Source organism: Pseudomonas sp. Sample_21 (genome assembly GCF_004307525.1).
GTDB classification, from domain to species: Bacteria; Pseudomonadota; Gammaproteobacteria; order Pseudomonadales; family Pseudomonadaceae; genus Aquipseudomonas; species Aquipseudomonas atacamensis.
The window spans coordinates 1-57,283 of sequence record NZ_RCNZ01000073.1; the positions used below are offsets into that span (position 1 = coordinate 1).

General features: G+C 59.9%; 52 protein-coding genes (1 of these 52 cut by a window edge). 27 read left to right on the top strand and 25 right to left on the bottom strand.

Translation table 11 applies throughout. From position 1 onward, the window contains the following. Positions 1-80 precede the first annotated feature (80 nt). A complete protein-coding gene (gene tyrS, locus D8U71_RS12550) occupies positions 81-1,280 on the bottom strand; it encodes a tyrosine--tRNA ligase (protein ID WP_024014528.1) in 1,200 nt (399 codons plus the stop codon). A gap of 212 nt (positions 1,281-1,492) precedes the next feature. On the opposite strand from tyrS, the gene D8U71_RS12560 reads away from it, so the two are divergent. Together D8U71_RS12560 and D8U71_RS12565 are read left to right on the top strand one after the other, a co-directional pair. Next, positions 1,493-2,917, top strand: a complete 1,425-nt coding sequence (locus tag D8U71_RS12560; RefSeq protein ID WP_016772930.1) for a peptidoglycan DD-metalloendopeptidase family protein — start codon at positions 1,493-1,495, stop codon at positions 2,915-2,917. A gap of 3 nt (positions 2,918-2,920) precedes the next feature. Next, the gene (locus D8U71_RS12565) at positions 2,921-4,012 is read left to right on the top strand and encodes an anhydro-N-acetylmuramic acid kinase (protein WP_130887883.1); all 1,092 of its coding nucleotides are present in this window, start codon (positions 2,921-2,923) and stop codon (positions 4,010-4,012) included. A gap of 69 nt (positions 4,013-4,081) precedes the next feature. On the opposite strand, the gene erpA is transcribed toward D8U71_RS12565, so the two are convergent. Together erpA and argC are read right to left on the bottom strand one after the other, a co-directional pair. Then, positions 4,082-4,432 (bottom strand): iron-sulfur cluster insertion protein ErpA, encoded by a 351-nt coding sequence (gene erpA / locus D8U71_RS12570; RefSeq protein ID WP_007918905.1) that lies wholly within the window; start codon positions 4,430-4,432, stop codon positions 4,082-4,084. Positions 4,433-4,600: 168 nt separating this feature from the next. After that, on the bottom strand, positions 4,601-5,635 hold the full coding sequence (gene argC, locus D8U71_RS12575; RefSeq protein WP_056786719.1) for an N-acetyl-gamma-glutamyl-phosphate reductase: 1,035 nt from the start codon (positions 5,633-5,635) through the stop codon (positions 4,601-4,603). A gap of 134 nt (positions 5,636-5,769) precedes the next feature. Between argC and hemJ the strand changes: the two genes are divergently transcribed. The 6 genes from hemJ to coq7 all read left to right on the top strand — a co-directional run bounded on the left by hemJ (position 5,770) and on the right by coq7 (position 10,303). After that, positions 5,770-6,198, top strand: coding sequence for a protoporphyrinogen oxidase HemJ (gene hemJ, locus D8U71_RS12580; RefSeq protein ID WP_016772928.1), 429 nt, complete (start codon positions 5,770-5,772; stop codon positions 6,196-6,198). Positions 6,199-6,231: 33 nt separating this feature from the next. Next, on the top strand, positions 6,232-7,200 hold the full coding sequence (locus D8U71_RS12585; RefSeq protein WP_130887884.1) for a nitronate monooxygenase family protein: 969 nt from the start codon (positions 6,232-6,234) through the stop codon (positions 7,198-7,200). 66 nt (positions 7,201-7,266) lie between these two features. Then, positions 7,267-8,214 carry a DUF805 domain-containing protein gene (locus tag D8U71_RS12590; protein WP_130887885.1) on the top strand — a complete coding sequence of 316 codons (948 nt, stop codon included), beginning with the start codon at positions 7,267-7,269 and terminating at the stop codon, positions 8,212-8,214. Positions 8,215-8,275: 61 nt separating this feature from the next. After that, positions 8,276-9,064, top strand: coding sequence for an SDR family oxidoreductase (locus D8U71_RS12595; protein WP_122612457.1), 789 nt, complete (start codon positions 8,276-8,278; stop codon positions 9,062-9,064). Positions 9,065-9,120: 56 nt separating this feature from the next. After that, positions 9,121-9,459 (top strand): histidine triad nucleotide-binding protein, encoded by a 339-nt coding sequence (locus D8U71_RS12600; RefSeq protein ID WP_016772924.1) that lies wholly within the window; start codon positions 9,121-9,123, stop codon positions 9,457-9,459. Between the two features lie 196 nt (positions 9,460-9,655). Then, positions 9,656-10,303: a 2-polyprenyl-3-methyl-6-methoxy-1,4-benzoquinone monooxygenase gene (coq7, locus tag D8U71_RS12605; protein WP_041476678.1), complete on the top strand. Its 648-nt coding sequence runs from the start codon at positions 9,656-9,658 to the stop codon at positions 10,301-10,303. A 110-nt stretch (positions 10,304-10,413) separates the two neighbouring features. Here the strand turns inward: coq7 and speD are convergent, their stop codons facing one another. Both speD and D8U71_RS12615 read right to left on the bottom strand, forming a co-directional pair. Then, a complete protein-coding gene (gene speD / locus D8U71_RS12610) occupies positions 10,414-11,208 on the bottom strand; it encodes an adenosylmethionine decarboxylase (protein WP_024014530.1) in 795 nt (264 codons plus the stop codon). Positions 11,209-11,445: 237 nt separating this feature from the next. Beyond that, on the bottom strand, positions 11,446-11,868 hold the full coding sequence (locus tag D8U71_RS12615; RefSeq protein ID WP_016772921.1) for an OsmC family protein: 423 nt from the start codon (positions 11,866-11,868) through the stop codon (positions 11,446-11,448). 235 nt (positions 11,869-12,103) lie between these two features. Here D8U71_RS12615 and crp point away from each other — a divergent pair, with 235 nt between their 5' ends. Beyond that, positions 12,104-12,748, top strand: a complete 645-nt coding sequence (crp, locus tag D8U71_RS12620; protein WP_016772920.1) for a cAMP-activated global transcriptional regulator CRP — start codon at positions 12,104-12,106, stop codon at positions 12,746-12,748. 9 nt (positions 12,749-12,757) lie between these two features. Here crp and D8U71_RS12625 read toward each other — a convergent pair whose 3' ends face one another. The 4 genes from D8U71_RS12625 to D8U71_RS12640 all read right to left on the bottom strand — a co-directional run bounded on the left by D8U71_RS12625 (position 12,758) and on the right by D8U71_RS12640 (position 16,072). Beyond that, positions 12,758-13,459, bottom strand: a complete 702-nt coding sequence (locus D8U71_RS12625) for a lipoate--protein ligase family protein (protein ID WP_130887886.1) — start codon at positions 13,457-13,459, stop codon at positions 12,758-12,760. 127 nt (positions 13,460-13,586) lie between these two features. Next, positions 13,587-14,423, bottom strand: a complete 837-nt coding sequence (trpC, locus tag D8U71_RS12630; RefSeq protein ID WP_130887887.1) for an indole-3-glycerol phosphate synthase TrpC — start codon at positions 14,421-14,423, stop codon at positions 13,587-13,589. Beyond that, positions 14,420-15,469, bottom strand: a complete 1,050-nt coding sequence (trpD, locus tag D8U71_RS12635; protein ID WP_016772917.1) for an anthranilate phosphoribosyltransferase — start codon at positions 15,467-15,469, stop codon at positions 14,420-14,422. The genes trpC and trpD overlap by 4 nt, the downstream gene beginning before the upstream one ends. 9 nt (positions 15,470-15,478) lie before the next feature. Next, on the bottom strand, positions 15,479-16,072 hold the full coding sequence (locus tag D8U71_RS12640; RefSeq protein ID WP_042610431.1) for an aminodeoxychorismate/anthranilate synthase component II: 594 nt from the start codon (positions 16,070-16,072) through the stop codon (positions 15,479-15,481). Positions 16,073-16,479: 407 nt separating this feature from the next. Here D8U71_RS12640 and estP point away from each other — a divergent pair, with 407 nt between their 5' ends. Then, positions 16,480-18,387: an esterase EstP gene (gene estP / locus D8U71_RS12645; RefSeq protein WP_130887888.1), complete on the top strand. Its 1,908-nt coding sequence runs from the start codon at positions 16,480-16,482 to the stop codon at positions 18,385-18,387. A gap of 171 nt (positions 18,388-18,558) precedes the next feature. Here the strand turns inward: estP and trpE are convergent, their stop codons facing one another. The 10 genes from trpE to D8U71_RS12700 form a co-directional block, all read right to left on the bottom strand. Continuing rightward, positions 18,559-20,040 (bottom strand): anthranilate synthase component I, encoded by a 1,482-nt coding sequence (gene trpE, locus D8U71_RS12650; RefSeq protein WP_130887889.1) that lies wholly within the window; start codon positions 20,038-20,040, stop codon positions 18,559-18,561. 70 nt (positions 20,041-20,110) lie between these two features. Next, the gene (locus D8U71_RS12655) at positions 20,111-20,929 is read right to left on the bottom strand and encodes a phosphoglycolate phosphatase (protein WP_041476686.1); all 819 of its coding nucleotides are present in this window, start codon (positions 20,927-20,929) and stop codon (positions 20,111-20,113) included. Beyond that, positions 20,926-21,600: a ribulose-phosphate 3-epimerase gene (gene rpe, locus D8U71_RS12660; protein ID WP_007918813.1), complete on the bottom strand. Its 675-nt coding sequence runs from the start codon at positions 21,598-21,600 to the stop codon at positions 20,926-20,928. The genes D8U71_RS12655 and rpe overlap by 4 nt, the downstream gene beginning before the upstream one ends. Before the next feature lie 114 nt (positions 21,601-21,714). After that, entirely contained in the window at positions 21,715-22,863 is a 1,149-nt protein-coding gene (locus D8U71_RS12665) for an iron-containing alcohol dehydrogenase (RefSeq protein ID WP_016772910.1), read from the bottom strand. A gap of 285 nt (positions 22,864-23,148) precedes the next feature. Beyond that, on the bottom strand, positions 23,149-23,973 hold the full coding sequence (locus D8U71_RS12670; protein WP_130887890.1) for an ABC transporter permease: 825 nt from the start codon (positions 23,971-23,973) through the stop codon (positions 23,149-23,151). Between the two features lie 12 nt (positions 23,974-23,985). After that, complete coding sequence (locus tag D8U71_RS12675) at positions 23,986-25,233, bottom strand: ABC transporter permease (protein ID WP_130887891.1); 1,248 nt, start codon at positions 25,231-25,233, stop codon at positions 23,986-23,988. Between the two features lie 198 nt (positions 25,234-25,431). Continuing rightward, positions 25,432-26,475: an ABC transporter substrate-binding protein gene (locus tag D8U71_RS12680; protein ID WP_016772907.1), complete on the bottom strand. Its 1,044-nt coding sequence runs from the start codon at positions 26,473-26,475 to the stop codon at positions 25,432-25,434. Between the two features lie 48 nt (positions 26,476-26,523). Further along, positions 26,524-27,648 (bottom strand): ABC transporter ATP-binding protein, encoded by a 1,125-nt coding sequence (locus D8U71_RS12685; RefSeq protein WP_016772906.1) that lies wholly within the window; start codon positions 27,646-27,648, stop codon positions 26,524-26,526. A gap of 332 nt (positions 27,649-27,980) precedes the next feature. After that, a complete protein-coding gene (locus D8U71_RS12695; RefSeq protein WP_003228820.1) occupies positions 27,981-28,610 on the bottom strand; it encodes a response regulator transcription factor in 630 nt (209 codons plus the stop codon). Positions 28,611-28,694: 84 nt separating this feature from the next. Beyond that, on the bottom strand, positions 28,695-31,091 hold the full coding sequence (locus D8U71_RS12700; protein WP_130887893.1) for a sensor histidine kinase: 2,397 nt from the start codon (positions 31,089-31,091) through the stop codon (positions 28,695-28,697). A 74-nt stretch (positions 31,092-31,165) separates the two neighbouring features. Between D8U71_RS12700 and D8U71_RS12705 the strand changes: the two genes are divergently transcribed. Continuing rightward, the gene (locus tag D8U71_RS12705) at positions 31,166-32,152 is read left to right on the top strand and encodes an alpha/beta hydrolase family protein (protein ID WP_123443844.1); all 987 of its coding nucleotides are present in this window, start codon (positions 31,166-31,168) and stop codon (positions 32,150-32,152) included. Between the two features lie 122 nt (positions 32,153-32,274). Here the strand turns inward: D8U71_RS12705 and D8U71_RS12710 are convergent, their stop codons facing one another. From D8U71_RS12710 to D8U71_RS12720, 3 genes are read right to left on the bottom strand one after another with little or no spacing between them, the layout of a single operon-like run. Beyond that, complete coding sequence (locus tag D8U71_RS12710) at positions 32,275-33,042, bottom strand: TerB family tellurite resistance protein (protein ID WP_110603577.1); 768 nt, start codon at positions 33,040-33,042, stop codon at positions 32,275-32,277. A 1-nt stretch (position 33,043) separates the two neighbouring features. After that, complete coding sequence (gene murU, locus D8U71_RS12715) at positions 33,044-33,715, bottom strand: N-acetylmuramate alpha-1-phosphate uridylyltransferase MurU (RefSeq protein WP_125925535.1); 672 nt, start codon at positions 33,713-33,715, stop codon at positions 33,044-33,046. Beyond that, complete coding sequence (locus tag D8U71_RS12720) at positions 33,712-34,731, bottom strand: phosphotransferase (protein ID WP_130887894.1); 1,020 nt, start codon at positions 34,729-34,731, stop codon at positions 33,712-33,714. Before D8U71_RS12720 ends, murU begins: the two co-directional genes overlap by 4 nt. 130 nt (positions 34,732-34,861) lie before the next feature. Here D8U71_RS12720 and D8U71_RS12725 point away from each other — a divergent pair, with 130 nt between their 5' ends. The 11 genes from D8U71_RS12725 to D8U71_RS12775 all read left to right on the top strand — a co-directional run bounded on the left by D8U71_RS12725 (position 34,862) and on the right by D8U71_RS12775 (position 48,958). Next, on the top strand, positions 34,862-37,660 hold the full coding sequence (locus D8U71_RS12725) for an LPS-assembly protein LptD (protein WP_130887895.1): 2,799 nt from the start codon (positions 34,862-34,864) through the stop codon (positions 37,658-37,660). Further along, positions 37,635-38,957: a peptidylprolyl isomerase SurA gene (gene surA, locus D8U71_RS12730; RefSeq protein ID WP_177434901.1), complete on the top strand. Its 1,323-nt coding sequence runs from the start codon at positions 37,635-37,637 to the stop codon at positions 38,955-38,957. The genes D8U71_RS12725 and surA overlap by 26 nt, the downstream gene beginning before the upstream one ends. After that, entirely contained in the window at positions 38,954-39,943 is a 990-nt protein-coding gene (gene pdxA, locus D8U71_RS12735; protein WP_016772897.1) for a 4-hydroxythreonine-4-phosphate dehydrogenase PdxA, read from the top strand. Before surA ends, pdxA begins: the two co-directional genes overlap by 4 nt. Continuing rightward, positions 39,940-40,758, top strand: coding sequence for a 16S rRNA (adenine(1518)-N(6)/adenine(1519)-N(6))-dimethyltransferase RsmA (rsmA, locus tag D8U71_RS12740; protein ID WP_130887897.1), 819 nt, complete (start codon positions 39,940-39,942; stop codon positions 40,756-40,758). The genes pdxA and rsmA overlap by 4 nt, the downstream gene beginning before the upstream one ends. Before the next feature lie 113 nt (positions 40,759-40,871). Further along, positions 40,872-41,252 carry a Co2+/Mg2+ efflux protein ApaG gene (gene apaG, locus D8U71_RS12745; protein WP_016772895.1) on the top strand — a complete coding sequence of 127 codons (381 nt, stop codon included), beginning with the start codon at positions 40,872-40,874 and terminating at the stop codon, positions 41,250-41,252. Then, a complete protein-coding gene (locus D8U71_RS12750; protein ID WP_130887898.1) occupies positions 41,252-42,133 on the top strand; it encodes a symmetrical bis(5'-nucleosyl)-tetraphosphatase in 882 nt (293 codons plus the stop codon). The genes apaG and D8U71_RS12750 overlap by 1 nt, the downstream gene beginning before the upstream one ends. Positions 42,134-42,166: 33 nt before the next feature. Further along, the gene (glpE, locus tag D8U71_RS12755) at positions 42,167-42,496 is read left to right on the top strand and encodes a thiosulfate sulfurtransferase GlpE (RefSeq protein WP_016772893.1); all 330 of its coding nucleotides are present in this window, start codon (positions 42,167-42,169) and stop codon (positions 42,494-42,496) included. A gap of 296 nt (positions 42,497-42,792) precedes the next feature. Next, positions 42,793-44,715: a PrkA family serine protein kinase gene (locus tag D8U71_RS12760; RefSeq protein ID WP_016772892.1), complete on the top strand. Its 1,923-nt coding sequence runs from the start codon at positions 42,793-42,795 to the stop codon at positions 44,713-44,715. Positions 44,716-44,834: 119 nt separating this feature from the next. After that, complete coding sequence (locus D8U71_RS12765) at positions 44,835-46,106, top strand: YeaH/YhbH family protein (RefSeq protein ID WP_130887899.1); 1,272 nt, start codon at positions 44,835-44,837, stop codon at positions 46,104-46,106. Next, positions 46,103-47,665 carry a SpoVR family protein gene (locus D8U71_RS12770; RefSeq protein WP_024014545.1) on the top strand — a complete coding sequence of 521 codons (1,563 nt, stop codon included), beginning with the start codon at positions 46,103-46,105 and terminating at the stop codon, positions 47,663-47,665. The genes D8U71_RS12765 and D8U71_RS12770 overlap by 4 nt, the downstream gene beginning before the upstream one ends. 63 nt (positions 47,666-47,728) lie before the next feature. Then, the gene (locus D8U71_RS12775; protein ID WP_130887900.1) at positions 47,729-48,958 is read left to right on the top strand and encodes a multifunctional CCA addition/repair protein; all 1,230 of its coding nucleotides are present in this window, start codon (positions 47,729-47,731) and stop codon (positions 48,956-48,958) included. A gap of 85 nt (positions 48,959-49,043) precedes the next feature. Here the strand turns inward: D8U71_RS12775 and folK are convergent, their stop codons facing one another. Together folK and folB are read right to left on the bottom strand one after the other, a co-directional pair. After that, a complete protein-coding gene (gene folK, locus D8U71_RS12780; RefSeq protein ID WP_130887901.1) occupies positions 49,044-49,562 on the bottom strand; it encodes a 2-amino-4-hydroxy-6-hydroxymethyldihydropteridine diphosphokinase in 519 nt (172 codons plus the stop codon). Beyond that, on the bottom strand, positions 49,553-49,909 hold the full coding sequence (folB, locus tag D8U71_RS12785) for a dihydroneopterin aldolase (protein WP_016772885.1): 357 nt from the start codon (positions 49,907-49,909) through the stop codon (positions 49,553-49,555). Before folB ends, folK begins: the two co-directional genes overlap by 10 nt. 74 nt (positions 49,910-49,983) lie before the next feature. Here folB and plsY point away from each other — a divergent pair, with 74 nt between their 5' ends. After that, a complete protein-coding gene (gene plsY, locus D8U71_RS12790) occupies positions 49,984-50,553 on the top strand; it encodes a glycerol-3-phosphate 1-O-acyltransferase PlsY (protein ID WP_125925519.1) in 570 nt (189 codons plus the stop codon). Between the two features lie 23 nt (positions 50,554-50,576). Here the strand turns inward: plsY and tsaD are convergent, their stop codons facing one another. Next, a complete protein-coding gene (tsaD, locus tag D8U71_RS12795; RefSeq protein ID WP_016772883.1) occupies positions 50,577-51,602 on the bottom strand; it encodes a tRNA (adenosine(37)-N6)-threonylcarbamoyltransferase complex transferase subunit TsaD in 1,026 nt (341 codons plus the stop codon). Positions 51,603-51,801: 199 nt separating this feature from the next. Between tsaD and rpsU the strand changes: the two genes are divergently transcribed. The 4 genes from rpsU to D8U71_RS12815 form a co-directional block, all read left to right on the top strand. After that, positions 51,802-52,017 carry a 30S ribosomal protein S21 gene (gene rpsU / locus D8U71_RS12800; RefSeq protein WP_002551877.1) on the top strand — a complete coding sequence of 72 codons (216 nt, stop codon included), beginning with the start codon at positions 51,802-51,804 and terminating at the stop codon, positions 52,015-52,017. Positions 52,018-52,503: 486 nt separating this feature from the next. Then, positions 52,504-54,468, top strand: a complete 1,965-nt coding sequence (dnaG, locus tag D8U71_RS12805; protein ID WP_130887904.1) for a DNA primase — start codon at positions 52,504-52,506, stop codon at positions 54,466-54,468. Positions 54,469-54,535: 67 nt separating this feature from the next. Continuing rightward, positions 54,536-56,383: an RNA polymerase sigma factor RpoD gene (rpoD, locus tag D8U71_RS12810; protein WP_024014550.1), complete on the top strand. Its 1,848-nt coding sequence runs from the start codon at positions 54,536-54,538 to the stop codon at positions 56,381-56,383. A 126-nt stretch (positions 56,384-56,509) separates the two neighbouring features. After that, positions 56,510-57,283: the beginning of a bifunctional diguanylate cyclase/phosphodiesterase gene (locus D8U71_RS12815; RefSeq protein ID WP_123443836.1), read on the top strand. It continues 2,973 nt past the right edge of the window; 774 of the gene's 3,747 nt are visible here — the first part of the coding sequence; its start codon is at positions 56,510-56,512; its stop codon lies beyond the right edge, outside the window.

Genomic DNA, 57,283 nt, shown 5'->3' on the forward strand with positions numbered 1-57,283 from the left:
GGAGTTTTCCGTTTCGACTGCGCCGGAAGTGGGGCGAATTATAGACCTCTGGAATTCGCCGTCAACCCCCAATTTCAACTTTATTCAGATTTCAGCGTAATACGTGCAAAAGCCTTCTTGCCGGCCTGGCAAACGTGAGTCGCGCCCAGTGCATATATAAAGGAGCGATCAACCACCTCACCATCGACACGCACGCCGCCAGCCGCCAACAGATCTCGCGCCGCCGCTGAGTTCTTCACCAAGCCAGCCTTATTAAGGACAGCAGCGATCGGCATATCCTCAACCGAAGACAGTTCGATCTCAGGCAAGTCATCTGGAAGCTCGCCATCCTTCATGCGGTTGCCGGCGCCTCGGTGAGCATTCGCCGCAGCTTCTTCACCATGGAAGCGCGCAACGATCTCTTCAGCCAGCTTGATTTTGATGTCGCGTGGATTCGCTCCAGCTTCGACGTCAGCCCGGAAGGCGTTGATCTCATCCATCGAGCGAAAGCTGAGCAACTCGAAGTAACGCCACATCAGCGCATCCGGGATGGAAACCAGCTTGCTGTACATGACGCCCGGCGCTTCCTGGATACCGACATAGTTGCCCAGCGACTTGGACATCTTCTTCACGCCATCCAGACCTTCCAGCAATGGCATGGTCAGAATGCACTGGGCTTCCTGGCCATAACCACGCTGCAACTCGCGACCCATCAGCAAGTTGAATTTCTGATCGGTACCGCCCAGCTCGACATCGGCGCGCAGCGCGACCGAGTCATAACCCTGAACCAGCGGATAGAGGAACTCGTGAATAGCGATCGGCTGGTTGGTGGTATAGCGCTTGTCGAAGTCATCGCGCTCGAGCATGCGAGCAACGGTGTATTGCGAAGTCAGGCGAATGAAATCCGCCGGCCCCATCTTGTCCATCCAGGTGGAATTGAAGGCAACTTCGGTTTTCGCCGGATCAAGGATTTTGAAAACCTGAGTCTTATAGGTCTCAGCATTTTCCAGAACCTGCTCACGCGTCAGTGGCGGACGCGTGGCGCTCTTGCCACTCGGATCACCGATCATCCCGGTGAAGTCACCTATAAGGAAGATCACCTGGTGCCCCAGCTCCTGGAACTGACGCAGCTTATTAATAAGCACGGTATGACCAAGATGCAGATCCGGAGCGGTAGGGTCGAAACCAGCCTTGATACGCAGCGGTTGGCCGCGCTTGAGCTTCTCGACCAGCTCGGACTCGACCAATAGTTCTTCCGCACCACGTTTAATCAGCGCTAGCTGCTCTTCAACCGACTTCATAACAGACCCGCAAGGCTCAGATTCAAAGGGAACCAACCATACAAGAACGCGCACCAATTACAAGTTTTGCCCGGCGCACGGACACCAATCCACAGACCCGAGGTCTGTAGACTTGCTTCAGCGATGATTTGGTTATATTTTATACAGTTATTTCATCTTCATCATGTCATTCATCTTTTCCAATTCATCTATTTCAAAGTCAAAAATTACCTATGACCACAGAACCGTCTAAAGCGCCCCCGCTTTACCCGAAGACCCACCTGCTCGCCGCAAGTGGAATCGCCGCCCTTCTCAGCCTGGCGCTGCTGGTATTTCCCTCCAGCGATGTTGAAGCCAAAAAGACGACTCTGAGTCTTGAACTGGAAAGTCCCGCTGAACAACTGACACAAGATCAAGACGCTGCTGATGCGACTCAAGCCACAAACGAGCCCGTAGCTTCGCCGTTCGCACAAATCGAAAACAGCGACGAAAACGCCGCGCAAACCGCTGAAACCGCGCCGTCACCTGTAGCCCCTGCTGAGAAACCAAAAGAGCCTGGGCACCGCGAGGTCGTGGTTTCCAAAGGCGATACGCTGTCTACCCTGTTTGAAAAAGTCGGCCTACCGGCAGCCTCCGTGCACGAAATACTGGCAAGCGACAAGCAAGCCAAGCAGTTCAGCCAACTCAAGCGCGGTCAGAAACTCGAATTCGAACTCAGCCCGGAAGGCCAGTTGACCAGCCTGCACAGCAAGGTCAGCGACGTTGAAACCATCACCCTGACCAAGAATGACAAGGGTTATTCGTTCAACCGAGTGACTGCCAAGCCAACCGTTCGCACTGCCTACGTCCACGGTGTCATCAACAGCTCACTGTCGCAGTCCGCAGCCCGCGCCGGCCTTTCTCACAGCATGACCATGGACATGGCCAGCGTCTTTGGCTACGACATCGATTTCGCGCAGGACATTCGTCAGGGTGATGAATTCGATGTGATCTACGAGCAGAAAGTCATCAACGGCAAGGCTGTCGGCACCGGCCCGATCCTGTCGGCGCGCTTCACCAACCGCGGGAAGACTTACACCGCTGTTCGCTACACCAACAAACAAGGCAACAGCAGCTATTACACTGCCGATGGCAACAGCATGCGCAAGGCCTTCATCCGTACGCCGGTTGACTTCGCCCGCATCAGCTCGAAGTTCTCCATGGGCCGCAAGCACCCTATCCTCAACAAGATCCGCGCGCACAAAGGTGTCGATTATGCAGCGCCGCGAGGCACGCCGATCAAGGCTGCCGGTGACGGCAAAGTGTTGCTGGCCGGTCGTCGTGGTGGTTACGGCAACACTGTGATCATTCAGCACGGCAACACTTACCGTACGCTCTATGGCCATATGCAGGGCTTTGCCAAAGGCGTGAAAACCGGTGGCAGCGTGAAGCAAGGTCAAGTCATTGGCTATATCGGTACAACTGGCCTTTCCACCGGCCCGCATTTGCACTATGAGTTCCAGGTCAACGGCGTTCACGTCGATCCGCTGGGCCAGAAGCTGCCGATGGCCGATCCGATCGCCAAGTCCGAACGCGCGCGCTTCCTCGCGCAGAGCCAGCCGTTGATGGCGCGCATGGATCAAGAGAAGGCCACCATGTTGGCTTCGAGCAAGCGCTAAGCCATGGCCCTGTATATCGGTGTGATGTCCGGAACCAGTCTCGACGGGCTGGACATCGCCCTGATCGAGCAGACCTCGGCGATCAAACTGATCGCCACCCACTACCTGCCAATGCCTGACTCCCTGCGCGCCGAGCTGCTTGGCTTGTGCGCCAGCGGCCCCGACGAGATCGCCCGCTCGGCGATTGCCCAGCAACACTGGGTCGAACTTGCCGCGTCGGGCATTCACACCCTCCTCGCGCAACAACAACTCAAGCCCGATGCCATTCGTGCCATCGGTAGCCACGGTCAGACCATTCGCCATGAGCCGGCGCGCGGGTTTACCGTGCAGATCGGTAATCCAGCCCTGCTGACTGAGTTGACCGGTATTACCGTCGTCAGCGATTTCCGCAGTCGCGATGTCGCAGCGGGTGGCCAAGGTGCGCCTCTGGTGCCAGCCTTTCACGAAGCGTTGTTTGAAGAGCGTACTGGTAACCAGGCAGTCTTGAATATCGGCGGATTCAGCAATCTCAGCCTGATTGAGCCGAACAAACCTGTAGCCGGTTTCGACTGCGGACCGGGGAATGTTCTGATGGACGCCTGGATTCACCGGCAACGGGGCGAGAACTATGACCGGGACGGCAAATGGGCTGCGATCGGCAAGGTTGAACCAGCCCTGCTCACGGCACTGCTCAGCGACCCGTTCTTCGTCACCAAAGGCCCGAAGAGTACCGGCCGGGAAGTCTTCAATCTGCCATGGCTGGAACAGCATCTTTCGAACCTGCCAACCTTCGCAGCCGAAGACGTTCAGGCCACGCTGCTCGAACTGACGGCGCTGACCATCGTCGAGTCGCTACAAAGCGCTCAATCGGACACTCAGGAATTGCTGGTTTGTGGCGGCGGCGCGCACAACGCGACGCTGATGAGACGTCTGGCGGATCTGCTGCCAAATACCCAAGTCGCCAGCACCGCAACTCACGGCGTTGACCCTGACTGGGTAGAAGCCATGGCCTTCGCCTGGCTGGCTCATTGCTGCCTCGAAGGCATCGCCGCCAATCGGCCAAGCGTCACCGGCGCTCGCGGGCTGCGCGTACTCGGCGCCATCTACCCGGCATAAACTTCAGATACAAAAACGCCGCAGAACCGAAAGGCTCTGCGGCGTTTTGTTGTGTGCGCTGAAGCGCGATCAGATCGAGAACGACGACCCGCAACCACAAGTCGTGGTGGCATTCGGGTTCTTGATCACGAAGCGCGAACCTTCCAGACCTTCCTGATAATCCACCTCGGCACCGGCCAAGTACTGGAAGCTCATCGGATCGACCACCAGGCTCACGCCTTCGCGCTCGACGATGGTGTCGTCATCGGCCACGTCTTCATCGAAGGTGAAACCGTATTGAAACCCTGAACAACCGCCGCCCGTAACAAATACGCGCAGCTTCAAGCGATCATTCCCCTCTTCATCGACCAGGCTCTTCACCTTGTGCGCAGCACCTTGAGTGAATTGCAAAGCCGTGGGGGTGAAGGATTCGACGCTCATGCTGACTATCTCCCGGCGTTACGCCGCCATAATGCGTGATGACGCGCATTATCCGCTTGTCCTAGAAAATTGGTCAACTATTAGAGGAGCAGCGGCAAGCTTCAAGCGGTGAGCTTCAAGCTTGCCTCTGATCTCTTGTAGCTTGTGGCTTGAAGCTCGCAGCTGCTTTTAAGGCAGCATGCCGGCGTGTGACAGGCCGAAGCGCTCGTCCAGTCCGAACAGAATGTTCATGTTCTGCACCGCCTGGCCCGAGGCGCCCTTGACCAGGTTGTCAATCACCGAGAGTACGACCACCAAATCGCCATCCTGTGGACGATGCACGGCGATGCGGCAGACGTTGGCGCCGCGCACGCTACGGGTTTCCGGGTGGCTGCCGGCTGGCATGACATCGACGAACGGTTCGTTGGCATAGCGCTTTTCGAACAGTGCCTGCAGATCAACCGAGCGATCCGCTACTGTCGCGTAGAGCGTGGAGTGAATACCGCGAATCATCGGCGTCAGGTGCGGGACAAAGGTCAGGCCGACGTCCTTGCCCGCCGCGCGACGCAGGCCCTGGCGAATTTCCGGCAGATGACGATGACCTTTTACCGCATAGGCCTTCATGCTTTCCGACGTCTCGGAGTACAAAGAACCAACAGCCGCACCACGCCCGGCACCACTGACACCGGATTTGCAGTCGGCGATCAAACGCGATGCGTCGGCCAGACCTGCTTCCAGCAACGGCAGGAAACCCAATTGCGTTGCGGTCGGATAGCAACCCGGCACCGCGATCAGGCGCGCTTTCTTGATCTGCTCGCGATTGACTTCCGGCAGACCATAGACCGCTTCGTCCAGCAATTGCGGTGCGCCGTGTGGCTGGCCGTACCACTTGGCCCATTCATCAGCATCTTGCAGACGGAAGTCGGCGGACAGGTCGATGACCTTGGTGCCCGCCGCCAGCAGCTCGCCTGCCAAGGCGTGAGCCACACCGTGTGGCGTGGCGAAGAAAACCACGTCGCAGGCGCCAAGGGTTTTCACGTCCGGCACGCTGAACGCCAGCCCGTCATAGTGACCGCGCAGGTTCGGGTACATGTCAGCCACGGCCAGACCGGCCTCGGATCGGGAAGTGATGACGACCACTTCTGCCTGCGGATGCTGTGCCAACAGACGCAGCAGTTCGACACCGGTGTAACCCGTGCCGCCGACGATACCGACCTTGACCATAAACCTGCCCTCAACGAACCCACTGGAAAGCCGTCGATAATAGGGGCCGCGCGCGCCTGCGACAACCGCCAAGGTGACGCGCGGACGCTCAAGCCTCTACTATCTGGCTACCGTGAATGAGGGAATAACCAAAAATGCTCTATCTATGGCTCAAAGCGTTTCACATTGTCAGCGTCGTCTGCTGGTTTGCCGGGCTGTTCTACTTGCCGCGCCTGTTCGTTTACCACGCGCAAAGCACCGACACGATCAGCCAGGAACGCTTCAGCGTCATGGAGCGCAAGCTGTATCGCGGCATCATGGGCCCGGCGATGATCGCCACGCTGATCTTCGGTGGCTGGCTGATCTACCTCAACCCGAGCCTTTTCAGCCAGGGCGGCTGGATTCACGCAAAACTGACTCTGGTCGTTCTGCTGATCGGTTACCACCATATGTGCGGCGCGCAGGTAAAACGCTTCGCCCGTGGCGAAAACACCCGCAGCCATGTCTTTTATCGCTGGTTCAATGAAGTGCCGGTTCTGATATTGCTGGCTATCGTAATTCTGGTCGTGGTCAAGCCGTTCTAACTTCAACCAATACAGATCCTCGGGGTGTTCTCAATGTCGCTGCCCGCTCTGCTCGAACAACGTCTGCGTCTGCCCGTAGTAGCAGCGCCGATGTTCCTGATCTCCAATCCGGAACTGGTGCTCGCCTGCTGCCGCAACGGCGTGGTCGGCAGCTTTCCGGCGCTGAACCAACGCGAAAGCAGTGGGTTCAAGGCCTGGCTGGAACAGATCGAAGCGGGCCTGGCGACGCTGGCTAATCCGGCCCCTTATGCGGTGAACCTGATTGTTCACCACAGCAACCCGCGTCTGCAGGCGGATCTGGACATTTGCGTCGAGCACAAGGTGCCGATCGTTATCACCAGCCTCGGCGCGGTGAAGGAACTGGTCGACGCGGTGCACAGCTACGGCGGTCTGGTGTTTCACGACGTGACCACGCGGCGCCATGCCGAGAAAGCCGCTGAAGCGGGTGTCGACGGGCTGATTGCCGTCGCGGCCGGCGCCGGCGGGCATGCCGGCACCTGGAGTCCGTTTGCGCTGATTGCCGAGATCCGTGAATTTTTCGACAAGACGCTGTTGCTTGCAGGATGTTTGAACCACGGCCATGAGATTCTCGCCGCGCAACTGCTCGGCGCGGATTTGGCCTACTTCGGTACGCGATTTATCGGCACCACCGAAAGTCACGCGCCTGACGCTTATAAAGAGATGCTGCTGACAGCCAAGGCTGCCGACATCATTCATACTCCAGCGGTGTCGGGAGTGCCGGCCAGTTTCATGCGCCAGAGCCTGGAGGCGGCCGGTTTCGACATGGCGGCCCTGCAAGGCAAGGGCGAGGTCAATTTCGGCGACAAGCTCAAGCCGATCAACGATGAAGCCAAAGCCTGGAAGACCGTGTGGTCGGCGGGTCAGGGTGTTGGCCAGATTAGTGATCTGCCAAGCGTGGATCAGTTGATCGCGCGGCTCGACGCTGAATATCGTCAGGCCCAAGCGCGCGCTGCACAGTTGCCACAACGCTGGCCGCGCTGAAAAACATATCTGGCCAGTCCTGATCAGACTGGCTGCCAAATGAATCGCGACAAGGATGCCTCGGCCATGAGCGACACCCGTTACAAGATCGTCTTCGACGGCGCGCTGCAGCCCGGCGTCGACTTCACCACCGCCAAACTGAATCTGGCGGATCTGTTCAAAAGCGATCTGGCCGCCATCGAGCGCCTGTTCAATGGCCGCACCGTCGCCCTCAAACGTGATTTGTCTCACAGCGATGCGCAGACGTATCTGCAGGCGTTGAACAAAACCGGGATCGATGCGCGGATCGAAGCGGAAACAGCCATCGAGCTGAATCTCGCGGACGTCCACGATAACCCTGCAGCGGTGGTGGAACCGGACTCGCCTTACGCCCCACCGCGCGCCAATGTCGGTGAAGCTCTGCCGCCATTCGCCACGCTCAAGCCATTCAGCGTCGAAGGCCGGATCGGTCGCCTGCGCTTTCTGGCCTGGACCATGGTCTTGAGCCTGGTGACCCTGCCCATCGTCGGCGTGTTTGCTTTGATTGCGTTGGGCTTGGTCAGCGGCGACTCGACTACCGGGCTGATCCTCGGCGGCATTCTGGCGGTCTTCCTGTTCCTCGGCTTCATGATCGTCAGCATTCTGTTCAGCGTTCAGCGCCTGCACGATATCGGCTGGTCGGGCTGGCTGTGGTTGTTGAATCTGGTGCCGTTCGTCGGCAGTTTTTTCCCGCTGGTAATGATGGTCGTACCCGGCAATGCCGGCGCCAACCGCTATGGCCCGCCGCCGCCACCGAACAGCACAGCGGTCAAAGTGCTGTGCTCGTTGTGGATCGTATTCTTCGCACTGATTTTTGCCGGCGGCCTGCTTGGCGGCTTCTCGGCTGTGCAGGAAGAATATGAAAGCAATCTGGAGAGCAGCTATGACAGCGGCTCGGTGACCACCGACGAAGTTGAGGTTGTCGAGCCGCCAGCGATTTCCGCCGACGAGGCAGCCGAACCGGCGCAGGCCCCTGTAGACTCTGCGCAAGAATGAACAGCGCTCCCTGCCGCGACAACCGCGTCGCCGGCGCGGAGCTGTTGCGATGGAGAACTGCATGACCCGTTACGCTCTGATCACCGGTGCTTCCAGCGGCATCGGCCTGGCCATGGCCGAAGCGCTGGCCCGGCGCGGCCGCAGCCTGATTCTGGTGGCACGACAGCGTGATCAGCTGGAAAGTATCGCCATCGAGCTGACCCAGCGTTTCGATGTCGAAGTATTGTTTCGTGCCTGCGATCTCGGCGAACCGTTGCGCCTGTCGGGCTTTTTGCTGGAGCTGGAAGAAGGCGACCGGCAGATCGATCTGCTGGTCAATTGCGCAGGCATCGGCACCTGCGGGCCATTCCTCGCGCAGGATTGGATGACTGAGCAGGACCTCATCGAGGTCAACATTCTCGCCCTCACCCGCCTCTGCCATGCGGTGGGTAACAGCATGGCGCTGCTGGGTGGCGGGCAGATCCTCAATGTCGCCTCGGTGGCTGCGTACAGCCCCGGCCCATGGATGAGCACCTACTACGCCAGCAAAGCCTACGTGCTGCATTTTTCCGAAGCCCTGCGCGTGGAGCTCAAACAAAGCGGCGTGAAAGTCTCCGTGCTTTGCCCCGGCCCGACGCGCACACCGTTCTTCCGAACCGCACAGATGAGTAGCGAAAAGATCGAAAGCAGCCACTCGCTGATGAGTCCGGAAGAAGTGGCACTGCATGCCGTACGCGCGCTGGATAAAAACCGCGCCATCATCATTCCGGGACGGCGCAACCGCTGGCTGGCGTTCCTGCCGCGACTGGGTTCGCGCTGGCTTAACCGGACGATTGTCGGCATGGTCAATAAAGCTTACTGCCCCCGCTAGGAACACGACTTCGAAGCGGTACACTCGATTCAGCCCAACTCAACGGAGAAACAGCAGTGGATACTCTGTTCACCAAGATCATCAACCGGGAAATCCCGGCCAATATCATCTACGAGGACGACCAGGTTCTGGCCTTCCACGACATCGCCCCACAGGCTCCGGTGCACTTTCTGGTGATCCCGAAAAAACCGGTGCGCACGCTCAACGACCTGACCGAAGACGACAAGGCACTGGCCGGGCACATCCTGTTCACCGCGCAGCGTCTGGCGCTGGAACTGGGTTGCGAAGAAGGCTTCCGCGTGGTGATGAACTGCAATGAACTTGGCGGGCAGACTGTCTATCACATCCATATGCACGTGCTGGGGCAGCGTCAGATGAACTGGCCGCCGGGCTGATTGGCGACAACCAACCGTGGGAGCGAGCCTGCTCGCGAAGGCGCCGATACATCCAACACTTCAGTAGCCGATAATCCGCTTTCGCGAGCAGGCTCGCTCCCACAAAAAAGCCTGACCGCCCAGCAAGTGACCCAGCGCAAACCCTCGCCGGCCGATTCGGTTAAACTGGCCGCCGAGATTCTTCCCGGAGGTCAGCATGACTACCCAACGTCACTACTCGCCCATAGACCGTCTGCTACTGCAAGCCGATGCCGCGATGCGCACCCTGTTGCCCTTCAGTGGCCAGCCGTACCGCCCGTCGCCAGCGATTCTGCAGCCGGATACGCAAATGAGCGATGAAGACACCCGCCATGTCGCCGGTCTGATGCGCATCAACCATACCGGCGAAGTCTGCGCCCAGGCGCTGTATCAGGGACAGGCGCTGACCGCCAAGTTGCCGCAGGTACGCGCAGCCATGGAGCACGCGGCTGAAGAAGAGATCGATCATCTGGTCTGGTGTGAACAGCGCATCCATCAGCTGGGCAGCCACACCAGCGTGCTGAATCCACTGTTTTACGGCATGTCGTTCGGTATCGGCGCGGTGGCCGGCCTGATCAGCGACAAGGTCAGCCTTGGTTTCGTTGCGGCGACCGAGCATCAGGTCTGCAAACACTTGAACGAACATCTGGAGCAATTGCCGGCCGAGGACGAAAAATCCCGGGCGATTCTTGAGCAGATGCGCATCGATGAAGAACACCATGCGGAAAGTGCTTTGGATGCGGGCGGGTTTCGTTTTCCGGCGCCGGTCAAGTTCGGGATGAGCTTGTTGGCCAAGGTGATGACCAAGAGTACTTATCGGATCTGAGATCTGTGTCGGTGCTGATGACCTCTTCGCGAGCTGGCTCGCTCCCACAGAGGTTTTGTATGAGGCATGAAAAAGGCGACCACGAGGTCGCCTTTTTTTGTCCGGTAATCTTAGGTCGGCATATTGCGCGCGTAGAAGATTTCCAGCATTTCGTGTTTCACACGGTCGGTCACCTGGGCACGCTGCTCGGGCGAGAGGTTGCTGGTGGCGTCGCCGAACAGGTAGTTATCCAGTTCGAAGTTCTTCAGCAGCATTTTGGTGTGGAACAGGTTTTCCTGGTACACGTTCACGTCGGTCATCTGGTACGCGTCGCGGGTGTCTTCGGAGAGGTAGTTCTGGATCGAGTTGATCTCGTGGTCGATGAAGTGTTTGTTGCCTTCAACGTCACGGGTGAAGCCGCGCACACGGTAATCCACGGTCACGATGTCCGAATCGAACTGGTGAATGAGGAAGTTGAGTGCTTTGAGCGGTGAAATGACACCACAGGTCGACACGTCGATATCCACACGGAAGGTCGCAATACCGTCGTCCGGATGGATTTCCGGATAGGTGTGCACCGTGATGTGGCTCTTGTCGAGGTGGGCCAGAATGATTTCGGGCAACGGGCCCGGCGATTCTTCGATCTGGCTGTCAGTCGGGGTCACCGGCTCTTCCGAAATCAGAATCGTGACGCTGGCGCCCTGGGGTTCATAGTCCTGACTGGCGATGTTCAGGATGTTGGCACCAATGATCTCGACAACTTCTGTGAGAATCTGCGTCAGGCGTTTCGCGTTGTACTCTTGATTGATGTACTCGACGTAAGCCTGCTGGTCTTGCGGGGTTTCCGCGTAGCAGATGTCATAGATGTTGAAGCTCAAGGTCTTTGTCAGGTTATTGAACCCGTGGAGCTTGAGTTTGCTTTTCACCGTTAAAAACTCTCTATGTATGCGGCGCGGCCGCGTGATCAAGCATGCCCGTCAAGTGCGAACAACGCACCTGCGTAGGACGGTTAACACCTCTTCGCGATGGCGATTTTGGTTATCTGTTCAGGCGGATGACCCGTCGGCTGACCGATCACTGCCCTGAAAAAAGTGGCGCATTATGCAGACGTCAGCGGGGGATCGCCAGAGTCTGCACTGCTTTTATGATAGTTGAATGTCGGTTCAGCCGAGTTCAACGATTTCATAATCGTGGGTGATTGCCACGCCAGCCGCGCCGAGCATGATCGACGCCGAGCAATATTTCTCGGCCGACAGTTCGATGGCGCGCTTGACCTGAGCTTCTTTCAAGCCCCGGCCCTTGACCACGAAGTGCATGTGGATCTTGGTAAACACCTTCGGATCTTCAGTCGCACGCTCGGCGTCGAGAAAGGCTTCGCAGCTTTCAACGGCCTGGCGCGACTTCTTCAGGATGCTGACCACGTCGAAGTTGCTGCAACCGCCGACACCCAGCAAGAGCATTTCCATCGGGCGAACCCCGAGGTTACGGCCACCGGCATCTGGCGGGCCGTCCATCACCACGACATGACCGCTGCCGGATTCGCCGAGGAACATGGCTTCGCCAGCCCATTGGATGCGTGCCTTCATCGCCCAGACTCCACTGTAAAAAAAGGGTCGCCAGCTTAGCACAGCGCTTTGTCCCGACAGGAACGACGTCCTAGGACGGATGCTTTCTGGCTGTAGGTAATTTCTCGAATTTACGACGAAGTGTCTGGTAAGCTGGCGCCAATTCGCTGGCGCCAATTCGTCAGCTCTGTAGCGACCGCCTTCAGCGCCTCATAACAACTCAAACATCACCGTGCAGTCTTTTCGGGATACAACCATGGTTGCTATTACCCCCACACCCAAAATCAAGAACATCGACAAGCTGTTGATGCATTGCCAGCGCCGGCGTCATGCGGCCAAAAGCAACATCATCTGCGCCGGCGATCGCTCGGACACGCTGTACTTCATCATCAAGGGTTCGGTCACCATCCTCATCGAAGATGACGATGGCCGCGAGATGATCATCGCCTACCTCAACGCCGGGGACTTCTTCGGCGAATTGGGTCTGTTCGAGCAGGCAGGTCAGGAGCAGGAACGCAGCGCCTGGGTGCGGGCCAAGGTCGAATGCGAAACCGCGGAAATCAGTTACGCCAAGTTCCGCGAACTGTCGCAGCAGGATCCAGACATTCTTTACGCCCTCAGCGGACAAATCGCACAACGCCTGCGCAACACCACGCGCAAAGTCGGCGACCTGGCGTTTTTCGACGTCACCGGCCGCGTCGCCCGCTGCCTGCTGGAGCTGTGCAAACAGCCGGACGCCATGACCCACCCGGACGGCATGCAGATCAAAGTCACCCGTCAGGAAATCGGTCGGATTGTCGGTTGTTCACGGGAGATGGTCGGCCGCGTGCTCAAGGATCTGGAAGAACGCAATCTGGTCGACGTGAAGGGCAAGACCATGGTGGTCTTCGGCACGCGCTAAGCTCGTAAATCAGGCACTGTAAATCTGCGCCAGCATCAAACGAAACAATTCATCGAGACGCGCCAGCGCCTGTGGCGCGTTGAATTTCTCATGCAGGGCGATGTGGCTTTGCGCCCTCACCCGCTGCTTCAGGCCGCAGGTTTCATTGAAGCGATTGACCGCGGCTACCATCGCTTCACGCTCGTCATCCATCAGCATTGCACCGTGCACCAGCCCCACCGGACGCTGGCCGCCCTGGCTCTGGCGCCAGCGCTGGGCGGTGCCGACCATCTTGCGACCGTCGAGATTGACGTTGAAACGGCCGTCGCAGAATGCGCCGTCGATTTCCCCGACCGACGACGTGCCACCCAACTCATCCAGCAACTGACAGATCGGATCGCACAGGCGGCGATAGCCGGTTTCGATGCGGTTCAGGTCGCCTTCACTGCGAGGCGGGGCATACACCAAGGCAATGTTGATGGTTGCAGCGGATTGCGGGACGGGCTCGCCGCCGGTTTCACGCAACAGCACCGGCCAGCCAGCGGCAGCGGAGACTTCGCAGGCGTGGTCGAATTGCGCGAGACGGTTGAGGCGGCGCGGCATGACCAGCGCGCGGTCGGTGGGTTGCCAGAACAGCAGGCCGAATTCGGCGTCGCCAGCGCAGACCGAGGCCAGCAAGTCCTGTTCGGCTTGCAGGCCGGATTCGATGGTCAGGGGGGTTGGCAGCGACATAACAGGCTCCGGCAACATGGAAATCTCTAGCGGTTTCGATGGCCCCTTCGCGAGCAGGCTCGCTCCCACAGGGGGAAATGCATTCCAAATTTGGGAGCGAGCCTGCTCGCGAATGAGGTCTACTCGGTCAGTCGAGGGTCGAACCGCTGATCGGCACGCCACGCTCCGGGAAGAACAGGCGCTGCAATTCCATGCCCGGATTTTCCGCGCGCATGAACGCTTCGCCGACCAGGAACGAATACACGTCGCTGATTTCCATCAGTTCGACGTCGGCACGATTGAGAATGCCACTCTCGGTGATCACCAGGCGATCGCGCGGGATGCGCGGCAGCAGGTCGAGGGTGGTTTCCAGGCTGACATCAAAAGTATGCAGGTTGCGGTTGTTGACCCCGACCAGCGGCGTGTCGAGGGTTTTCAACGCGCGCTCCAGTTCGTCACCGTCGTGCACTTCCACCAAGACGTCGAGACCGACGCCTTTGGCCACCGCGGCCAGTTCGGCCATTTTCACGTCGTCCAGCGCGGAGACGATCAGCAGCACACAATCGGCGCCCAGCGCGCGGGCTTCAATAATCTGGTACGGATCGATCATGAAGTCCTTGCGGATCACCGGCAATTTGCAGGCGGCGCGCGCCTGTTGCAAATAGGCATCGGCGCCCTGGAAGTAATCGATGTCGGTCAGCACCGACAGACAGGTCGCCCCGCCCTTCTCGTAGCTCTTGGCGATGTCGGCCGGCACGAAGTCTTCGCGGATCACGCCTTTGCTCGGTGAGGCCTTTTTGATTTCAGCAATCACGGCCGGTTGTTTCTTCTTCGCTTGCGCCAGCAATGCCTGGGCAAAACCACGGGGTGCATCGGCCGCCTTGGCCAGACCTTCCAGCTCGCTCAGGCTGACCCGAGCGCTGCGCTCGGCAACTTCCTCAACCTTGCGCGCGAGAATGTTTTCCAGAACCGTCGGTACACTCATCCTTCATTCTCCACTTTGAATACCGCGGTAAAGGCACCCAGCTCCTCGAGCTTTTCCCGAGCGAGGCCGGTGTGCAGCGCGTCGTGCGCCAGCTCCACACCTTGTTTCAGACTGCTTGCCAGGTCGGCGGCGTACAGCGCCGCACCGGCATTGAGCACAATCATCTCGGCAGCTTTCTGACCGTTTTCCGTCTTGCGCTTGCCAAGGGCGTCACGGATCAGCGCCAGCGACGCTTCCGGGCCTTCGACCGACAGACCGTGCAGGCTCTGGCTCTTCATGCCGAGGTCTTCCGGTTCGACCCAATACTCAGTGATTTCGTTGTTCTTCAGCTCGGCAACAAAGGTCGGCGCGGCGAGGCTGAACTCATCCAGACCGTCCTTCGAATGCACGACCAGCACGTGTTTGCTGCCCAGTCGCTGCAAGACTTCGGCCAATGGCCGGCACAGCGTCTGGGTGAATACGCCGACGACCTGATGTTTCACACCGGCCGGATTCGTAAGCGGGCCGAGCATGTTGAACAGCGTGCGCAGGCCGAGTTCGCGGCGCGGGCCGGCGGCGTACTTCATCGCTTTGTGGTGGGTCTGGGCGAACATGAAACCGATGCCGACGTTGTCGATGCAGCGCGCGACCTGCACCGGGGTCAGGTTCAGATAAATGCCGGCAGCTTCCAGCAGATCGGCACTGCCGCTCTTGCCGGACACCGCGCGGTTGCCGTGCTTGGCCACGGTGCAACCGGCCGCTGCGACAACAAAGGAAGATGCGGTCGAGACGTTGAAGATATTCGCACCGTCACCGCCGGTGCCTACCACATCGACGACGCCGTCGAGGGTTTTCAGCTCGACCTGATCGGCCAACTCACGCATCACCGACACCGCGCCGACGATTTCGTCGATGCTCTCGCTCTTCATGCGCATTGCCATCATGAACGCGCCGATCTGCGCTTCGGTGCACTGGCCGGTCATGATCTCGCGCATCACATCGCGCATTTCATCGGTGCTGAGGTCGAGGTGTTCGACGATACGGCTGAGGGCTGTCTTGATATTCATGGGAAGTCCTTAGCGCGTGCCGCCGGTTTGTTTGAGGAAATTGGCAAACAGTTCATGACCCTGCTCGGTGAGGATCGACTCGGGGTGAAACTGTACGCCCTCGATGTTCAGGGTCTTGTGACGCAGGCCCATGATCTCGTCGACCGAGCCGTCGTCGTGCTGGGTCCATGCGGTCAGCTCGAGGCAATCGGGCAGGCTTTCGTGCTTGACGATCAGCGAGTGGTAACGGGTAACGGTGAGCGGATGATTGAGGCCGGCGAACACGCCCTTGTCCTCGTGGAATACCGGGCTAGTCTTACCGTGCATGACCTGGCGGGCACGCACCACATCACCGCCGAAGGCCTGGCCGATGGACTGGTGGCCGAGGCAAACGCCGAGGATCGGCAGTTTGCCGGCGAAGTGCTTGATCGCATCAATGGAAACGCCCGCCTCGGTGGGCGTGCACGGCCCGGGGGAAACCACGATGCGCTCGGGATTCAGCGCTTCGATTTCGGCGATGGTCAGTTCGTCGTTGCGCACCACTTTGACCTCGGCACCCAGCTCGCCGAGGTATTGCACAACGTTGTAGGTAAAGGAGTCGTAGTTGTCGATCATCAGCAACATGGCGTTTCGAACCTCTTGAATTCTGACTTGATGACAGCCTTCAGATGACTTGCCCGCAGGGCGCTGCGCGATGTCGGACGCGCACAGGGCGCCAGCACAGCGGCATTTCAAACAGACAAGGAAGGCAAAGCGATACAGATCCGGCGGGGCCGGCAGAGAAGATTCAGGCGCGCCAACGCCAGCGGGCGTGTGCCTTGATGACTTGATCCAGAAGTTTGCTGGTGATCAACACGGGGAAGGTCTCGTTCATACGTTCCGGCACAGTAACTTAGCTGGGCGGAGCGTGCAATATGGCGGGGCGTGCGGGTTATAAAACGGCAGAGGGATTCGCGACCGATGGCAAAACGCCGAACGTTTTTGGTACTGTCGTTTCGTTCACCTACAACAATAAATAAACGGACTTGCTCATGATCAGACAGACGTTGTTTGTACCGCTGGCCAGCTGCTTGCTCGCACTCGCCTGCGCCCAGGCCAATGCGGCGCCCAATCCATATTCGAGTTTCATCGTCTTCGGCGACAGCCTCAACGATGCCGGCACCTTCGCCGACACCGGCGGCCCGGCGGGCTCCACCGAGCGTTACACCAACCGTACCGGGCCGGTGTATCAGGATGGCAGCGGCGAAGTTTTTTCATTGAATTCCACCCAGTTGCTCGGCGGCCGCCTGGGCTTTTCGCCCGACCAGACAGCCTCTTCCAGCTCCGCAGTGCGCGCGGAAAACGGCCAGCCCGACGGCAACAACTGGGCGGTCGGTGGTTATCGCACCGACCAGATTCTCGACTCGATCACCACCCAATCGGCCACCGGCGAACGCACCCGCGCCGGATACCTGCCGTCGAACGGCTTCCGCGCCGACCCGAACGCGCTGTATTACATTTCCGGTGGCGGCAACGACTTCCTCCAGGGCCGCATTCTCAGCCTGCCCCAGGCCAACGCCGCAGCCGATCGACTGGCCGACAGCGTGCAGACCCTGCAGACCGCTGGCGCCAAATACGTGATGGTCTGGCTGCTGCCCGACGTGGGCCTGACCCCGGCCCTCAATGGCACGCCGCTGCAAGCGTTCAGCAGCACCCTTGCCAACCAGTTCAACAGTCAGTTGGTGACGCGCCTGCAAGGCATCAACGCCGAAGTCATTCCGCTGAACATTCCGGTGCTGCTCTCGGAAGTCTTCGCCGACCCGGGGCGCTTTGGTCTGGCTACCGACCAGAACCTCACCGCGACCTGCTTCAGTGGCAATAGCTGCACGGAAAACGCCCGCTACGGGATCAACAGCGCCACGCCGGATCCGACCAAACTGATCTACAACGATGGCGTACACCCGACCGAATCCGGGCAAAAACTGATCGCCGACTACGCCTATTCGCTGTTGGCTGCGCCGTGGGAATTGAGCCTGCTACCTGAAATGGCCCACGGCACCGTGCGCGCGCATCAGGATGAATTGCGCAATCAATGGCAGGCGGACTGGGAGAACTGGCAAGCGGTCGGCCAATGGCGTGCGATTGTCTCGGCCGGCGGACAGCGTCTGGATGTCGACAGCCAAAGCAGCGGCGCCAGCGCCGATGGCAGCGGTTACAACCTCAACGTCGGCGGCAGCTATCGCCTGAACGAAGCCTGGCGCGTGGGCGTGGCGGCCGGTTTGTATCGACAGAATCTCGAGGCCGGGCACAACGACTCCGATTACAAACTCAACAGCTACATGGCCACCGCGTTCGCCCAGTTCCAGCAGAATCGCTGGTGGGCCGACGCGGCGCTGACCGGCGGCAAACTCGACTACGACAACCTCAAGCGCAAGTTCGACCTCGGCGCCAGCGAGGGCGCGGAGAAAGGCGATACCGACGGCAGCCTGTGGGCGTTCAGCACGCGCCTGGGCTATGACATTGCGCAACCGGGCAGCCAATGGCATCTGTCGCCGTTTGTCAGCGCCGATTACGCCAGTGTCGATGTCGACGGTTACTCGGAAAAGAGCAACCGTGCCACGGCGCTGACCTTCGATGACCAGAGCCGCGATTCGAAACGCCTGGGCCTGGGCATTCAGGGCAAGTACAACTTCACCGCGCAAACCCAGGTGTATGGCGAATACGCCCACGAGCGTGAGTACGAAGATGACGTGCAGAAGGTCAACATCGCCCTCAACACCCTGCCGGCCAATGACTTCACCCTTGAAGGCTACACGCCGGCAAGTCACCTGAACCGCTTGAGCCTGGGTGTCAGTCACAAGCTGACGGCGGATCTGGCGCTGCGTGGGGGTTATACCTTCCGCAAGGATGATGACTTCAAGCAGCAGGGCCTGAATGTCGGGGTTGTGCTGGATTTCTGAGTCGTAGATGCAAAAGCGGCGCCTGTCAGGGCGCCGCTTTTTTTATGCCTCAACACAAAACTCAATGTGGGAGCGAGCCTGCTCGCGAAAGCGCTGGGTCAGTCAGCATCAATGGTGACTGACTCACCGCCTTCGCGAGCAAGCTCGCTCCCACATGGGAAATTGCGTGGATCAGGCGTCAGGGGTCTGCTCGGCCAACGCCACGGCGCGGAACATCGCGCGGCGTTTGTTCAGGGTTTCTTCCCATTCCAGCGCCGGCACCGAGTCGGCGACGATGCCGCCGCCGGCCTGCACGTGCAGCTCGCCGTTCTTGATCACCGCTGTGCGAATGGCAATGGCGGTGTCCATGTTGCCGTTCCAGGCGAAGTAACCGACCGCGCCGCCGTATACGCCACGCTTGACCGGCTCCAGCTCGTCAATGATTTCCATCGCGCGAATCTTCGGCGCGCCCGACAACGTACCCGCCGGCAGAATTGCTCGCAGTGCGTCCATCGCGGTCAGGCTCGACTTCAACTGGCCGGTGACGTTGGAGACGATGTGCATTACGTTGGAATAACGCTCGATGACCATTTTCTCGGTGAGCTTCACCGAACCGATTTCCGAAACGCGCCCGGTATCGTTGCGGCCGAGATCGATCAGCATCAAGTGCTCGGCGATCTCCTTGTCATCCGAGAGCAGATCCTGCTCCAGCGCCACATCGGCTTCTTCGGTGGCACCGCGTGGGCGCGTGCCGGCGATCGGGCGCACGGTGATCAGGTTGTCTTCGACGCGCACCAGCACTTCCGGCGAACTGCCGACGACGTGGAAATCGCCAAAGTTGAAGAAGTACATGTACGGCGTCGGGTTGAAGCAACGCAGTGCGCGGTACAGATCGATCGGCGCAGCCTTGAAGTCGATCGACATGCGCTGCGACGGCACCACCTGCATGCAGTCGCCGGCGAGGATGTATTCCTTGATGGTGTCGACGGCTTTTTCGTAATCGTCCTGAGTGAAACTGGAACGAAACACCGGATCGGCCGATTGCTGTTTGCTGAAATCCAGGCCACGACGCGGGGTGATCGGCTGACGCAGTTGCTCGAGCAGTTCCTGCAAACGCGCCTGACCTTGCTCGAAGGCATCGGTCTGCGCAGGGTCGGCGAGGACGATCGCGTGCATCTTGCCGGCCAGGTTGTCGAACACCACCACGGCGTCGGAAACCATCAGCAGAATGTCCGGCACGCCCAGCGGATCGGGGTTCGGGCATTTGCCCAGACGCTTCTCGACATAGCGCACACAGTCGTAACCGAAGTAACCGACCAGTCCACCGTTGAAGCGCGGCAGGCCGGCAATGGTCGGCACGTTGTAACGGGCCTTGAAGGTTTCGACGAACGCCAGCGGGTCTTCAACCTCGTGGCTTTCGGTCTCGACGCCATCAACGCTGATGCTGACGTGATGATCGTGCACCCGCAGCACGGTGCGGCACGGCAGGCCGATGATCGAGTAACGGCCCCATTTCTCGCCGCCCTGCACCGATTCGAGCAGGTAGGAGTTGGGCTGGTCGGCCAGTTTCAGGTAGATCGACAGCGGCGTGTCGAAGTCGGCCAGGGTTTCGCAAGCCAACGGGATGCGGTTATAGCCGTCAGCGGCCAGACGCAGGAATTCTTCGCGATTCATAAGGTGCCTCGTGGTGTGAGGTGCAATCAGTCAGGTATGCAAACGCGCCGGCACGGCCGGCCAGAATCAGTCAGGCGCGCCAACGCCAGCGGGCCAGGGCCTTGATGACTTTCATCCAGAGTTTGCGGGTGACCACCACGATGGCGTTTCCAGAAGGGGGTTGAACAGCGTCGGGCAACGTTATCCCACCGGCCAGATCCAGGCAACCGGGAATTAGTTTGCGCAAATCGTCGATCACCAGTGCCGGCGATTCCTCGGCAATCGGCCGGCCATGGTTGTAGCCGTAACTCAGCGCCACACACTTGACCCCCGCTGCTTTCGCGGCCTGCACATCACTGCGCGAGTCGCCGACGAACAACGATTGCGAGGCCGGAATGTTGGCCATTTTCATTACGAAAAACAGCGCCGCCGGGTCAGGCTTCTTCTGCGGCAGGGTATCGCCGCCGATGATCCACTTGAAGTAGCGCCCGATCTTCATCTGATCGAGCAGCGGCGCGACGAAGCGCTCCGGCTTGTTGGTGATCAGCGCCATGGCCACGCCTTGCTTGTGCAGCCACTTGAGCGTGTCACGCACACCGGGATAGACCACGGTCAGCTCATGGCTGGCGCCGTACGCCTCCATGAAAATCTCCAGTGCGCGCTCGGCTTCAGCGTCGTCCACTGCCGAGTGATCGATGCCACCGGCCAAGGCCCGACGCACCAGCACCGGCGCGCCATTGCCGACCCATTCGCGCACTGCTTCGATGCCCGCCGGCGGACGACCGAGGGAGAGCAGCATGGTGTCCACCGCCGCCGCCAGGTCGGGAACCGAATCGATCAGCGTGCCATCCAGATCGAACATCACCAACCGTGGCAGTTGCCCCGGGAACAACTGCTCAAAACCGCTCATGGGCGCGCCAGTGCCAGTTCGGAACGCATCTTGTCGATGACTTCCTGATAGTTCGGTGCGTTGAAAATGGCCGAGCCGGCGACGAAGGTGTCAGCACCAGCAGCGGCAATTTCGCGGATGTTGTTGACGTTGACGCCGCCGTCGATTTCCAGACGGATGTCGCGACCGGATGCGTCAATGATCGCCCGCGCTTCACGCAATTTGTCGAGGGTGCCGGGGATGAACTTCTGCCCGCCGAAGCCCGGGTTGACGCTCATCAGCAGAACCATGTCGACCTTGTCGATCACGTACTTGAGCACGTCCAGCGGGGTCGCCGGGTTGAACACCAGACCGGACTTGCAGCCGCCTTCACGGATCAGCTGCAGCGAGCGATCGACGTGCAAAGTGGCTTCCGGGTGGAAGGTGATGTAGGTCGCGCCGGCTTCGATGAAGTCGCCGACTATGCGGTCCACCGGGCTGACCATCAGGTGCGCGTCGATCGGCGCGGTGACGCCGTACTTGCGCAGTGCCGCGCAGACCATCGGGCCGATCGTCAGGTTCGGTACGTAGTGGTTGTCCATGACATCGAAGTGGACGAAGTCGGCGCCGGCGGCGAGAACGTTGTCCACTTCCTCGCCGAGGCGGGCGAAGTCGGCGGAGAGGATCGACGGAGCAATTACGAAGGGCTGCATGACGCACCTGTGCTGAGCTAAATCACGATGGCGCGCATTGTATACCTCAAGTTTCCACGCGCGCACCGGGACCGCGATGATTGGGTTGTGCCATGAGCCCTCAGCGATCGCGCCTCAGTAAGCCGCGCGGTAGATCTTCTCGATATCGCCGGCGCTGAGTTTGCGCGGATTGTTGCGCATTAGCCGCTCGATGCCGGCGGCCTCCACGGCCATCGCCGGGATCGCTTCCTCCGGCACGCCGAAACTGCGCAGCCCGGCAGGGATTTCCACCGCCGCGCACAGGTCGGTCATGGCCTGCACGGCTTTGTCAGCAGCTTCGCTGGCGCTCAGATGAGCGGTCTTCACGCCCATGGCTTCGGCAATATCCTGCATGCGTTCGACGCAGGCCATTTTGTTCCAGGTCATCACATAGGGCAGCAGCAAGGCGTTGCTGACACCATGGGCAATGTTGAAGCGACCGCCCAGCGGATACGCCAGCGCATGCACCGCACCGACCCCGGCGTTACCGAACGCCATCCCAGCCATGAGGCTGGCGGTGGCCATGTCTTCACGCGCTTGCAGGTTGGCGCCGTTGGCGTAGGCCTTGGGCAGAGCGCTGGCGATCAGCTTGATTGCGCCGATGGCGAGGGAGTCGGTGATCGGCGAGGCGTTCACCGACAGATAGGATTCGATAGCGTGCACCAGTGCATCGACACCACTGGCGGCGGTAACGCTGCGCGGACAGGTCAGGGTCATTTGCGGACTGACCAGCGCCACGTCCGGCAACAGATAGTCGCTGACGATGCCTTTCTTCAACTGCGCGACCTTGTCCGAGAGGATCGCCACATTGGTGACTTCAGAGCCAGTGCCGGCGGTGGTCGGAATGGCGATCAGCGGCGGGCCCTTGCGCGGCACCTGATCGACGCCGAACAGATCTTCCAGCGCGCCGTGGTAACCGGCGTAGGCGGCGACACTCTTGGCAATGTCGATGGCGCTGCCACCGCCAAGGCCGATCAAACCGTCATGCCCGCCTTCGCGATAGGCGCGCATGCAGTCCTCGACGATGGCGATTTCCGGGTCGGGCAGCACACGGTCGAAAATCTCGTATTCGCGCCCGCCGAGTTGCACCAGCGCCAGCTCGACAGTACCGGACTTGACCAGCGCGGCGTCGGTGACGATCAGCGGATTATCGATGTCCAGACGGGTGAGTTCAGCGGCCAGTTGCTCAATGGCTGCGGCGCCGGTGATCAGTTTGTGAGCGATTTTGAACTGGGACAGACTCATGGTGCGCAGCCTCTTATAGATGTGGGAGCTGGGCACAAGATTAGCTGGGGATTTGGGGTTGTCTGCTATTCAGGGTGTGAATGGTTGATCGGATAGGAAGATCAAGAGCCCCTCACCCTAACCCTCTCCCGGAGGGAGAGGGGACTGACCGGGTTGTACTCTCGAAATACATCGACCTGAATTACCGAGTCGAACTCCGGCCGCGAAAGCCACGGAGATCTGCTCCATTCCCCCTCGCCCCCTTGGGGAGAGGGCTGGGGTGAGGGGTGGCTTTTGACCTTGATCTCAGACCTGCGCAGTACGCAGTTTCTCGCTGCGCCCGCGCAGCCATTCCAGCGTCAGCAGCAAGATCACCGAGAAGGCAATCAGCAACGTCGCTGCCGCTGCAATCGTCGGGCTCAGGTTCTCGCGAATCCCGCTGAACATCTGCCGAGGCAATGTCGCCTGCTCGGGTCCGGCAAGGAACAGCGTCACCACCACTTCATCGAAAGAAGTGGCAAAGGCAAACAGCGCCCCGGAAATCACTCCCGGCGCAGTCAGCGGCAAGGTCACCCGGCGGAATGCAGTCAGCGGCGATGCACCGAGACTCGCAGCAGCACGCACCAGGTTGTGATTAAACCCCTGCAACGTCGCCGACACGGTGATGATCACAAACGGCACACCCAATACCGCATGCACGACGATCAGCGAGAAGAAGCTGTTACCCAGCCCCAGCGGCGCGAAGAACAGATAACTCGCCACGCCGATGATCACCACCGGCACCACCATCGGTGAAATCACCAGTGCCATCACCAGTGACTTGCCAGGGAAGTCGCCACGGGTCAGGCCGATCGCCGCCAGCGTGCCGAAGATCATCGCCAGCACCGTTGCCGCCGGGGCGACGATGATGCTGTTCTTCAGTGCGCGCATCCATTCCGCCGAGGCGAAGAAGTCGTGGTACCACTGCAGCGAGAAGCCCTGCAGCGGATAGACCAGAAAACTCCCCGAGTTGAACGACAGCGGAATGATCACCAGCACCGGCAGGATCAGGAACAGCAGGATCAGGCCGCAGAGAATCCGCAGGCTGTAGAACCACACCCGTTCGATGGGCGACATGTAAGGACTCAGCATCGCAAATTCCCCTTAGCTCAGGCGCAGGCGACTGGCGCCGACCAGCCAGCTGTAGATCAGATAAAGCACCACGGTCGCCAGCAACAGCAGCCCGCCGAGCGCAGTGGCCATGCCCCAGTTGATGCTGGTGTTGGTGTAGAAGGCGACGAAGTAGCTGACCATTTGGTCGTTCGGGCTGCCGAGCAGCGCCGGGGTGATGTAGTAGCCAATCGCAAGGATGAACACCAACAGGCAGCCGGCGCCAACACCGGCGTAGGTCTGCGGGAAGTACACCCGCCAGAAACTGGCGAACGGATGGCAGCCAAGGGAGATCGCAGCGCGCATGTAGGTCGGCGAGATGCCTTTCATCACGCTGTAGATCGGCAGAATCATGAACGGCAGCAGGATGTGCACCATCGAGATGTAAACGCCGGTGCGGTTGAATACCAGTTCCAGCGGTTTATCGATGATGCCCATGGCCAGCAGCGCACTGTTGATCAGACCGCCGGATTGCAGCAGCACGATCCACGCTGCGACCCGCACCAGAATCGAAGTCCAGAACGGCAGCAGCACCAGTATCATCAGCAGGTTGCTCTGCCGCGAAGGCAGGTTCGCCAGCAGGTAGGCCAGTGGATAGGCGAGCAGCAGGCAGATCACGGTGATGACCAGGCCCATCCAGAACGTGCGAGCGAAGATGTCGAGGTAGATCGCCTGATCCGGGGTGGCTGGAGCCAGTTCGCCGAGGTCATCGATGCGGTGATCGACCGCCGCCAGCAGGTAATACGGAGTGAAGCTGCTGGTGTTGCGTTTCACCGCTTGCCAGTAGGCCGGATCGCCCCAGCGTTCGTCGAGCGCTTCCAGCGCTTCTTTATAAGAGGCCGGTTCGCTGGCGAACGGCAGCGCCCGGGCGGTTTTGGTCAGCAGGCTGCGGTAGCCGGCCAACTCCATGTTCAAGCGCTTGGACAGATCGCCCAGCGTCTGGTTTTTGCGGGCTTCGGCGAGGTCTTCGCTGGCAGCCTTGTACACCGGCTCGGCCGGCAGACCACGACCGTCCCAACTGGCGATGGCGGTGACAGTGCGCGGCATGCCGCCAACCACTTCCGGGTTGCCGACGCTTTTATAGAGCAGCGCCACGATCGGCACCAGAAACACCAGCAGCAGAAACAGCACCAGCGGCGCAATCAGCGCCTGGGCTTTCCAGCGGTTGACCCGCTCGGCGTGCTTGAGCTTCTGCTTCAAGGTGGGGCTGGCGCCCTCGTTCAGGGGAACGGCGATGGCCATGACGTACTCCGCAAATCTTTGATCGTTACAGAGGTGGCGAACCACCTCGAACTTTTGCCAGTGATCGTTCCCACGCTCTGCGTGGGAATGAATCCAGTGACGCTCTGCGTCACACAGGGACGCGGAGCGTCCCGGGCGGCATTCCCACGCAGAGCGTGGGAACGATCATCCGGAAAGCCATCGGTCCGCATGCTTGGCTTATTTGGCAGCCCAAGAGTTGAAACGCTGTTCCAGTTGCTCGCCGTTATCAGCCCAGAAGCTGACGTCGATCTGCACCTGGTTGGCGATGTTTTCCGGGGTGGTCGGCATGTCTTTCAGGACATCCTTGGCCAGCAGCGGCACGGCTTGGGTGTTGGCCGGGCCGTAGGCGATGTTTTCCGAGTAGGTCTTCTGCTGCTGCGGCTGCACCGAGAAGGCGATGAATTTCTTCGCCGCTTCCGCGCGCTTGGCGTCCAGACCTTTCGGGATAGCCCAGGCGTCGAAATCGTAGATGCCGCCGTTCCACACCACTTTCAGATTGGATTCTTTCTGCACCGCCGCGATGCGACCGTTGTAAGCCGAGCTCATCACCACGTCACCGGAAGCGAGGTATTGCGGCGGCTGTGCACCGGCTTCCCACCACTGAATACTTGGCTTGAGCTCATCGAGTTTCTTGAAGGCGCGATCCTGGCCGCCCTTGCTCGCCAGCTCTTTGTAGACGTCTTTCGGCGCCACGCCATCGGCCATCAGCGCGAATTCGAGGGTGTACTTGGCGCCTTTGCGCAGGCCACGCTTGCCCGGGAATTTCTTGGTGTCCCAGAAATCCGCCCAGCTGGTCGGTGCGGTTTTCAGCTTGTCTGCGTTGTACGCCAGTACGGTCGACCAAACGAAGAAACCTACCCCGCACGGCTGAATGGCGCCTTTGACGTAGTCTTCGGTCTTGCCGAACAGCGCCGGGTCGAGTTGTTCGAACATGTCTTCGTCGCAACCACGGGACAGCTCTGGCGATTCAACTTCGACCAGATCCCACGACACGCTCTTGGTGTCGACCATGGCCTTGACCTTGGCCATTTCGCCGTTGTATTCGCCGGCAACGATCTTGCCGTTACCCGCCGCTTCCCACGGTGCATAGAAGGCTTTGACTTGCGCCGCCTTGTTCGCCCCGCCAAACGACACCACGGTCAAGTCCGGGCCGGCGGCCATTGCGCCGGTCGCACCCATCAGGCCCAGAGTCAGGGCGGTGAACTTCAGGGATCTCAACATTTATTGTTCTCTCCACGTGCAGGGTTGGTGTTGGTATTGCCGGGGCGCTTAGTGCGCCTCTAAAAGCGGATCGAGCGCACGAACGTGCTCGACCTGCCAGCCAAGCGGAACCACGTCGCCGACAGCGAGCGCGGGATCGAGCTCGGCAATCGGTTGTTTCACGAAGAAGTCGGTCTTGCCGCAGACTTCCAGGCGCACCCGGACGTGGTCGCCCAGATAGATGAATTCCGCCACCCTCCCTGAGAAGCGGTTGACGCATTGATCGCTCGAACCGTTGAGGCTGACGCGCTCCGGACGGATCGACAGAGTCACCGGTTCGCCCGTCTGGCCAACGTTGACGGCCAGCGCCTCGACCTTCTCTCCACGCCCCAACTCGACCACGCAGCGCTCGCCGCTCTGGCTGAGCAGGCGGCCGTTGAGGCGGTTGTTCTCGCCAATGAAGTTGGCGACAAAGGTGTTTTTCGGTTCTTCGTAGAGCGTGCGCGGCGGCGCAATCTGCTGGATCTCGCCTTGATGGAACACCGCGACGCGGTCGGACATGGTCAGTGCTTCACCCTGATCGTGGGTTACGTAGACCACGGTCACGCCGAGGCGCTGGTGCAGGTGCTTGATCTCCATCTGCATGTGTTCACGCAGTTGTTTGTCGAGGGCGCCCAGCGGCTCGTCCATCAGCACCAGTTGCGGCTCGAATACCAGCGCGCGGGCCAGTGCCACACGTTGCTGCTGACCACCGGACAACTGCGCCGGATAGCGCGAAGCGAAGGCATCGAGCTGAACCATGCTGAGGACTTTCTTCACCCGCTCGCTGACATCGCTTTTATTCAAGCCGCGCACGGTCAACGGGAAAGCAAGGTTCTCCGCGACAGTCATGTGCGGAAACAGCGCGTAGTTCTGGAACACCATGCCGATATCGCGCTTGTGCGGCGGCACGTTGTTGATCGAACGCCCGGACAGGAGGATTTCACCGGCGGTCGGCGTTTCGAACCCGGCGAGCATCATCAGGCTGGTGGTCTTGCCGGAACCGGACGGCCCGAGCAGGGTAAGAAATTCGCCCTTGCGAATGTCCAGGTTGAGGTCTTTGACGATCAGGTTCTCGCCGTCGTAGCTCTTCTGCACACCACGAAAGCTGACCAGCACATCACTGGTCCCTGCGCTTGTATCGACCTGGCTCATACCCACACCTTTGTTGTTGATGACTGCTTGTTCATCAAGCCTAGTGGCTGGCGGCGGCCACGCAAATCGGGGCGCAGGAGAGAATCGCTTAAGTGCAATGGAAGGTTGGGGGTAGGGATTGCCCTACAAGGATGGCGCTAATGGATAAAGCAGTGGTGAGCGGTGGGCTGCAAGCCGCGAGCAAGGGCAAAAGCGTTTGTCGCTAACAGATATGCCAACTCCGAACCTGTGGGAGCGAGCCTGCTCGCGGATGCGGTGGGTCATCAAACTGAATGGCTGACTGTTACGCCGCTTTCGCGAGCAGGCTCGCTCCCACATGAGGGCGGTGACGGTCAGAGGAGTTTGTGCTCCATCGCATATTTCACCAGTTCGGCCAAGGAGGTGATGTTGAGCTTCTGCATCAGCCGCGCCTTGTGGGTGCTGATGGTCTTGCTGCTCAGGGCCAGTTGCTGGGCGATGTCGTTGACGTTGGCGCCTTGGGCCAGGCGTTCGAACACCGAGAATTCGCGTTCTGACAACAGCGAATGCAGCGGCCGGGTATCGGTCAGGCCGACTTCGAAGACCATGCGGTCGGCCAGTTCCGGGTCAATGTAACGCCCACCTGCCGCGACTTTGCGAATCGCCGTGAGCAGCAGCGCCGGATCGCTGTCCTTGGTCGCATACCCGGCCGCGCCGACCTTTAACGCGCGCGCGGCCATTTGCGCTTCGTCGTGCATCGACAGCACCAGAATCGCCGGCGGATTGTTCAGCGCACGGATACGCGGGATCGCTTCCAGGCCATTGACCCCGGGCATGGAGATGTCCAGCAACACCACCTCGCACGGCACGCTGCGCAGGGTTTCGAGCAGTTGCTCACCATTGCTCGCCTCCCCCACCACTTGCAGATCCTTGGCCAGGCCGATCAGTTGCTTGATGCCCTCGCGGACGATGGTGTGGTCTTCGGCTACCAGTACACGGATCACGTTCTTCTCCAGATTTCAAGTACACACCAATCCCTGTGGGAGCGAGCTTGCTCGCGAAGGCGCCAGTCCAGACACCGCAACATGTCAAACCTCACTCACCGGCACTCGCACCACCAGACTGGTGCCCTCCCCCGGCTCACTCACCAGCTCCAGCCGCCCGCCCATGATCAGCACCCGCTCACGCATGCCGACCAGGCCAAACGACGTCGGCCTACCCTCGGCCGCGACAAATCCTACGCCATCATCGCTGACGGTCAGACACAATTCATCGCCCGCAAGCTCCAGCGTCAGCTCCACCGTGTGCGCCTGAGCATGGCGCATCACGTTGGTCAGCGCCTCCTGCAAAATCCGGAACAGCCCCACCGCTTTGGCATCGCTGAGTGCCGGCAGGTTGTCCGGCACCTGCACCAGACACGGTATCTGTGTGCGCGCCTCGAAACGCCGAGCCTGCCACTCGATGGCCGAGGCAATCCCGGCATCAAGGATCGGCGGGCGCAACGCCGTCGCCACATCGCGCACCAGCTGAAATAACTGTGCGATCAGGCGCTTCATGCTGTTGAGCCGCTCGTTGAGTCCCGGATCGAGTTGCGCGTAGGCCAATTCGCACATCGATGTCTCCAGTTTCAGCACGGTGAGCATCTGCCCCAACTCATCATGAACTTCCCGGGCGATGCGCGCCTTCTCTTCTTCGCGCACGCTTTCCAGGTGCGCCGACAGTTCGCGCAGTTGCTCGCGCGAGGCCGCCAGTTCCAGCTCGATGCGTTTGCTTTCGCTGATGTCCCAGACGATGCCGTCCCACACATAGGCGCCGTCCTCCAGCTGGCGGGTGATCGCTTTGATCTCGGCCCAGCGCTGCTCACCCTGGCGCGTGACGATGCGGCCCTGCCACGACCAGTCGCTGTCCGTGTCCAGCGCCTGATCCTGGGTGCGGTGATAACTGGCCTTGTCGTCGGGATGCACCAGGCTGCGCAGGCCCATGTCGCGATGAGCGATGGCTGCCGGCGCATAACCGACCAGACTTTCGCTGCCCTCGCTGATGTAGGCAAAGTCGATCTGCCCGGTGACCGGTGCCCGCTCCAGCCTGAACACCAGACCCGGAACGTTGGCGGCGATGCCTTGCAGGCGCGCCTCGCTTTCCTGCAAAGCGGCGAGCGCGCGGCGGCGATCGGTGACGTCGGTGAGGTAGACCACCAGATATTCACTGTCGCGAAAACGCAGGAAGCTCAGGGAAACGTCCGCCGGCAGCACACTGCCATCGGCGCGCAGGCAACTGGTTTCGAAGCTCAAGGGCCCTTCTTCACTGGCCCGTGCACGCTTCCACAGATTGAGCCAGCGATCCATGTGCAGGCCGGGCTCGAAATCGATCAGCGGCCGCTCGATCAGCCCGCCCGAGGGATAGCCGAGCATGTTTTCCGCCGCGCGGTTGGCGTAGCGCACATGGCTGTCCCAATTGACCCAGAGAATGCCGACGGTGCTTTGGTCGATGGAAAACTGTGTCAGCCGCAGCGCCTCTTCACTGGCCGCGCGCAACGCAATGTCTTCGCGGGCGCTGAGCAGGCGTTGTTCGAGGCTGTGCTGTTGGCGCCGCTGCCACGCCACGATTGCCGCGCAACTGAGCAGCATCACCGCGAACAACAGGCTGAGGTTCTGCCAAAACCCCGGCGACTCGGTCAGCCGTGGGTATTTCGGCTGCAGCCATTGGTTGTGCAGTTGTTCCAGATCCTTGGCCGGGATCGCGCGCAAGGCGCTCTGGACGATGCCGGCCAGCTCCGGCCAATCGCGCCGCGAGGCCACACGCAGCAGTTGCGGCAGGCCGATATCGCCAACCACCACCAGTTCGGCAAACTCCGGCTCCACCGACAGCCGGCCCAACTGTGCTTCGTCGACCACCGCGTAGGAGGCTTGCTGACTCAACAGCAGTTGCAACGCTTGCCGTTCCAGCGGCACGCCTTGCAGATTCAAGTGCGGATAGTTGCTGCGCAGGTAATCGGCGGTGCTGCTCGGCATGCGCACGGCGACGCGGGTCTGGCTGTCGAGCTTTTCCAGATCGACCGCGCCGCTGCTTTTCTGGTCGCTGACCACCAGTTGCGGCACGCGCATGTAGGGGTCGGAAAACTGCCAGACGCGCAGCGCGCTCGGGGTCTGGCTGAGGCCCGGAGCGATGTCGATCTCGCCCTCGCGCAAAGCGTTTTCCAATGCCCCCAGATCCTGAAAGTTGCGCCAGCTCAGTTCCACGCTGAGGGTCTTGGCCAGCAGTTTCATCAACTCGACATTGGCCCCGGACAATCGCTGCAGGCGCCGATCGTAGGTCGCGTAGGGCGCCTGCAAGACCAGGCCGACGCGCAATTCGTTGTGCTGCGCCAGCCATTGTTGCTGGCTCGGCGTCAGTTGTGCCCCATGGCCCGGTGGCGCAGGCGCCGCCCAGCCCATCAAGGGAAACCACAAACAGCCGATAACCCACAGGCAGCAAAATCGCTTCATTGAAGTCTCATACACTGACAAATTCTGACCAACCCATTAGGCTGCCGGGATACTTTTCTGGCCTGGAATAACCGATGCCCTCTGTCTACCGCCTGGCACTGCCAGCATTGTGCCTGTCGCTGATCTTGCCTTGTGCGTTTTCCGTCGAAGCCGCCGACCCGGCGCCTGCCGCCACGGATAAACCCGCCGAAGAAAAACCGGCCGAGCGCCAGCCACTGCTTGAGCGTAGTCAGGAAGAGGCCGCCGCACTGCAACGTAAACTGCCGGCGCAAGAGCAGCAACAACTGCAGGCTGGCAGCGACACTTTCCTCGCCCTGTGGAAACCGGCCAACAGCGCCGAGCCCAAAGGCGCGGTGATCATCGTTCCCGGTGCCGGCGAAACCGCTGACTGGCCGCAGGCAATCGGCCCGTTGCGACGCAAATTGCCGGATGTCGAGTGGAGCAGCCTGAGTATCACCCTGCCGGATCTGCAAGGCGACGCCATTGCTCCGCGCGTGATCGAACCGGCCGCGGCGCCGAAAGCCCCGGAAACCACAAGCAAGGATGCCGCCACCGCACAACCGATCGAACAGGCCGCTGGCGGTGAAGCGGAGGTCGCCGAACAGGTGGTCGCCGAAACCAGCGAAGAACAGGCCAAGGCCGACGCCGAGCGCATTTTCGGACGCATCGACGCAGCGATTGCCTACGCCGAACAGCAGAGCGCGCGCAGCATTGTCGTGCTCGGCCACGGCACCGGCGCTTATTGGGCGGCGCGTTTTCTCAGCGAGCGGCAGACGCCGCAGGTGGAGAAACTGGTGATGGTTGACGCGCAAGCACCGGCCAAAGCCCTGCCGCCACTCGCCGAACTGACGCCGACGCTGAAGCTGCCGACGGTGGATATTTTCTACATGGACAAAGCGCTGGATCGCAACGCGGCGCTGGAGCGCATGCAGGCGAGCAAGCGCCTGAAGACCTCGGCGTTCAGCCAAGTGGCGCTGAAGGTGTTGCCGGACAAGAAGGCAGAGCAGGAACAATTGTTTCGGCGGGTGCGGGGCTGGTTGAATCCTCAGGCTGTTGACTGACTGTTACACCGAGTCGCCCCTCTTCGCGAGCAGGCTCGCTCCCACATTGGATCTATGCACAATTCAATGTGGGAGCGAGCCTGCTCGCGAAGGGGCAAGCACAAGCAACACCCATCTAACTTCTAGCGAAAATCCCGCCGCTCGCGAATCAGCGTATAAGCGCTATGCAATTCCCGCGTCCGCTCGGTCGCCTCACGTACCTGCGCCGGGGTCGCGCCGCTGCCGGCGATCTTGTCCGGGTGATGGCGACTGAGCAACCGTCGGTAAGCGCGCTTGATCTGCGCCGGCTCGCTGCTCGCCGACACCCCAAGCAACTTCATTGCCTCCTGGTAACTCACTGCCGCACTGACGATCGGCCGCTTGCCCGGCTCGTAATCGCTGGCCAATGCCTGCACCTGCTGCGCCGTCCAGCCGAGCCATTTGCCCCACTGCGCCAGCAACTCGCGTTCGCTGACCCCGGCGCGACCATCAGCCCAGACCATTCGCCAACAGGCACGCAACACTCCTTCGGCCGCGTGCGGTTGCGCACTCAAACGACGCAGATAGCCGCGCAGATTGTCGCTGCCGGACTTGCCGCGATTGAATGCAGCAATGGCCCGCCGTGTCGCCGGCTCGCTCATTTCCAGCGCGCGCATTTCGTTGCGCGCCTGCTGGATATGCCCGTCAGTGACGCGCCCGTCGCTCTTGGCCAGACGCCCGAGCAACACGAACAGCAGTTCGTCGTTGCGCAGCATCGGCCGGCCGCCGAGCTTTTCGCGCAAGTGTCCCCAGCTCTGCAAGTGCAGGCGCCGATCCAGCGCCTGCCCCAACAACGCCCCAAGCATGGCCCCCGGAATGCTGGCAATCGCGTACCCCACTCCGGCTCCAATCAGAGTCCCTGGCCACAGCATCTCAGCGACTCGCTTCTATCAAAGCTTCGGCTTCGGCCAGACGCTCGTAGGTACCAACATCTACCCAATGCCCCTTCAGGCGCTCGCCCGTCACTTCACCTTTGGCCATGGCGTTGCGTAGCAGCGGTGCAAGCTTGAAAGCGCCATCGCTGCAACCGTCGAACAACTGCGGATGCAGCACGGCGATACCGCTGTAAGTCAGCGTCTGCGCATCAGGCTCGCCGTCCCGCACTTTGCCGTCGATGAGAGTGAAGTCGCCTTTCGGGTGATGCGGCGGATTGTCCGCCAGCACCAGATGCGCCAGGCCATTGATCGGCTGGTGCAGCACGCTGAAGTCGTAATCGGTCCAGATGTCGCCGTTGACCACCAGAAACGCATCGTCACCAAGTAACGACAGCGCACGGAAAATCCCGCCACCGGTTTCCAGCGGCTCGCCTTCCGGCGAGTACTGGATGCTCAGGCCGAAACGCGAACCGTCGCCCAGATGATCCTCGATCTGCTGACCAAGCCAGGCGTGGTTGATGACGATTTCGTTGAAGCCTGCGGCCGCGAGGGCGCGCAGGTGATACTCGATCAGCGGCACGCCAGCGGCACGCACCAGCGGTTTCGGCGTGGTCAGGGTCAGCGGGCGCATGCGCTCGCCTTTGCCCGCTGCCAGAATCATTGCCTTCATGCCGTCGCTCCAGCACGCAAGCTGCTGAACAGCGCTTGCAGTTCCGCCAGTTCAGGACGGCGGGCGATCACTGCTTCTATATAAGAGAAGAAGCGCGGCACATCGGCCAGATAGCGTGGCTTGCCATCGCGATGGCAGATACGCGCGAAGATGCCGATGACTTTCAGGTGACGCTGCACGCCCATCAGGTCGCTGGCGCGCAGGAAGTCTTCGAAATCCGCCTGCACCGGAATGTCCAGTGCCGAGGCCTGCTGCCAGTAACTTTCCAGCCAGCCGCGTACACGTTCTTCCGGCCAGCTGAGGAAAGCATCCTTGAACAGGCATGTCACGTCGTAGGTCACCGGGCCGTAAACCGCGTCCTGAAAGTCCAGCACGCCGGGGTTGGGCTCGCTGAGCATCAGGTTGCGCGGCATGTAGTCGCGGTGCACCAGCACTTTCGGCTGCGCCAGCGCGCTGTCGATCAGCAACTCGCTGATGTGCTGCCATTGTTGCTGCTGGGCCGCATCGAACTCGACGCCCAGCTCGCGCTTGACGTACCACTCGGGGAACAATTCAAGCTCGCGACGCAACAAGGCGACGTCGTAACTGGGCAACGGCGCAACCATCGGCAACTGTTGAAAAGCCAACAGCGCTTGCAGGGCATCGTGGAATAACGCGTTGGCATTTTCGCCATCGATCACGTCGAGATAGGTCTTGTTGCCCAGGTCATTGAGCAAAAGAAAACCGCGTTCTAGGTCTTCGGCGTAAATTTTCGGCACATTAATTCCGGATTTCGCCAGCAAAAAAGCGATATCCACGAACGGTTTGCAGTTTTCCTGGGGCGGCGGCGCGTCCATCACGACGAAGCTGCGGCCATCGCCCTCCCAGCGGAAGTAGCGGCGAAAACTCGCGTCGCTGCTGGCCGCGGTCAACGTGGCCGGGGGCACGGTGCCCCAGCCCTGCTCGGCAAACAGCTTTGCCAACTGCTCATCGAGCCAAACTTTCAGGTGTTGCAAGCGTACATCTTGGTCAGGCATTGCAAGGGTCTCCGACGGCGCTAGCCGTCAAGCGGGTCATGCTTTATTATCCAGCATCTTTTTCAGACCATCGAGAGGCGTGCGGCCCACACCGCGGGCAGATGGCACGCAGGAAGCCCGGACTAATAAGATGGCATTGAAATCCCCCGCGTTTCGTAAAAAATTTCCGTTGTTGGTAACCGGCAGTCTGCTGGCTATGCAACCTCTGGCCAGTCAATTCGTTGTTGCCGCCGAGCAGTATGACTGCTCCGTCTCGGCTACGGGTGGCTGGGACTGTGCGCCCAAGTCGCCCGCCGCGGCATTGCCGCCGCGCCCGGTACATGACGGCAGTGCCGTCAGCGCTGCCGGCGAGCCTGCGGCTGACAAGGGTTCCGACGCCGACACTGGCGCGAAAACCGCACTGGTCACCGAGTCCAAGGGCCGCGGCCTGAAATCCCGTAGCGAAGACTACAGTCACCTCGACTGGGTTCCGCGCGAGAAGCTCACCGCTGCGCAATTGGCCGAGACCGGTCCTTACTGCTCTGGTTCCTATATCGAACCGATTCGTCCTGGCATGAATGACAAGACGAATAAAAGTGACGCGCCGACCTTCATCGGTGCCAAAGCGTCGCGTTACGAGCAGGACACACAAGTCGCCAGCCTCGCCGGTGACGTGATCATGCGTCAGGGCAGCATGCAGGTCGAAGCTGACGAGGCCAATCTGTATCAGGCCGAGAGCCGTGGCGAACTGGCCGGCAACGTGCGCATCCGTGACAACGGCGCGCTGATCGTCGGCGACCACGCCGATGTGCAGCTCGACACCGGCGAAGCCAAGGTCGACAACGCCGAATACGTGATGCACAAATCGCGCATCCGCGGTAACGCGCTGTACGCCAAGCGTGCCGAAAACGCGATCATCCGCTTGAAGGACGGCACGTACACCACGTGCGAACCGAACAGCAACGCCTGGCAGCTCAAGGGCAACAACATCACCTTGAACCCGGCCACCGGTTTCGGTACGGCGACCAACGTGACGTTGCGCGTCAAAGACATCCCGATTCTGTACACCCCGTACATCTACTTCCCGATCGACGACCGCCGCCAGTCAGGTTTCCTGCCGCCGACCATCGGTTCGGGCAGCGACACCGGCTTCATGCTGGTTACCCCGTACTACTTCAACCTGGCGCCGAACTACGACGCCACGTTGTACCCGCGCTACATGAGCAAGCGCGGCATGCTGGTAGAGGGTGAGTTCCGCTACTTGACCAAGTCGAGTGAAGGGCAGTTCGGTGCGGCGTACCTCAATGATGAGAACGACGATCGCAAGCTTCAGTCCGACTACAAAGACACTCGCTATATGTACAACTGGCAGCACAAGGGCGGTCTCGACTCCCGCGTGCTCACAGAAGTTGATTACACCAAGATCAGCGATCCGTATTACTTCCAGGATCTGCAGACCGATCAGATTGGTGTGAAGAGCGATGATTTCGTCAATCAGCAGGGTGCGGTCAGCTATCGTGGCGACAACTACACCGCACGCCTGAATGCTCAGCAATATCAGCTGGCTACCGTTTCCAACATCACACCGTATGGTCGTCTGCCGCAGATCACCTTCAATGGTCAGCTGCCGTACCATCCGGAAGGTCTGAATTTCGATTACGAGACCGAGCTGGTTCGTTTCGATCGCGATCTACGTGATGGCGACTTCATCAATGAAGATGGCATTGCCGAACGTCGTCTGGACACAAACATCACCGGTCTGGCCCGCGCCAACGGTGATCGCCTGAATCTGAAGCCGGGCGTCAGCCTGCCGATGAACTGGACGTATGGTTTCCTCAAACCATCGTTGAAGTATCAGTACACGCAGTATCAGCTTGATCTGGACAGTACCGGTAAATCGCAGATCGATGCGATGACCGCAGAACAGAAGAAGCTCAACGGCGAATTCGATAGCAATCAGAACCGCGGTGTTCCGATCGCCAGCATCGACAGCGGCCTGTACTTCGACCGCAACACGTCGTACTTCGGCAAAAACTACCGTCAGACCCTGGAACCGCGCCTGTTCTACCTCTATGTACCTGAGGTTGATCAGGAAGACATTCCAGTATTCGACACCAGCGAAACGACGTTCAACTACTCGTCGCTCTTCCGTGACAACCGCTTTACCGGCTCCGACCGTGTCGGTGACGAGAACAAGCTGTCTCTGGGCGTGACCAGTCGCTGGATCGAAGACAACGGTTTCGAGCGTCAGCGCATCAGCGTCGGCCAGGCTCTGTACTTCAAGGATCGCAAGGTCCAACTGCCGGGTATCGCTTTCAACGATCGTGACGACGCGAAATCCGACGTTTCGCCATACGCGCTGGAATACGAATACCGCTGGAACCGCGACTGGCGCACTACTGCCGACTATAACTGGGACCCGGACAGCCGCAGCCCGCGCTCTGGCAGCGCGATGTTCCACTACCAGCCGGAAGACAACCCGAACAAGGTCGTCAACGTCGGTTACCGCTATCGTAACGACCAGGTTCGTTACGACCAGAACACCGGTCGCTGGACTGTGGGCGGTGGCGACTATGGCACCCCGGGCCAACCTGGCTACGTGAAGGACTACTACAAGATCCAGCAGCATGACTTCTCGGTCATCTGGCCGATCGTTCCGCAGTGGAACGCTATCAGCCGCTGGCAGTACGACTACAACCGCAATCGCACGCTGGAAGCTTTCGGTGGTTTCGAATACGACAACTGCTGCTGGAAACTGCGCCTGATCAACCGTTACTGGGTTTCCTATGACGAGTTCAGCCAGGAAGCTCCGCAAAACGAAAAAGGCGACCATGGCGTCTTCCTCCAAATTGTTCTGAAGGGACTCGGCGGCCTGACTGGCGCCAAGGTAGAGAGCTTCCTCGACAAAGGCATTCAAGGTTATCGTGAACGTGAAGACCAAGCTTTCTGATTGTCTGCGCCCGGTGCTGCTGGGCGCGTTGTTCCTGGGTACGGCGGCCAACGCCGCCGTACAGTCCATCGATAAAGTGGTGGCGATCGTCGATAACGACGTGGTCATGCAGAGCCAACTGGACCAGCGCGTTCACGAAGTTCAGCAGACCATCGCCAAGCGCGGTGGCGGCCTGCCGCCTCCGGGCGTGCTCGATCAGCAGGTGCTCGAGCGTCTGATCGTCGAAAACCTGCAACTGCAGATCGGCGAACGCTCGGGCATCCGCATCACTGACGAAGAGTTGAACCAGGCTGTCGGCACCATTGCTCAGCGCAACAACATGACTGTTGATCAGTTCCGTGCTGCGCTGGCTCGCGATGGCCTGAACTATGACGACGCCCGTGATCAGATCAAGCGCGAGATGATCATCAGCCGGGTGCGTCAGCGTCGCGTGGCAGAACGCATTCAGGTGTCCGAGCAGGAAGTGAAGAACTTCCTCGCCTCCGATCTCGGCAAGATGCAACTGTCCGAAGAACTGCACCTGGCCAACATCCTGATTCCAACCCCGGAAAGCGCCAACTCTGAAGCGATTCAGAGCGCTTATCGTCAGGCCATGGATGTTTACCAGCAGCTCAAGCAAGGCGCTGACTTCGGTCAGATGGCCGTGGCCAAATCCGGCAGCGACAACGCGCTGGAAGGCGGCGAGATGGGCTGGCGTAAAGCCGCGCAACTGCCACCGCCGTTCGATCGTGAGCTAAGCAGCATGGCGGTTGGCGACATTACTCAGCCTGCGCGTACACCGGGCGGCTTCATCATTTTGAAGCTGCTGGGCAAACGTGGCGGCGAAGCGCAGATGCGCGATGAAGTGCATGTGCGTCACATCCTGGTCAAGCCGAGCCCGATCCGCGACGAAGCCAAGACCAAGGCACTGGTGCAATCGTTGTATGACCGCATCACCGCCGGCGAAGACTTTGCCGAACTGGCGAAAAACTATTCGGAAGATCCGGGTTCCGCCCTTAACGGCGGCGACCTGAACTGGATCGACCCGAACGTACTGGTACCGGAATTCCGCGAAGTGATGGCTTCTACCCCACAAGGTCAGCTGTCCAAGCCATTCCAGACCCAATACGGCTGGCACGTGCTGGAAGTCCTTGGCCGTCGCGCCACTGACGGCACCGAACAGGCCCGTGAGCAGCAAGCAATGACCGTACTGCGGAACCGCAAATACGACGAAGAGCTGCAGACCTGGCTGCGTCAGATCCGTGACGAAGCATACGTAGAGATCAAACTTCCTGGTGCAGACCAGGCAGCGCAGTGAAACCCAAGCGTTTCGCGCTGACACCCGGCGAACCGGCCGGCATCGGTCCCGACCTGTGCCTGCTGCTCGCTTCGCAAGCCCAGCCACATCCCCTGATTGCCATCACCAGCCGCGACCTGCTCCTTGAGCGGGCCGCGCAGCTGGGGCTGGCCGTCAGTCTGCTGGATGTCGCGCCGGGGCAGTGGCCAGATGTTCCAGCGCCGGCCAACAGCCTGTACGTCTGGGACACGCCGCTCAGCGCACCGGTAATCGCCGGGCAACTGGACAAGGCCAACGCGGCATTCGTCCTCGAAACCTTGACCCGCGCCGGCAACGGCTGCCTGAATGGCGACTTCGCCGGGATGATCACTGCGCCGGTACACAAAGGTGTGATCAACGAGTCGGGCATCGCATTCTCTGGACACACTGAGTTTCTCGCCGACCTGACGCACACCGCGCAAGTAGTGATGATGCTGGCCACTCGCGGTTTGCGCGTGGCGCTGGTCACCACGCATCTGCCTCTGCGCGAGATTGCCGACGCGATCACCCCGGAACGGCTGGAGCGCGTAACGCGAATCCTGCACGCCGACCTGCAAGACAAATTCGGCATCGCCCGGCCACGCATCCTGGTCTGCGGACTCAACCCGCACGCCGGTGAAGGCGGCCACCTGGGCCATGAAGAAATCGACATCATCGAACCGACATTAGAGCGCCTGCGCGGCGAGGGCATGGACCTTCGTGGCCCGCTGCCTGCCGACACTCTGTTTACCCCCAAATATCTGGAGCACTGCGACGCAGTGCTGGCGATGTACCACGACCAGGGCTTGCCCGTGCTCAAGTACAAAGGCTTCGGCGCTGCCGTCAACGTGACGCTGGGCCTGCCGATCATCCGCACCTCGGTCGACCATGGCACCGCCCTGGATCTGGCCGGCAGCGGCAGGATCGACACCGGCAGCCTGCAAGTCGCCCTGGAAACCGCCTACCAGATGGCCGAGACCCGTTTATGAACGAGCAATACCAACACAAGGCGCGCAAACGCTTTGGTCAGAACTTCCTCCACGATGCCGGCGTTATCGACCGCATTCTGCGCTCCATCCACGCCAAGGCTGACGATCGCCTGCTGGAAATCGGCCCCGGTCAGGGTGCGCTGACCCAAGGTTTGCTGGGCTCCGGCGCGCAACTCGACGTAGTGGAGCTGGACAAGGATCTGATCCCGATCCTCAACCAGCAGTTTGCCGGCATGAGCAATTTCAACCTGCATCAGGGCGATGCGCTGAAGTTCGACTTCAATACGCTGAATGCCGCGCCGAACAGCCTGCGGGTGGTTGGCAATCTGCCGTACAACATCTCCACGCCGCTGATTTTTCACCTGCTGAACAACGCCGGCATCATTCGTGACATGCACTTCATGTTGCAGAAAGAAGTGGTCGAGCGTCTGGCAGCAGGCCCTGGTGGCGGTGATTGGGGTCGTCTGTCGATCATGGTTCAGTATCACTGCCGTGTAGAACATCTGTTCAACGTCGGCCCAGGCGCATTCAATCCGCCGCCGAAAGTCGATTCGGCGATCGTTCGTCTCGTGCCGCACGCGGTACTGCCGCACCCGGCCAAGGATCACAAGCTGCTGGAGCGCGTGGTACGCGAAGCCTTCAATCAGCGCCGCAAAACCTTGCGCAATACCCTCAAGCAATTGCTCAGCAATGCCGAAATCGAAGCCGCCGGCGTCGATGGCAGCCTGCGTCCCGAGCAGCTGGATCTGGCTGCATTCGTGCGCCTGGCCGACCAACTCGCGATACAGGTTCCGGCCACTCCTGCCGCCGACTGACTCGCGATGAACGCTATCGGGCAGCACACCACTCTGGTTTACTGCCCGATACTTGCCTAGACTGATTCCCCATCAGCTACGCCCCGCGTTCCGCTTCGTTAAGGCCCTCTTGCATGTCCGATTCCCGTTACCAGGTCGATGTCAGCGTCGTCACCCATTATCTGGCAGACCAATCGCAACCCGAACACGACCGTTTCGCCTTCGCCTACACCATCACCGTACAGAACAACGGCGAGATTGCGGCCAAGCTTCTGTCCCGGCACTGGGTGATTACCGACGGTGACGGCCATGTCGAACACGTGCGCGGTGAAGGCGTCGTCGGCCAGCAACCGTTGATCGATGCAGGCAAGAGCCACACGTATACCAGCGGCACGGTGATGACCACCAAGGTCGGCACCATGCAAGGCTCCTATCAGATGCTCGCCGACGACGGCAAACGTTTCGATGCGACCATCAAACCGTTTCGCCTCGCCGTACCCGGAGCCCTGCACTGATGACGACTTACGCCGTCGGTGACCTGCAAGGCTGCCTCGAACCGCTCAAGTGCCTGCTCAAGCAAGTTGCCTTCGACCCGGTGCTGGATCGGCTATGGCTGGTCGGCGATCTGGTCAACCGCGGCCCGCAGTCGCTGGAAACCCTGCGCTTTCTCTACGAGATGCGCGAGTCGCTGGTCTGTGTCCTCGGCAATCACGATTTGCATCTGCTGGCCGCCGCGAAAAAGATCGAGCGCTTGAAGAAAAGCGACACCTTGCGCGAAATCATCGAGGCCCCCGACGGCCCGCAATTGATGGAATGGCTGCGCCAGCAGAAGCTGATGCATTACGACGAAACACGCGATGTTGCGATGGTCCATGCTGGCATCCCGCCGCAATGGTCGCTGCGCCGTGCGTTGAAGTGCGCCGCCGAAGTCGAGACCGCCCTGCGTGACGACAACGTGTTCCCCGCCTACCTTGACGGCATGTACGGCAACGAACCGGCGAGATGGGACAACGACCTCAAAGGCATTGATCGCCTGCGGGTGATCACTAATTATTTCACACGCATGCGCTTTTGCACCGCCGAGGGCAAGCTCGACCTCAAAAGCAAGGAAGGCCTCGACAGCGCCCCACCCGGCTACAGGCCGTGGTTTCAGCACAAGGAGCGCAAGACCAAAGGCCTGCGCATCATCTTCGGTCACTGGGCCGCGCTTGAGGGCAATATCCACGAGCCGGGCATTTCCGCGCTGGACACCGGATGCGTATGGGGCGGCAGCCTGACGCTGATGAACGTCGACAGCGGCGAACGCCTGTCATGCAAATGCGACGAGCACGGCGGGCTTGCACACACGGTTGCGCCACTTATCCCCGAATCTTCGCCAGTCGACGCGCCGCGTTAGACTGCACTTTCAGTTGAGCTACAGGAACCCGCCATGAGCGAATTCAAACGAATCCCCCCGGAACAGGCGCAGGCCCTGCGTGAACAAGGCGCCGTTGTGGTCGACGTGCGCGACCCGGCGACCTTTGCCGCGCTGCATATCAGCGGTTCGAAGCATCTCGACAACCATTCGCTGCACGCTTTCATTCAAGGCGCCGATCTTGATGCACCGACCGTCGTGGTCTGCTATCACGGCAACTCCAGTCAGGGCGCAGCCGCCTATCTGGTCAGCCAAGGTTTCTCCGATGTTTACAGCATGGACGGCGGCTTTGAGCTGTGGCGTACGACTTATCCGTCGGAAACCGCGCAAGGCACCGCCGAATAATTTTTTTGCGCAGCGCAGGCCCCGGCTGCCGTGGTCCTGCGCGCGGCAGACGAACGGTCTGCCACAACTAATTACGTATCTCGCCTTTACCTCTCGAATTCCCAACTATCCTTAAGCGCAGGCCATCCAAATCAGGGGAGAGCCGGTACACCGGCGCGCGGATCATCGGGAGTAGCTTTCGCGGTTTGTCGACCGTGGGAGAATTCTGGGGGGTAAACAGCAGCTGCCACAGCGACTGCTGCCAGCATCGACTGAGTGATCCGGCGTCGGCTCCACGTATCGAGCGAGGTGACGTCATGAGTATCTTTAGCCACTTCCAACAACGCTTCGAATCCACACGCCAGGAAGAACTCTCTCTGCAGGAGTACCTGGAGCTGTGCAAAAACGATCGCAGCGCCTACGTTTCCGCCGCCGAGCGTCTATTGATGGCGATCGGCGAACCGGAACTGCTCGACACTTCGACCAATTCGAGGCTGTCGCGCATCTTCTCCAACAAGGTGATCCGCCGCTATCCGGCCTTTGAAGACTTCCACGGGATGGAAGAATGCATCGACCAGATCGTCTCGTATTTCCGCCACGCCGCCCAAGGCCTGGAAGAGAAGAAACAGATTCTTTATCTGCTCGGCCCCGTCGGTGGCGGTAAATCGTCCCTGGCCGAGAAGCTGAAACAGCTGATGGAGAAAGTGCCTTTCTACGCCATCAAGGGCTCGCCGGTCTTCGAATCACCTCTGGGTCTGTTCAACGCCACTGAAGATGGCGCGATCCTCGAGGAAGACTTCGGTATCCCACGACGCTATCTGAACACCATCATGTCGCCCTGGGCGACCAAGCGCCTGGCCGAATTCGGCGGCGACATCAGCCAGTTCCGCGTGGTCAAGCTGTACCCGTCGATCCTCAATCAGATTGCCGTGGCCAAGACCGAACCCGGTGACGAGAACAACCAGGACATCTCGGCGCTGGTCGGCAAGGTCGATATCCGCAAACTCGAAGAATTCCCGCAGAACGACGCTGACGCCTACAGCTACTCCGGTGCGCTGTGCCGAGCCAACCAGGGCTTGATGGAATTCGTCGAAATGTTCAAGGCGCCGATCAAGGTGCTGCACCCATTGCTGACCGCTACTCAGGAGGGCAACTACAACAGTACCGAAGGCCTCGGCGCGATTCCCTTCACCGGCATCCTGCTGGCTCACTCCAACGAGTCGGAGTGGCACACCTTCCGCAACAACAAGAACAACGAGGCGTTCATCGACCGGATCTACATCGTCAAAGTGCCGTACTGCCTGCGCGTCAGCGATGAAGTGAAGATCTACGACAAACTCCTGTTCAACAGTTCCTTGTCCAAGGCGCACTGCGCACCGGACACCTTGAAAATGCTTGCGCAATTCACCGTGCTGTCACGCCTCAAGGAGCCGGAAAACTCCAACATCTACTCGAAGATGCGCGTCTACGACGGTGAAAACCTCAAGGACACCGATCCGAAGGCCAAGTCGATTCAGGAGTATCGCGATTCGGCCGGTGTCGACGAAGGCATGAACGGTCTGTCGACCCGCTTCGCCTTCAAGATCCTCTCCAAGGTGTTCAACTTCGATCCGCATGAAATCGCCGCCAACCCAGTGCACCTGCTCTATGTGCTGGAGCAGCAGATCGAACAGGAACAGTTCCAGGCCGAAACCCGCGAACGCTACCTGCGCTATCTGAAGGAATACCTGGCGCCGCGCTACATCGAGTTCATCGGCAAGGAAATCCAGACCGCTTATCTGGAGTCCTACAGCGAATACGGTCAGAACATCTTCGACCGCTACGTGCTGTATGCGGACTTCTGGATTCAGGATCAGGAGTATCGCGACCCGGAAACCGGCGAGATTCTCAACCGCGTGGCGCTGAACGAAGAACTGGAGAAAATCGAGAAACCGGCCGGGATCAGCAATCCGAAGGATTTCCGCAACGAAATCGTCAACTTCGTCCTGCGCGCCCGGGCCAACAACAACGGCAAGAACCCGACCTGGCTCAGCTACGAAAAACTGCGGGTGGTCATCGAGAAGAAAATGTTCTCCAACACCGAAGACCTGCTGCCCGTCATCAGCTTCAACGCCAAGGCCAGCAAGGAGGATCAGCAGAAACACAACGACTTCGTTACGCGAATGGTTGAACGTGGCTACACCGATAAACAGGTACGCCTGCTGTCCGAATGGTACCTGCGGGTCCGCAAGTCGCAGTGAGGCAGCTGCAAGCTATAAGCCACAAGCTGCAAGAACAAAGCGCGTGAACCCGAAAACACGGGCATTCGCTTTTACTTGCAGCTTGCAGCTCAAAACTTGAAGCTCCCCGGAGGGGCCTTATGAGCTATGTGATCGACCGACGCCTCAATGGCAAGAACAAGAGCACGGTAAACCGCCAGCGTTTTCTGCGGCGTTACCGTGACCACATCAAGAAGGCTGTCGAAGAGGCAGTCAGTCGCCGCTCCATTACCGATATGGAGCACGGTGAACAGATCAGCATTCCCGGTCGCGACATTGACGAACCGGTGCTTCATCACGGACGCGGCGGCAAGCAGACCGTGGTGCATCCCGGTAACAAAGAGTTCACGTCCGGTGAACATATCGCTCGTCCACCGGGAGGCGGCGGTGGACGCGGTCCGGGCAAGGCGGGGAATTCCGGCGAAGGCATGGACGAGTTCGTCTTCCAGATCACGCAGGAAGAGTTCCTCGAATTCATGTTCGAAGACCTTGAATTGCCGAATCTGGTCAAACGCAACCTGACCGGCACCGACACGTTCAAAACCGTACGCGCCGGGATCAGCAACGAGGGCAATCCGTCGCGGATCAACATCATCCGCACCCTGCGCTCAGCGCATGCGCGTCGTATTGCCCTGTCTGGCAGCAGCCGCGCGAAATTGCGCGAAGCCAAGGAGGAGCTGGCACGGCTCAAGCGCGAAGAACCGGACAACTTCGGCGATATCCAGGAACTCGAGGCTGAAATCGAGAAACTCAGCGCACGCATTCACCGCGTGCCGTTCCTAGATACCTTCGACTTGAAATACAACCTGTTGGTCAAGCAACCCAATCCCAGTTCCAAAGCAGTGATGTTTTGCCTGATGGACGTTTCCGGTTCGATGACGCAGGCGACCAAGGACATCGCCAAGCGCTTCTTCATCCTGCTGTACCTTTTCCTCAAGCGTAACTACGACAAGATCGACGTGGTGTTCATCCGTCACCACACCAGCGCCCGGGAAGTGGACGAAGAGGAGTTTTTCTATTCTCGTGAGACCGGCGGCACCATCGTTTCCAGCGCCCTGAAGCTGATGCAGGAAATCATGGCCGAGCGCTATCCGAGCAATGAGTGGAACATTTATGCCGCTCAAGCCTCCGACGGCGACAACTGGAACGACGATTCGCCGATCTGCCGTGACATCCTGATCAACCAGATCATGCCGTTTGTGCAGTACTACACTTATGTGGAGATCACCCCGCGCGAACATCAGGCCCTGTGGTACGAATACGAACGCATCGCCGAAGCCTTCTCTGACACGTTTGCCCAGCAGCAACTGGTCTCGGCCGGAGATATCTATCCGGTCTTCCGTGAACTCTTCCAGCGCAGGTTAGTGACATGACCGCCAAAGAGCAGAAACGCCAACCGATTTCCACCGGCTCCGAATGGACATTCGAGCTGATCCAGACCTACGACCGTGAAATCGCCCGGATCGCGGCCCGTTATGCACTGGACACCTATCCCAACCAGATCGAAGTGATCACCGCCGAGCAGATGATGGACGCCTATGCCTCGGTGGGCATGCCGCTGGGCTATCACCACTGGTCCTACGGCAAACACTTCCTCAGCACAGAGAAATCCTACAGTCGCGGGCAGATGGGCCTGGCCTACGAGATCGTAATCAACTCCGACCCGTGCATCGCCTATCTGATGGAAGAAAACACCATCTGCATGCAGGCGCTGGTGGTGGCCCATGCCTGCTATGGCCACAACAGCTTCTTCAAGGGCAACTACCTGTTCCGCACCTGGACCGATGCCAGTTCGATCATTGATTACCTGGTGTTCGCCAAGCAGTACATCATGCAGTGCGAGGAACGCCACGGCATCGACGCCGTGGAAGATCTGCTCGATTCCTGCCATGCCTTGATGAATTACGGCGTCGACCGCTACAAGCGTCCGTATCCGATCTCCGCCGAAGAAGAGCGCCGGCGGCAAAAGGACCGTGAAGAGCACATGCAGAAGCAGATCAATGATCTGTGGCGCACCATTCCCAAAGGCGCGGACAAATACAGCGACAAGGACAACGCCCGCTTCCCGGCCGAACCGCAGGAAAACATCCTCTATTTCATCGAGAAACACGCGCCACTGCTGGAACCCTGGCAACGCGAAATCGTGCGCATCGTGCGCAAGATCGCCCAGTATTTCTATCCGCAGCGCCAGACCCAAGTCATGAACGAAGGCTGGGCAACGTTCTGGCATTACACGCTGATGAATGATCTGTATGACGAAGGCCTGGTCACCGACGGCTTCATGATGGAATTCCTCACCTCGCACACCAGCGTGGTGTTCCAACCGGGTTTCGACAGTCCGTACTACAGCGGCATCAACCCCTATGCGTTGGGTTTCGCCATGTACCGCGACATTCGGCGCATGTGCGAAGAGCCTACCGAAGAGGATCGCCGCTGGTTCCCGGACATCGCCGGTTCCGACTGGCTGTCGACCATCAAGTTCGCCATGAGCAGTTTCAAGGACGAGAGCTTCATCCTGCAGTACCTGTCCCCCAAGGTGATCCGCGATCTGAAGCTGTTCAGCATTCTCGATGACGACCAGAAAGACGACCTGCTGGTGCCGGCCATCCATGACGAGGGCGGCTACCGGATCATCCGTGAAACCCTTGCCGCGCAGTACAACCTCGGCAATCGTGAGCCGAACGTGCAGATCTACAGCATTGATCGGCGCGGCGATCGCTCGCTGACCCTGCGCCATCAGCAACACGATCGCAAACCATTGGGCGACTCCACCGAGGAAGTGCTCAAGCACCTGCACCGGCTCTGGGGCTTCGACATTCATCTGGAAACCCTGCAAGGCGACCAGATCATGAAAACCCATCACGTGCCGCCGCGCAGTGAACACAGCGAGGGCGATTACGGCCGGCTCGATCTGGCCGTGATTCATCTTTGATCCGGTTCTGGCCTCCGAAAGTCTGACGCAAGGGTTATCCTGTCGGACTGACGGAGGTTTTTTATGCAGGTTTACAAGGTTGGCGGCGCGGTACGTGATCGCCTTTTAGGGTTGCCGGTCACTGATGTCGACCGGGTCGTGGTCGGCGCGACCACTGAAGAAATGCTCGCCCAGGGGTTTCGCGCGGTTGGCGCGGATTTCCCGGTGTTTCTGCACCCGAAAACCGGTGAGGAATATGCTCTCGCCCGCACGGAGCGCAAAAGCGGTCGCGGTTACGGCGGTTTCACTTTCTACGCGAGTCCCGAAGTCACGCTCGAAGAAGACCTGATTCGACGCGACCTGACGATCAATGCCATGGCCGAGGACGATCAGCTCAACCTGACCGATCCGTATCATGGTCAACGCGACCTCGAAGCACGAATCCTTCGCCATGTTTCCCCGGCGTTCGCCGAAGATCCGTTGCGAGTGCTGCGCGTTGCCCGTTTTGCTGCGCGTTACGCAGGACTGGGCTTCACGGTCGCCGACGAGACCATGGGTTTGATGCGCCAGCTCAGTGAGTCCGGCGAATTGCAGGCGCTGACCGCTGAGCGCAGTTGGAAAGAGATTTCCCGCGCACTGATGGAAGACCGTCCACAGGTGTTCATCCAGGTCTTGCGCGACTGTGGCGCACTCAAAGAGCTAATGCCGGAAGTCGACGCCTTGTTCGGCGTGCCGCAGCCAGAGACCCATCACCCGGAAATCGACACGGGCCTGCACACCCTGAGCGTGCTGGAGCAATCATCCCTGCACAAACAACCACTGACAGTGCGCTGGGCCTGCCTGCTGCACGACTTGGGCAAAGGCCTGACGCCGGAAGAAGAATGGCCCAGGCATATCGCCCATGAGCACACCGGGCTGAAGCTGATCAAAGCGGTCAACGAGCGCTTCAAAGCCCCCAAAGACTGTCAGGAACTGGCGCTGCTGGTCGGGCAATACCACACCCATGGGCACCGGGCGCTGGAGCTGAAAGCCTCGACGCTGCTGGAGTTGCTGCAGAGTTTCGATATTTATCGCCGGCCGCAGCGATTCGAAGAGTTTATCGCCGCGTGCGAGATGGATGCCCGTGGCCGCAAGGGCCTGGAGCAGCGCAGTTATCCACAGGCGGACTATTTGCGCGGAGCCGCGAAAGCTGCGCGAGCGGTGGCGGTGCAGCCTTTGCTGGAGCAGGGATTCAAGGGGCCGGAATTGGGCGAAGCGCTGAAGCGGGAACGACTGAAGGCGTTGAAAGCCTACAAAGAGGTGGCGACAGCCTGATAAAAAACTTCGCGAGCAGGCTCGCTCCCACAGGAGGCCTCGATCCCATGTGGGAGCGAGCCTGCTCGCGAAAGCGCATTTGATATCACCGCAACTCCGAAGGCGTGAGCTGCTCCCCCCGCCATTCGAACGCAACCGGCGCCAACACCTGATCAATTTGCGCCTCAGCCCACAACGTCGCAAAGCTTTGGCCCACCCCCGGATGCAACCGATCCGGCGCAATCAACGACAGTGGCCACAGCACAAAGGCATTTTTCAGGATTTCCGCACGCGGCAGCATCAATCCATCAAAATTACCCACCAGATCGCCATACAGCAGCACGTCGATATCCAGCGGCAAGCCCTTGCGATCCGGGGCATAGCGACCGTTATCCGCCTCAATGAATTTCAAGCGGCGATCAAGCTCCATCAACGGCAGATCGGTGTAGGCCGAGACCACGAAATTGAAGAACGGCCCGCTCTTGATGCCCACCGGCTGGCTCTCGAACACCGCCGAACAACGGATATCCACCAGGAACGTGGCCAGCGCATCGAGACCGGCGCGCAAATGGGTTTCGCGCTCGATATTGCTACCGAGCCCGAGGTAGACCTGAGTCAGCGACATCCGCGCTCGATCTCCACACCCACACCGCCCTTGGCCGCCGGCACCGCGCCCGGTTTGGTCAGTTTCAGTCGCACCCAGGTGATCTTGAATTCGGCCATCAGCACTTCAACCAGACGCTCGGCAAAGGTTTCGACCAACTGGAACTGCGCCTGCTCGGCGAAGGCCTGAATGCGCGTGGAAACACTGGCGTAATCGAGCGCCAGAGTCAGGTCGTCACCGGCGGCAGCCGGGCGATTGTCCCAGGCGAAGCTCAGATCAAGACGCAGGCACTGACGGATGCCACGCTCCCAGTCGTAGGCACCGATCACGGTGTCGACTTCCAGGCCCTCGATAAACACTCTGTCCAAGCACTTCTCTCCGCTGCACGACAAGGGCGCAATGCGCCGTTAGAATCAGGGCGTCCTCGCCCGGAATAGTTAGCATGTTTTGGTTACTGGCGATTCTCGCCTACCTGCTCGGCTCGCTGTCCTTCGCCATTTTGCTCAGCCGCCTGACCGGAAATCCGGATCCGCGAATGAGTGGCTCGGGTAATGCCGGCGCCACCAACATGCTGCGCCTGGCCGGTCGCAAACTGGCGATCCTGACCCTGCTCGGTGATCTGTGCAAAGGCCTGCTGCCGGTGCTGATCGGCTCGAGCGCGGGCCTCTCACTGCAGGATCAGGCCTGGATTGGCGTGTGCGCCGTGATCGGTCACCTGTTCCCTTTGTACTTTCGCTTTCGCGGCGGCAAAGGCGTTGCCACTGCCGCCGGCATGCTGCTCGGCCTGTATCCACCCGCCGCGCTGCTGGCGGTGTGCGCCTGGCTGCTGACGTTCTACCTGACCCGCACCAGCTCGCTGGCGGCGCTGATTGCCACGCCACTGACCCTGCCATTGCTGGCCTGGCAGGAGCCGGAAGCCTTGCTGCCAATGAGCGCGCTGACCTTGCTGATTGTCTGGCGCCATCGCGGCAATCTACGCGACCTGTTTGCCGGGCGCGAACGGCATTTCTGACTGCCGTTCATGAGCGTCGCTCATTACAGCGCCGACAACTGCTCCATTGGCCAGCGTGCCTGCACGGTGATTGCCAGACTTTCCTGCTGACCAGCCTTCAGGCGCTGGCAACCGGCAAACGCGATCATCGCGCCATTGTCGGTGCAGAACTCCGGGCGCGCATAGAACACATCGCCCTTCATATCGCCGAGCATCTTTTCCAGCGAAACCCGCAACGCCTTGTTGGCGCTGACGCCGCCGGCAATCACCAGCCGCTTCATGCCTGCCTGTTTCAGGGCGCGCTTGCACTTGATGGTCAAAGTCTCCACCACGGCCTGCTGGAATGCCAGCGCGATGTCGCAACGGGCTTGCTCGCCGTCGTCCCCGGCGCTGACGCATTGCTGCCACGTGTTGAGGGCGAAGGTTTTCAAGCCGCTGAAGCTGAAGTCCAGACCTGGGCGATCACACATCGGACGCGGAAAAGTGAAACGTCCTGCGACCCCCTTCTCGGCCAGCTTGGCGATTTCCGGCCCGCCGGGGTAATTGAGGCCCATCATCTTTGCGGTTTTGTCGAAGGCTTCACCGGCCGCATCGTCGAGCGTCTCGCCGAGCAGGCTGTACTGGCCAATGCCATCGACCTGAACCAGCTGTGTATGACCACCGGAAACCAACAAAGCGACGAACGGGAATTGCGGCGGTTTCGGCTCCAGCATCGGTGCCAGCAAGTGGCCTTCCATATGGTGCACGCCAAGCGCCGGAATGCCCCAGGCAAACGCCAGCGCCTGCGCGCAGGACGCACCGACCAGCAGCGCGCCGACCAGGCCAGGACCTGCGGTGTAGGCGATTGCGTCGATCTCGGTCGGCACGCAGTCGGCCTCGGCCAACACCTGACGGATCAAGGGCAGCATGCGTTTGACGTGGTCACGCGAGGCCAGCTCCGGCACCACACCGCCATAGACGCGGTGCAGGTCGATCTGACTGAACAGCGCATCGGCCAGCAGACCGCGTTCACTGTCATACAATGCGACGCCGGTTTCGTCGCAGGAGGTTTCTAATCCCAGTACTAGCATGGGTTTGCGCCTTGTTTAGGCTGAATTCGAAGGCGCGCATAATAGTCGCCACTTGATGCCCCGACCAGCGGTTTTCGATCAGAGGCTTTGCATTCCGAGCGATGAGGGGTTAACATCCGCAACCCTTAAAAACCGACGTCTTCAAGTGCTCTTTTGCCGCGAGGATGTTGACCCCGGTAATGAATGAAGGTAGCTCTGGATGCCAGCCGTCAAAGTAAAAGAGAACGAACCCTTCGACGTAGCTCTGCGTCGTTTCAAGCGCTCCTGCGAAAAAGCCGGTGTACTGGCTGAAGTTCGTAGCCGCGAATTTTACGAGAAGCCAACTTCTGAGCGTAAGCGCAAAGCAGCAGCCGCTGTTAAGCGTCACGCCAAGAAAGTTCAGCGCGAACAGCGCCGCGCCGTTCGTCTGTACTAATCCACAGACGTTCGTAGCAAGCTTCTTGCCTAAGCCCGGCCCTCAGCCGGGCTAATGGCATTTGCGTAAAACGCTTGATGCTTCACCGTCGACGCCGCCGATGCGACCGAGACAAATCTGCTTCACCGCGTCAGGCCTGGCTCTTTTGCCAGCGGTGCACGTCTTTTCTGACGAGCCTTTCAAGGCTACTGACGAGCACACCCACTGATTCCTCTTACGACGATCAGCCCAAGGCACCTGCATGCGTGCCCGCTTTATTGAGCTATCCGAGGCCGACAACCGGCCGTCAGCGGATTCAGCGCAACACTTTCACATAGTCGAAGACTGATAGGTACTAACGTCAGTGGATTTTCGGCAGATACACTTCCCGACAGCGATCACGCAGACGACATCGGTCGAGCCGCACTTTTTGTGCGTTTCCAGCAATGGCCCGCGTCCGACAGCCTGTCGCAACAGATTTATTGCAGCGCAGACGACGAGAACGCCATGGCCGGGCTGATTCCCCAGAGCTTCATTGACGACCTGCTGAACCGCACCGACATTGTCGACGTGGTCAGCTCGCGCGTGCAATTGAAGAAGGCCGGCAAGAACTACACCGCCTGCTGCCCTTTCCACAAAGAGAAAACCCCGTCGTTCAGCGTCAGCCCCGACAAGCAGTTCTATTACTGCTTCGGTTGCGGCGCCGGCGGCAACGCCCTCGGCTTTCTCATGGATCACGACAACCTGGACTTCCCCCAGGCCGTCGAAGATCTGGCCAAAGCCGCCGGCATGGAAATCCCCCGCGAAGAAAGCGGCCGCGAGCGCAAGCCGCGTCAGCCGACCGATTCGCCGCTGTATCCACTGCTCACCGCCGCCGCTGATTTTTACCGGCAGGCACTCAAGAGCCATCCGTCGCGCAAGGCTGCGGTGGATTACCTCAAGGGCCGCGGCCTGACTGGCGAGATCGCTCGGGATTTCGGCCTCGGCTTTGCGCCGCCAGGCTGGGACAACCTGCTCAAGCATCTGAGCAGCGACACCCTGCAACAGAAGGCCATGATCGAAGCCGGCCTGCTGATCGAGAACGCCGAAACCGGTAAGCGCTACGATCGCTTCCGCGATCGCGTGATGTTCCCGATCCGCGACACCCGTGGACGGATCATCGCCTTCGGCGGTCGCGTACTGGGCGACGACAAGCCCAAGTACCTGAACTCACCGGAAACCCCGGTATTCCATAAAGGCCAGGAACTCTACGGCCTTTATGAAGCACGCAAGAACAATCGCAACCTCGATGAAATCATCGTTGTCGAGGGTTACATGGACGTCATCGCCCTAGCTCAGCAAGGCTTGCGCAATGCCGTCGCCACGCTGGGTACCGCAACCAGCGAAGAACACCTCAAGCGCCTGTTTCGCGTCGTGCCGAACGTATTGTTCTGCTTCGACGGCGACCAGGCGGGCCGCAACGCCGCGTGGCGCGCACTGGAAGCGACCCTGCCGTGTCTGCAGGACGGTCGTCGCGCGCGGTTCCTGTTTTTGCCCGAAGGCGAAGACCCGGACACTCTGGTTCGCGCCGAAGGCACCGACGCATTCAAGGCGCGCATCAATCAGCACGCGCAGCCGCTGGCCGATTATTTTTTCCAGCAACTGACCGAAGAAGCCGACCCGCGCTCGCTTGAGGGCAAGGCGCACATGGCCACCCTCGCCGCACCATTGATCGACAAGGTGCCGGGAGCGAACCTGCGCATCCTCATGCGTCAGCGACTGACCGAGATTACGGGCCTGAGCAGCGAGACCGTCAGCCAGTTGGTTCAGAGTGCGCCGCAGGAAGCACCGCCCGCCTACGATCCGGGCTTCGATTACGACGCCATGCCGGATTACAGCGACTACCATCAGCCGCAGGCACAGGACATGTACGTGCCGCAGCAGGAATGGACGCCGAAGAAACCCGGCGCCGGCGGCAAGAAGTGGGACAAGAAACCGTGGGACAAGCACGGCAAGCGTGGTGGCGATCGTGAACAGCAGCGCCCGCGCACGCCGATTGGCGTTGAATCGCCAACCCTGACGGCATTGAGAACATTGCTCCATCATCCGCAACTGGCCAAGCGCGTCGAAGACGCCGGGCACATTGCCGATGAAAATCAGACCAACGCCCAGTTGCTTGTGGCGCTGCTCGAAGCCGTACAGAAGAATCCCAAGCTAAACTCATTTCAGTTGATCGCGCGATGGCACGGAACTGAACAGGGTCGCTTGCTCAAGGCGCTGGCAGAAAAGGAATGGCTGATTGACGGAGATAACCTTGAACAACAGTTTTTCGACACCATTACTAGCTTGTCCGCCCGCCAACGCGAGCGAAATCTCGAACAGTTACTCAGGAAAGCGCGGCAAAGCGAACTGAGCGTCGAAGAGAAAAATCAACTGCGCGACCTTTTAAGTCGCAATGTTTCCGCATCAAACCCGACCTCAACTGGCGCGTGAGGTCATAGCTCAGGTATAATCCTCGGCTTGTTTTTTGCCCGCCAAGACCTTCAGTGGATAGGGTGTTATGTCCGGAAAAGCGCAACAGCAGTCTCGTATTATTGAGTTGATCAAACTGGGTCGTGAGCAGAAGTATCTGACTTACGCCGAGGTCAACGACCACCTGCCCGAGGATATTTCAGATCCGGAGCAGGTGGAAGACATCATCCGCATGATTAACGACATGGGGATCCCCGTACACGAGAGTGCTCCGGATGCGGACGCCCTTATGTTGGCCGACGCCGATACCGACGAGGCCGCTGCGGAAGAAGCAGCCGCTGCGTTGGCGGCGGTGGAGACCGATATCGGTCGCACCACTGACCCGGTGCGCATGTACATGCGTGAAATGGGTACGGTCGAGCTTCTGACCCGTGAAGGCGAAATCGAAATCGCCAAGCGGATCGAAGAAGGCATTCGTGAAGTGATGAGCGCAATTGCGCACTTCCCTGGCACGGTTGACCACATTCTCTCCGAGTACACCCGCGTCACCACCGAAGGTGGTCGCCTGTCCGACGTCCTGAGCGGTTATATCGACCCGGACGACGGCATCGCGCCGCCTGCGGCAGAAGTGCCGCCGCCGGTTGACCCGAAAGCCGTCAAGGCCGACGACGACACCGACGACGATGATGCCGAATCTTCCGATGACGAAGAAGAAGCCGAAAGTGGTCCGGATCCGGTCATCGCTGCGCAGCGCTTCGGCGCCGTCGCCGACCAGATGGAAATCACCCGCAAGGCCCTGAAAAAGCACGGTCGTCACAACAAGGCAGCGGTTGCCGAGTTGCTGGCTCTGGCCGAGCTGTTCATGCCGATCAAACTGGTGCCGAAGCAATTCGAAGCCCTGGTCGAGCGTGTGCGCAGTGCCCTGGATCGTCTGCGTCAGCAAGAGCGCGCGATCATGCAGCTGTGCGTACGTGATGCACGTATGCCGCGCGCCGATTTCCTGCGTCAGTTCCCGGGTAACGAAGTCGACGAAAGCTGGTCCGACGCCCTGGCCAAAGGCAAGAGCAAGTACGCCGAAGCCATCGGTCGCGTGCAGCCGGACATCATCCGTTGCCAGCAGAAGCTGATTGCGCTGGAAACCGAGACCGGCCTGACCATCGCAGAAATCAAGGACATCAACCGTCGCATGTCGATCGGTGAGGCCAAGGCCCGCCGCGCGAAGAAGGAGATGGTTGAAGCCAACCTGCGTCTGGTGATCTCGATCGCCAAGAAGTACACCAACCGCGGCCTGCAATTCCTCGATCTGATCCAGGAAGGCAACATCGGCCTGATGAAAGCGGTGGACAAGTTCGAATACCGTCGCGGTTACAAGTTCTCGACTTATGCCACCTGGTGGATCCGCCAGGCGATCACTCGCTCGATCGCCGACCAGGCCCGCACCATCCGTATTCCGGTGCACATGATCGAGACGATCAACAAGCTCAACCGTATTTCCCGGCAGATGTTGCAGGAAATGGGTCGCGAACCGACTCCGGAAGAGCTGGGCGAACGCATGGAAATGCCTGAGGACAAGATCCGCAAGGTACTGAAGATCGCCAAAGAGCCGATCTCCATGGAAACCCCGATCGGTGATGACGAAGACTCCCATCTGGGCGACTTCATCGAAGACTCGACCATGCAGTCGCCAATCGATGTCGCCACGGTGGAAAGTCTGAAGGAAGCGACTCGCGAAGTGCTGTCCGGCCTCACTGCCCGTGAAGCCAAGGTACTGCGCATGCGTTTCGGTATCGACATGAACACCGACCATACGCTCGAAGAAGTTGGCAAACAGTTTGACGTAACGCGTGAGCGGATTCGTCAGATCGAAGCCAAGGCGCTGCGCAAGCTGCGCCATCCGACGCGAAGCGAGCATCTGCGCTCCTTCCTCGACGAGTGATACCAGAACCCCCGGCCCAGGCCGGGGGTTTTGTTTTATGGCAGATTAAATTCCCCGCTCCGCCCTCCCCGCCGCGTACCCCGTCTACACTCGAAACAATCATCCCCAAGCCGTGACGAGAGCGTTATGCCCAGACTGGCGCCCGTGCTTTTTCTGCTGTCATTGATGATCTGCACCGCCACGGCTGACGCGCTGACTCTCACCGATGAAGAACGCAGCTGGCTGGCGGCTCACCCTGACTTGCGCCTGGGTGTCGACGCGTCGTGGCCGCCTTTCGAATTTCGTGACGATCAGAACCGCTATCAGGGTCTGGCCGCTGACTATATCGACGTGATTCGACAACGCCTGGCGATCAAGCTGACGCCGATCGAACCGGCAAGCTGGACGGTGGTGCTGGAGCAGGTGAAAAAAGGCAAAATCGATTTGCTGCCGGGAATCATGTCCACGCCGGAGCGCCAGAATTACCTGTCATTTACCCGGCCGTACCTCGACTTCCCGATCGTCATCCTTGCTCATGTCGGCGGCGCCCAGCCGCGCAAACTCGACGACCTGTACGGTCTGAAAATCGCCGTGGTGGAAAACTACGCCCCCCACGAACTGCTGCGCACTCACCACCCCGATCTGAATCTGGTCGCCATGCCCAATGTCAGCTCGGCGCTGCAAGCTTTGGCGACCGATGAAGTGGACGCGGTGGTCGGCGATCTCGCTTCCAGCGTGTGGAGCCTGCGCCAGCTCAAGCTCGACGGCCTCTACGTCAGCGGCGAAACCCCATATCGCTATCAATTGGCGATGGCCGTGCCCCGCGACAACAAGGTGCTGGTCGGGATACTTGATAAAGTCCTCGCCGACATGACGCCGGCGGAAATCAGCAGCATCCAGGAACATTGGGTCGGTAATGTG

What these genes read in the sequence shown, in the direction of transcription:
- tyrS (WP_024014528.1), bottom strand. Translation starts at nt 1,280, where the DNA reads ATGAAGTCGGTTGAAGAGCAGCTAGCGCTGATTAAACGTGGTGCGGAA.
- D8U71_RS12560 (WP_016772930.1), top strand. Translation starts at nt 1,493, where the DNA reads ATGACCACAGAACCGTCTAAAGCGCCCCCGCTTTACCCGAAGACCCAC.
- D8U71_RS12565 (WP_130887883.1), top strand. Translation starts at nt 2,921, where the DNA reads ATGGCCCTGTATATCGGTGTGATGTCCGGAACCAGTCTCGACGGGCTG.
- erpA (WP_007918905.1), bottom strand. Translation starts at nt 4,432, where the DNA reads ATGAGCGTCGAATCCTTCACCCCCACGGCTTTGCAATTCACTCAAGGT.
- argC (WP_056786719.1), bottom strand. Translation starts at nt 5,635, where the DNA reads ATGGTCAAGGTCGGTATCGTCGGCGGCACGGGTTACACCGGTGTCGAA.
- hemJ (WP_016772928.1), top strand. Translation starts at nt 5,770, where the DNA reads ATGCTCTATCTATGGCTCAAAGCGTTTCACATTGTCAGCGTCGTCTGC.
- D8U71_RS12585 (WP_130887884.1), top strand. Translation starts at nt 6,232, where the DNA reads ATGTCGCTGCCCGCTCTGCTCGAACAACGTCTGCGTCTGCCCGTAGTA.
- D8U71_RS12590 (WP_130887885.1), top strand. Translation starts at nt 7,267, where the DNA reads ATGAGCGACACCCGTTACAAGATCGTCTTCGACGGCGCGCTGCAGCCC.
- D8U71_RS12595 (WP_122612457.1), top strand. Translation starts at nt 8,276, where the DNA reads ATGACCCGTTACGCTCTGATCACCGGTGCTTCCAGCGGCATCGGCCTG.
- coq7 (WP_041476678.1), top strand. Translation starts at nt 9,656, where the DNA reads ATGACTACCCAACGTCACTACTCGCCCATAGACCGTCTGCTACTGCAA.
- D8U71_RS12615 (WP_016772921.1), bottom strand. Translation starts at nt 11,868, where the DNA reads ATGAAGGCACGCATCCAATGGGCTGGCGAAGCCATGTTCCTCGGCGAA.
- crp (WP_016772920.1), top strand. Translation starts at nt 12,104, where the DNA reads ATGGTTGCTATTACCCCCACACCCAAAATCAAGAACATCGACAAGCTG.
- D8U71_RS12625 (WP_130887886.1), bottom strand. Translation starts at nt 13,459, where the DNA reads ATGTCGCTGCCAACCCCCCTGACCATCGAATCCGGCCTGCAAGCCGAA.
- trpC (WP_130887887.1), bottom strand. Translation starts at nt 14,423, where the DNA reads ATGAGTGTACCGACGGTTCTGGAAAACATTCTCGCGCGCAAGGTTGAG.
- trpD (WP_016772917.1), bottom strand. Translation starts at nt 15,469, where the DNA reads ATGAATATCAAGACAGCCCTCAGCCGTATCGTCGAACACCTCGACCTC.
- D8U71_RS12640 (WP_042610431.1), bottom strand. Translation starts at nt 16,072, where the DNA reads ATGTTGCTGATGATCGACAACTACGACTCCTTTACCTACAACGTTGTG.
- estP (WP_130887888.1), top strand. Translation starts at nt 16,480, where the DNA reads ATGATCAGACAGACGTTGTTTGTACCGCTGGCCAGCTGCTTGCTCGCA.
- trpE (WP_130887889.1), bottom strand. Translation starts at nt 20,040, where the DNA reads ATGAATCGCGAAGAATTCCTGCGTCTGGCCGCTGACGGCTATAACCGC.
- D8U71_RS12655 (WP_041476686.1), bottom strand. Translation starts at nt 20,929, where the DNA reads ATGAGCGGTTTTGAGCAGTTGTTCCCGGGGCAACTGCCACGGTTGGTG.
- rpe (WP_007918813.1), bottom strand. Translation starts at nt 21,600, where the DNA reads ATGCAGCCCTTCGTAATTGCTCCGTCGATCCTCTCCGCCGACTTCGCC.
- D8U71_RS12665 (WP_016772910.1), bottom strand. Translation starts at nt 22,863, where the DNA reads ATGAGTCTGTCCCAGTTCAAAATCGCTCACAAACTGATCACCGGCGCC.
- D8U71_RS12670 (WP_130887890.1), bottom strand. Translation starts at nt 23,973, where the DNA reads ATGCTGAGTCCTTACATGTCGCCCATCGAACGGGTGTGGTTCTACAGC.
- D8U71_RS12675 (WP_130887891.1), bottom strand. Translation starts at nt 25,233, where the DNA reads ATGGCCATCGCCGTTCCCCTGAACGAGGGCGCCAGCCCCACCTTGAAG.
- D8U71_RS12680 (WP_016772907.1), bottom strand. Translation starts at nt 26,475, where the DNA reads ATGTTGAGATCCCTGAAGTTCACCGCCCTGACTCTGGGCCTGATGGGT.
- D8U71_RS12685 (WP_016772906.1), bottom strand. Translation starts at nt 27,648, where the DNA reads ATGAGCCAGGTCGATACAAGCGCAGGGACCAGTGATGTGCTGGTCAGC.
- D8U71_RS12700 (WP_130887893.1), bottom strand. Translation starts at nt 31,091, where the DNA reads ATGAAGCGATTTTGCTGCCTGTGGGTTATCGGCTGTTTGTGGTTTCCC.
- D8U71_RS12705 (WP_123443844.1), top strand. Translation starts at nt 31,166, where the DNA reads ATGCCCTCTGTCTACCGCCTGGCACTGCCAGCATTGTGCCTGTCGCTG.
- D8U71_RS12710 (WP_110603577.1), bottom strand. Translation starts at nt 33,042, where the DNA reads ATGCTGTGGCCAGGGACTCTGATTGGAGCCGGAGTGGGGTACGCGATT.
- murU (WP_125925535.1), bottom strand. Translation starts at nt 33,715, where the DNA reads ATGAAGGCAATGATTCTGGCAGCGGGCAAAGGCGAGCGCATGCGCCCG.
- D8U71_RS12720 (WP_130887894.1), bottom strand. Translation starts at nt 34,731, where the DNA reads ATGCCTGACCAAGATGTACGCTTGCAACACCTGAAAGTTTGGCTCGAT.
- D8U71_RS12725 (WP_130887895.1), top strand. Translation starts at nt 34,862, where the DNA reads ATGGCATTGAAATCCCCCGCGTTTCGTAAAAAATTTCCGTTGTTGGTA.
- rsmA (WP_130887897.1), top strand. Translation starts at nt 39,940, where the DNA reads ATGAACGAGCAATACCAACACAAGGCGCGCAAACGCTTTGGTCAGAAC.
- apaG (WP_016772895.1), top strand. Translation starts at nt 40,872, where the DNA reads ATGTCCGATTCCCGTTACCAGGTCGATGTCAGCGTCGTCACCCATTAT.
- D8U71_RS12750 (WP_130887898.1), top strand. Translation starts at nt 41,252, where the DNA reads ATGACGACTTACGCCGTCGGTGACCTGCAAGGCTGCCTCGAACCGCTC.
- glpE (WP_016772893.1), top strand. Translation starts at nt 42,167, where the DNA reads ATGAGCGAATTCAAACGAATCCCCCCGGAACAGGCGCAGGCCCTGCGT.
- D8U71_RS12760 (WP_016772892.1), top strand. Translation starts at nt 42,793, where the DNA reads ATGAGTATCTTTAGCCACTTCCAACAACGCTTCGAATCCACACGCCAG.
- D8U71_RS12765 (WP_130887899.1), top strand. Translation starts at nt 44,835, where the DNA reads ATGAGCTATGTGATCGACCGACGCCTCAATGGCAAGAACAAGAGCACG.
- D8U71_RS12770 (WP_024014545.1), top strand. Translation starts at nt 46,103, where the DNA reads ATGACCGCCAAAGAGCAGAAACGCCAACCGATTTCCACCGGCTCCGAA.
- D8U71_RS12775 (WP_130887900.1), top strand. Translation starts at nt 47,729, where the DNA reads ATGCAGGTTTACAAGGTTGGCGGCGCGGTACGTGATCGCCTTTTAGGG.
- folK (WP_130887901.1), bottom strand. Translation starts at nt 49,562, where the DNA reads ATGTCGCTGACTCAGGTCTACCTCGGGCTCGGTAGCAATATCGAGCGC.
- plsY (WP_125925519.1), top strand. Translation starts at nt 49,984, where the DNA reads ATGTTTTGGTTACTGGCGATTCTCGCCTACCTGCTCGGCTCGCTGTCC.
- tsaD (WP_016772883.1), bottom strand. Translation starts at nt 51,602, where the DNA reads ATGCTAGTACTGGGATTAGAAACCTCCTGCGACGAAACCGGCGTCGCA.
- rpsU (WP_002551877.1), top strand. Translation starts at nt 51,802, where the DNA reads ATGCCAGCCGTCAAAGTAAAAGAGAACGAACCCTTCGACGTAGCTCTG.
- dnaG (WP_130887904.1), top strand. Translation starts at nt 52,504, where the DNA reads ATGGCCGGGCTGATTCCCCAGAGCTTCATTGACGACCTGCTGAACCGC.
- rpoD (WP_024014550.1), top strand. Translation starts at nt 54,536, where the DNA reads ATGTCCGGAAAAGCGCAACAGCAGTCTCGTATTATTGAGTTGATCAAA.